The sequence below is a fragment of the Paenibacillus selenitireducens genome (genome assembly GCF_002021565.1).
Taxonomy (GTDB): Bacteria; Bacillota; Bacilli; order Paenibacillales; family Paenibacillaceae; genus Paenibacillus_K; species Paenibacillus_K selenitireducens.
On sequence record NZ_MSZX01000002.1, the window covers coordinates 57,213 to 114,883 of the forward strand.

The following is a 57,671-nucleotide window of genomic DNA, read 5'->3' on the forward strand; positions in this document are numbered from 1 at the left end:
CGTTACCCGCCATGAGCTTTCCTTGTTGGATATGATCTCGGGCAAGGCGAGCCAGGAGCGAGAGACAGGCAGGGGATAGGAAAGCCAGCACAAAGCCGCTTATGGATCGTAAGAAGAGCAATTGCCAGGGATTGGAGATATGCGCTTGAAAGAGAAGGATTAGCCCTGCACCGAACAAGCTTCCGATGATAAATATACGGCTTCCATACCGGTCTACACTAAAGCCTGCAATGAGATTGCCGGGCAGATGGGTGAACGAATAGATACCCATCATTAGACCGATAAAGGAAGGAGCAGCTCCGAGTGATATCGCAAATGGCGTTAGAATCGGATACTGTGCATGCAAATCGAAAAATGCGACAAATAAAAATAAGTAAAGCCAGATAGCAATTTTCAACGTACTCTCACTCCTTTATGGTTCTCTATAGCTACTTGTACGTCTGGAGGGACGAACTTATGCCCTTAATTTCGATGAAACGGTTAGATTTACGAATAAAATGGCAATCATGTATAATGTGAAGATGTGATGTGAAAAGGAGGGTTTGAGAATGAGCCAAGAAGTGATTATGCAGTTTCTTAAAGAGAACTGGATGCTGCTCGCCGTAGCGATCGTCGTTTTGTTCGTCGTGGTCAGCTTTTTGAAAACGGTAATGAAATGGGTGATCGTGATCGGAATCGTGTTGGGCGTTGCGTTATACAGCGGCTACACCATTGACGATTTGAACAAGGTTGTAACAACGGTGAAGGATGATGCGCTCCAGACGATGAAAGATCAAGCGATGAACGCGATGATTAAAGAAGCTAAAAATGCTGAATTTACACAACATAAAGACGGAACTTATAGCATAAAGACAGATAACCTTGAAATTACAGGCAAGAAGAACGCTGATAAGGTGAAAGTATCGTTCCATGGGGTTTCATTGGGAGAAATGAGTATGAACGATTCCACCGTTAAAGCATTTCTCGATGAGGCCAAAAAGTAAATTGAACAACTCTACATAAGGAGCGCTTCGAGCAATCGAGGCGTTTTTTGTCGTATACATCGGTGATAACCTGTAAGAAGTTGCAAGAAGATGCAAGAAGGGGGAGAAATATGATACACTTAGTCTTGCAGATTCATGCTCTATTTTACTTGCAGAAAGGGTTAACATTCGTATGGCAAATCATTCGCTGGATGACCAGCAAAAGCGTGAAATTTTGAACCGCAGAAATTTCTCCTTGCGGCTTAATATATTCTTTTTTATTTCTTTTATGGTTTTTTCTGTTTTGATCGTTCGCTTAGCCATTTTACAATTTGTCGAAGGACCTGGATTAAAAGCCCTTGCCAATGATATGGGATATCGCAGCGTAGCTATTCCACCGATTCGCGGTTCTATCTATGACTCAACCGGCGAACGAATCGCATATTCCACCTCGACACAGTCCTTATATTTCACATTAAATAAAGATTATTCAAAAGAGTCCAATAAGGCCGAGTTAGATCAAATTGTATTGGGTCTGAAGAAAGTATTCGATCAATACGGGGATAAGAATGTACCGGCAATGACCGAAGAGGATATTCGTTATCAGATGGATATCGAATCCAAACTGAATTACGGGTATGTTCCACGTCGGATCAAGTCAGGTCTGACCCAGAAAGAAATTGCTTATTTCATGCAGCATAAGTCAGAATTTACGGGCATTGATATCGTTGAGGAAAGCATCCGGAACTACGATAGTGATACGGTAGCTGTCCAACTGATCGGGTATTTGAAAAAGTATAAGTCGGCGATCAATCCGGAGGGCGGGCTGGATTTCTACCGCAAAATCGAAGAGAATAACTCAAGCGCCCAGGAACAATATTTACAGAACGAAGACGTTGGTTTTGACGGCTTAGAATTAATGTTTCAGAATGAGCTTCGTGGGAAGAATGGTCTGAAGACGTTCCCCGTGAATAATGCGGGACGAATTATTGGACCGATGGAATTGACGAAGCCAGAGAAAGGGAATAACCTGATTCTGACGCTCAATAAGCAAGTTCAATTAAAAACCGAGCAAGCGATTATGGATGGCATTAAGCATATTAATGATACCGCTTCGAGTGCGAGAGGATTCAAGCCGCATGCTCGCGCAGGTTATGCCGTTGCGATGGAAGTCAAGACCGGGAATATCGTCTCCATGGCAAGTATGCCAGACTATGACCCGAATATTTGGCGGGGCGGTAAGATCAGTAAAGATGAGTATAACGATATTCAAACTCGGTATGTGAATGGTACGATTCGAGCCGTTTCGCAAAGTTATGCGAGCAAGACGGAACAGAATAAGCATCCTTCCTCGATTGTTCCGCTCGGGTCCGTTATTAAGCCCTTATCGGTATTGATCGGTCTGCAGGAGCAGCTATTTACATCCCGTACCGTTTTCCAAGACCATGGGTATTTCCAATTTGGTAAAACCGGGCATGAGACTAAGATTCGAAATGCTTCCAATAAAGCGAATGGAGCGATTACGGCCTCCAAAGCCATTGAAAAATCGTCTAATGCCTTTATGGCGGGCATGGTAGGGAACAACCTGTACATGAGAGATGGGAAAGAGGGCATCGACTTGTGGGACAAGTATATGAAGGAATTCGGGCTAGGCGTGACGACGGGCAGTGGATTGCTGAATGAAAGTGCGGGAACCGTCGATTATTATCAAGAGTTGAAATCCTCGGGTAATGCGCAATCACCGCTTCTGTATGCTTCGTTCGGACAGCAAGGGCGTTATACGACTTTACAATTAGCTCAATATGTTACGATGCTGGCGAATCACGGGAAGCGGATGAAGCCGCAATTCGTGAAGCAAATCGAAGATACCGACGGCAATGTCGTGCAGACATTCAAGCCTGAGATCCTGAATGAAAGGACTTTTGACCAATCCTACTGGAATACGATTGAAGCAGGGATGTCGAAGGTAACCGTGAGCGGTTTTGAAGGTTTCCCTTATGCCTTTAACCGTAAAACGGGTACATCACAGCAGAAGGTAGGCGGCGGAATTACGGTGGAGAACGCGGTGTTTATCGCTTATGCACCTGCCAATGATCCTGTACTTGCTGTCGCTGTTGTTGTTCCGGAAGGTGGATACGGCGGTCGTTCAGCTGCCCCAATCGCACGTGAAATTTTTGATGCGTATGATGCGGAAATTGGATTGGATGGCGTACCGAAAAACCCGACGAAGAAGGCGACAACAGAACAGGGCCAGAATGCTGGGACAGGTTCAACAACATCAGGGTCGAAGGACACAACAAGCACAACAAATGGAGGCGCACGATAAGCGAGCCTCGAAGATATAATGAAATGATGGAGGACGGAAACGTCCTCTTTTTTGTCATTTTGGAACGCCATACGCATCCCTCCCCGCATGGTCTATCATATATTGAGCGAAGCGAAGCGTACCACTGCCCAAGGCTGCATGGTGTTGTTTAAGATTCCGGCGGAATACTTTCAATAGAAGTAAAGAAGATATCAAGCAGGTCTTTATCAAACTTCGTTTTCACAAAGTCGGATATTTGCTCCAGCTCCTCCTTACTGCCATACGCTAGACATGGGCGCCCTTCACACTGTAATACGGTGCACTGAAATACCTTTCTCACTTCTTCGATCACATAATCACATTCCACGAATCCACTGCGAACTGCCAATGATCTCACGCTCCTTTTAACGACGGGTTCCCTTTACTTAAGTTCACTCTCTCTATTATTCAAAATTTAGATTTATGCATCCGATGACATTTATCACATATGTAGGGCTTTTCTAATATTGTCTTTCTTTCCCAAGGTAAACTTTTTTGGATAAGAGGAACATTGTGTCAAGTTATGCATTTGATAAAGTAGAAGGACGATCCACAACACAACACGATGTACGAAAGGTGGGAGAGGGAATGCGCAATGTAAAGAAATGGAGTTCCTCCGTCAAACGTTTCATCATGATGATCGCGTTTTTAACTTTTTAATGTGATCTATGGTAAAATGTCGTTATGCAGCAGAAGCGGGATAATCGCGAACAAAGGTAGGAGGAATGGAATGACAACCTATAAATTGCTGGCACTCGACATGGATGGTACAGTACTTAATGAGCAACAAGAGATATCAGAAGAGAATGCCTACTGGATTGCGGAAGCGAAGAAAGCAGGAATTACGGTATGTTTCTCAACGGGGCGTGCCTTTCAATCGGCAATGCCTTATGCAGAGCAACTGGGCTTGCAATCGCCCATGATTACCGTGAACGGCAGTGAGGTTTGGAGAGCGCCTTACGATCTATATCGCCGGCATATGATGGACGCGTCCGTCGTACGCGAGCTCTATGAATTGGCGAACCAATATGACGTATGGTTCTGGGGTTATACAATCGACCAGACCTACTTGAAATCCACATGGAATGCGTCCATCGCATTTGAACAAGAGAAATGGCTGAAATTCGGCTATACCGTTGAAGATGAGGCCATCCGACACGAAATAGAGACGAAGCTGAACCGCATGGGCGGCTTTGAAATTACGAATTCCTCCCCGATCAATATTGAAGTCAATCCGCTAGGCATCTCCAAGGCTTCCGGTTTGAAGGATGTCTGTGAAATCCTTGGGATCGGTATGCATGAAGTCGTTGCCGTCGGAGACAGCATAAATGATCTTGCAGCGATTCAAACGGTAGGTCTCGGGGTTGCCATGGGCAATGCTCAAGAAATCGTGAAAGAATCCGCAGACCTCATCGTCGGCAGTAATGAAGAACATGGGGTAGCACAAGTCATCCGTGACTATCTGTTGAAATAGGAGGCAGATGACATGGCATTAGAGATTATCGGATGGATTTTAGTTATCGTCTTGTTTGCTGTCGGGATGGCCGGGACGATCTATCCCATCTTGCCAGGCGCTATAGCCATCTATGCCGCGTATTTTGTATACGGGCTCTGCATATCCTTTCAACCGTTTGGCATTTGGTTCTGGACCATCCAGACGCTCATCTTCATTGTGCTGATCGTGGCAGATTACGTGGTGAGCGCCTGGGGGGTTAAGAAATATGGAGGATCAAGGGCGTCCGTGATTGGCAGTACAATCGGGATTATCATCGGCCCTTTTGTCATTCCTGTCGCAGGTTTGTTACTTGGCCCCTTATTAGGGGCGATGATCGGCGAGATGATTGTGGGATCGGACTTTAACCGAGCGTTGAAAGTTGGCTTTGGATCTTTGGTAGGGCTATTTACGAGTACCATCGTGAAAATTATCCTGCAATTAGCGATGATCATCGTGTTTATTATTTGGATTTGCGTAGCGTAAGTAGAGAAAGAAGGGAATAAACGTTGTGGCAAAAGAATCATTCATTAAAGGTACGCTAATCTTAGCGGCAGCTGCACTTGTCGCACGCGTACTCGGCGTTGTACAGCGGGTGCCGCTTGAGCATATGCTTGGGGTAACGGGCGGTGCCTCCTTTACACTGGCTTCGAATGTCTACCTCATGTTGCTGACTGTAGCGACAGCGGGTATACCGAGCACCCTTAGTAAGATGGTATCTGAGCGTTATGCGCTCAACCGACCAGAAGAAGCGCAGCGAATTTATTTTGCGGCGATTTTGTTCGGATTAGGCATGGGGGTCGTCATCACGATCTTCCTCTATGCATTTGCACCCCTGTATGCATCGATGAGTTCGGTGCCTGAAGCGTCTCTTGCGATTCGTGCATTGGCACCAGCGCTTATTCTGTTCCCCGTCATTGCGATGATGCGAGGGTATTTCCAAGGTCGGAACCTCATGGCTCCAGGGGGAATTTCGCAGATAATTGAACAGATTTTGCGTGTTATCACTGCCGTTGGACTTGCGCTAATTCTCTATAAGTGGGGGTATAGCCAGGAGCAAATGGCAGCCGGAGCCTCTTTCGGCGGTGTATTAGGCAGTATAGGCGCCTTCCTCGTTATGATATATTATGGACGTAAATTGAAGAAGGCAGACCGGGCTGCTGGCATCGCAGCAATCGAACGTGGAACGGGTCCCAAAACACCGTTGCGTCGGATCTATGCCGAGATTTTCAAATTCTCCATTCCGATCGTCATTACATCGCTTGCCGTGCCTTTGATCTATGCGATAGATTCCAGTATCATCGTGCCGATTCTTAAGGGACAAGTTGGTGAAGCGCAAGCAACGGAAGCCCTGAAGATTCTTGGGATGAATGCCCAATCCATTGCCGGGATTCCACCGATTCTTGCGATTGCGTTAAGCACATCGATCATTCCGATCATTTCTAGCGCATTTGCTCGTAAAGATATGGATTATTTAAAAAATCAGGTAACCCTGGCTTTACGGATTGCGCTGCTCTCCGGGATGCCGATTGTCCTCATTCTGTGTACGGCGGCGTTCTCGATTAATGGGTTGTTATTTAGCAGCACGAACGGCAGCGGAATTATTGCACTCTTGACGTCGTGCACCATTTTCCAAATCGTCATGATGGTCTCGAGCTCCATTCTCTATGGCTTGGGACGTCCGAAGACACCGATGTTTCATGTCGTTATCGGGATCTTAACCAAACTCTTAGGCAGCTTTACCTTAGGATACATCTTCGGTATTTATGGCATCATTGGCTCAACGATGTTGTGCTTCGCCGTCGTGATGTTATTGAACCTTCGCTCCTTGAAGCAAATCGTCGGGTTCAAAATTCTAGGTTCCCGGTGGGCAGGATTCTTAACCACAGTCATCTTGTTGACGGGGATTGGTTATCTTATTGAATGGGCCGGAAATCAGTTGACGCATGTGATGCATGCGCGTATGGCTTATTTCTTCTCATCCAGCTTTGTCGGACTTATTCTTATCATTCTATATCCTGTCATGTTAATCGTCTTCCGTGTGATCACAGCAGAGGAGCTGAAGAGCTATCCGAAGCCGCTTCGCAAAGTACTTCAACCCTTCATGCGGTTCCAACGGAGACAGGGTGTTCGAGCGTCGGAATAAGGGGTATAATTCGAAATAAAACGAGGTGTTCATCATGGAAAAATTAACATCAGAACAGCAATTTCAAGAGGTGATTCATTCCTCAAAGCCAACGATGGCAGTTTTCAAAGCCGTATGGTGTAAAGACTGTCACTTTATCGATCCATTTATGCCAGAGGTCGAGCGCAAATATGCGGACAAGCTCACTTTTGTGCACATTGATCGTGATGAATTGCCAGACTTATGCGAGAAGTACAATATTCTCGGGATCCCAAGCTTTATTGCTTTCGTAGAAGGTCAAGAATTGATTCGCTTCGTCAGTAAGCTGCGCAAGACACGTGAAGAAATCGAAGAGTTTATGGATCGTGCCATTGCCGTTGCGGACAGCGTGAAAAAGAACTAATCCTTACAACCTAAAAAATTCCCCCTGTCGACATGATTCGATAGGGGGAGTTTTTGTGTTATCTACGCAATATTTCTCAAGTCGGCGCTAAACGTGAGGATAATATGCGTTTTGTCACAATTCCGCCTTAGTTTTCCATCTGAATTCAGGTATAATGTTAATTGGTGAAATTTACATCTTGAGAGATGAGTAGGTGAAAGATTGAGAGCAAATACATTGAAATGGCTTGCTTATATCACATGTATCGGGATGATGCTCGTCCTCTTGAACGGTGCATTGGTGACCAAGACAGGTTCCGGTCAAGGTTGCGGAACAGATTGGCCCTTATGTCATGGCAAGTTTGTACCTGCCTATACGATTTCATCCATGATTGAGTATTCCCATCGCGCAGTTAGCGGATTGGTAGGGATATTGGTTCTCGTCTTGTTCATCGCGGTATGGAAATACGCGAAGGATCGGAAGGACGCATGGTGGTACGCGCTAACGGCACTATTATTTACATTCATTCAAGCAATTATGGGCGCACTTGCTGTTGTACTAGGACAGGCACCCGCTGTAATGGCTCTTCATTACGGATTTTCGCTCATCGCCTTTGCAGGAACGCTACTACTCTCGATTGTACTTTACCGTCGAAGTAAAGGATTAGGAGACAAAACCCCTCAAGGTGTTGTGATAACAAATTGGTTTCGGAATTTAACTTGGATCGTAACCTTATATAGTTATATGGTTGTCTATGTAGGTGCATTCGTGCGTCATACGGAGGCTTACGGTGGCTGTCAAGGCTGGCCGCTCTGTAACGGGGAAATCATCCCTACATTGCAAGGAACGACATTAATCGCCTTTGTGCACCGTGTCGCTGCCCTGCTGCTGTTTATCGCAGTCGCAGCATTAGCCCATTTTGCGTATCATAACCACAAACAAATTCGTGAAATGCGAGTGGCAGGGATTTGTGCACTGATGCTCGTCACCGCGCAGATTCTAAGTGGAGCTTGGGTCGTATTCACCTTAGGAAATGATAATATTGGATTATTTGCAGGACTATTACATACCGTTCTAATCGCTGGACTCTTCGGAATTCTATGTTACATGAGTGTTCGCGTGTGGCAATTGGGTAAACGTTAAAAATCGGATATACTAAAAAGGAACAAAGTCTTCGATCTCGTTCGAGGACTTTTTTTGACCACAAACCTACATCTAATCGCGGTCGCTCGTCTTCGAAAGGCCGAGGGTAGAGGTTTTCTCATAGGTGTTCAAAATTGTACGGGAGTGTGACAACGATGTTGCGAATGTTGCTGGGACAACCGCCGAGAGCTGAACTAGGTATGATGCAAGGAGCCGCAGACGTAATGAAGCGAGTGCGCTTGCAAATCGAACAACGGGAGAAAAAGGGGAATGACCCGGAGCACACGTATCGTAAATATGAAATTTGGACGCAGGGACTTGTTGTTTCGTTGGACGAGCTGGAGCAAAGCGTATTTGCTTCCGGTTTTTTTGCGGATAAAGTGAAACAGGCTTATCAATCGGAGATGTCCAAGCAGGAAGAAGCCGATTATCATCGTCATATTTATTTCTATAAAAATGGATTCATTCGCGTATTTTCTATTTTAGATAAGTTGGGTACGCTGATGAATGCTTTATTCGATTTGCATACGGAGCGGGCGAAGGCCCATTTCTCTTTTTTTACTGTACTAAGGCAGTTCCGGTATTTAAGTGTGCATATGGCCTTGATGGATAAGCTTAACGGGATCAAGGAACAATATAAGGAGCCTCTGAATTCTCTGCGTAAAATGCGGAACATCGAAATTCATTATATGAATATGGAGATGCAGGATGATCTGTGGCAGCGTGATCAAACGTTGAACGGGAAAGTGAAGCTGGAGGATATTCAGCAGAAGCAAAAGGACTTGGAGCTGGGCTATCAGATGGCATGTGAAACCTTGCAGGCTGCGTTCGAATATATCGAGGTCATTCTACGGAATAAGTACCATAAATAATTGGAATATTTTGTACTTTGACAACCCTTCTGTCTACACGTATACTCAAGTTAAATTTCATAACGTTTGATTTCTTATCGAGAGCGGCGGAGGGAATAGGCCCTGTGAAGCCCGGCAACCGATTCTAGGATCAGTAAATAGCTGATCAGAATGACATGGTGCTAAATCCTTCAGAATTCTTGTGAATTCTGGCAGATGAGAAAAGGTACTTGCTGATGACTTGTTAGCCCTTTTCCGCTTTGCCGGAAAGGGGCTTTTTTGAATTTCATAGCCAGACCACCAAAGGAGATATCATGATACGATTGAATCAATTGACCAAAACCTATGGCAATAAACATAAGCAGACGACAGCATTGCAAAATCTGGATTTAACGATCACGCAGGGTGAGATTTTCGGCATTATCGGACATTCGGGTGCAGGTAAAAGTACGCTGTTGCGCAGCATTAACCTGTTAGAACGCCCTACAAGCGGTGAAGTATGGTTTGGAGATACGAACATCACCGCGTTATCGGAGAAAGAGCTTCAACATGTTCGGCGGAAGATGGGGATGATTTTTCAACATTTTAATCTATTATCTTCGGCAACCGTGTATGATAACATTGCTTTTCCGCTTCGGTTAGTTCGAACACCTAAGGAAGAGATCGAGCAGAAGGTCAGTAACCTGCTTAAGCTGGTCGGCTTGGAAGAGCATCGTAATAAGTATCCAGCACAGCTCTCAGGGGGACAGAAGCAGCGTGTAGGGATTGCAAGAGCTTTAGCGAATGATCCGCAAGTGCTGCTCTGTGATGAAGCGACGTCGGCTTTGGACCCGCAAACCACGAATTCAATTCTTCGGCTGCTGCTCGATATCAATAAACAGCTTGGGATTACAATTGTGCTCATCACGCATGAAATGCATGTCATTCAGACGATTTGTGATCGCGTTGCGGTCATCCATGACGGCAATATTGTCGAGCAGGGTCCGGTAACGGAAGTGTTCTTGAAACCGGAGCATCGAGTGACGCGTGAATTTATCCGTGAGGAGAACGAAAATGCAGAACTTCTCGATGCGATCATCGAATCTTTGCCGACCAATGACCATGCACAGGTTGTTAAGATTAATTTCTTAGGGACAAGTACCTATGAACCGATCTTATCGGTCATTGTGCAGACGACCGGCGTATCCTTTGCCATTCTTCAAGGCACGATTGCTACCATGAAGGACACACCTTACGGTCAGCTTATCGTTCGATTTGAAGGCAGTCAGGAAGCATTAGAACGAACGTATCGCATGATCGAAAGTCAAGTTCATGAATTGGAGGTGATACGATAATGTTATCAGCAGCTGTGGATTTCTCCAATGTGGACTGGAATGAGATGGGGATTGCAACGTGGGATACCGTTAGAATGCTATTTTTCTCTACCTTGTTCACGATGATTATCGGATTGCCGCTAGGTATCCTCTTATTTATGACATCGAGAAGCGATTCCAATGGAAGCCGTGCGTTATACAGTGTCTTATCGCTTATCGTGAACATCCTGCGGTCCGTGCCGTTTGTCATTCTTATGATATCCATTATTCCGTTCACCAAAATCGTTGTAGGTACATCCATCGGTGTGATCGGTTCGATTCCGCCGCTTGTCATCGCCGCAGCACCTTTTTTCGCACGGCTAGTGGAAACCTCGCTGCGTGAAGTGGACCGCGGTGTCATTGAAGCAGCAACAGCCATGGGAGCTTCTAAAGGACAAATTGTCGGTAAAGTATTACTACCTGAATCCATGCCAGGATTACTTGCAGGGATTACGATTACGACAGTTACGCTGGTGTCCTATACGGCGATGTCAGGATTGATCGGAGGCGGCGGACTAGGGGATTTAGCTATTCGTTACGGGTACCAGCGCTATGAACCTTCCGTGATGATCGTCTCGGTTATCGTGTTGGTTGTCCTGGTTCAATTGCTGCAAATGCTCGGAGATCGCCTCGTATTAAAGTTTTCGAAGAAATAACGAAATAGATAACACAACAGGGGGAAATTACAATGAAAAAATGGGTCATTACACTCACAGCGCTGCTCGTGGTCTCATTAACAGCTGTGGCTTGCGGCAGCAAGGACAGCAGCAACACGTTGAAAGTCGGGGCATCAGCCGTTCCGCATGCGGAAATTCTGAACTTCGTGAAGCCGATCTTGGAGAAAGAAGGCGTGAAGCTGGAGATCAAAGAATTTACGGATTATGTTCAACCCAATGTTCAAGTATTCGAGAAACAATTGGATGCGAATTTCTTCCAACACAAACCTTACTTGGATAATATGAATAAGGAGCGCAACATGGACCTTGTTCCCGTGGTTGGCGTACATCTGGAGCCGATAGCCGCTTACTCGAAGAAAATTAAATCCGCTGATGAGATTCAAGATGGATTTACGATCGCGATCCCGAATGATGCGTCCAATGGTGGACGTGCGCTTCTATTGCTTGAGAAACAAGGATTGATCAAACTAAAAGAAGGTAAAGCAACGGATGCAACGGTACGTGATATTGTCGAAAATCCGAAAAACCTCAAAATTAAAGAGTTAGAAGCAGCGATGCTTCCACGTATTCTTGATGAAGTTGATGTAGCCATTATTAATACGAACTTTGCCCTACAAGCGGATTTGTCGCCCTCAAAAGATTCTTTGTTTATTGAAGACAAGGATTCGCCATATGCGAATATCTTGGTGTCCCGTCCGGATAACAAAGATTCCGATGCGATGAAGAAGCTTGCCGCAGCATTGAATTCACCGGAAGTGAAGAAGTTTATCGCAGATAAATATGGTGAAGCTGTATTACCAGCATTTTAAGTAGGATGAGAAAAAATCCCCTTATGATCTCAAGGATATGATTAACAACTAGCAGGTTGTTCGTCTCCTTGAGCATCAGAGGGGATTTTTTTTGACGACATCCTTCCGGAGCAGGAAGAAGCTGACGATCTAATATTCGTGTGATAGAATAATCAACATGCTTGCCCAATAGGTAAGTTGAATCTATCGTTCTAGGAAGTGAAACATGATGATTGATATTCATACGCATATACTCCCTGGAGTTGATGATGGGGCAGCGAATTGGAACGATGCTTTAAATATGGCCAGAGCGGCTGTAGCTGAAGGCATAACGACGATGATTGCAACGCCGCATCATGCGAATGGGAGATACCATAATACCGCATTAGAAGTCGTAGAGCACGTACGTCATATGAACGAGCAGTTCATGGCGATGGGAGTGCCTCTAACGATTCAGTCAGGACAAGAAATTCGGTTGCATGGTGATCTATTAGAAGCTTGGTTGAGAAAGGAATTACTTCCACTGGCCGGATCAAGTTATATACTGATAGAGTTGCCTTCCTCGGGGATACCGAAGGAGATGCTTGAGTTGATCCATGAGCTAAATGTAATGAACCTAAAACCCATCATTGCACATCCTGAACGTAATGCGGAAATTGTGAGGTACCCCGATCGACTGGCCCAGCTGATTGAGATAGGCGCTTTTGCACAGGTGACGACGCATTCATTACTTGGTGATTTTGGAAGACGAATAGAGAAAACGGCATGGTCCCTATGCAGAAGCGGCCTCATCCATATCGTATCCTCGGATGCCCATCATGTGGAACGTAGGGGATTCCGATTGCGTGAAACCTACGATGTGATTCGAGAGCGTATGGGGCAGCCATGGGAGAACTATTTCCTAAACAATGCGCAGCGTATTATGGATGACCTACCTTTTGAAAGCATGCCAGAGGAAAAACCTTTTCCGGAAGGTGTAGTACAACGATTACGATCCTATTTTCGAATCTAGGACAACTGCACTGCGTTAAACCAATAAATTGGGAATAGAGTAACGATATGATACCCGGTTTTATATTACTGAAGTTGCGAATTCAACCTGATTTTTCGTAATAATCCTGATCCGTGATCCATTGGTTAGGAAGAGGTGGCTAAGAAAACAGAAATTACAGGATTTTAATGAATTTTTATGACCCAAGCAGTACCATGATATCGTGGAAAAGCTTGGTTTTTTTTATTTTCTGAAATAGTTAAGCGTTTACATGGAGGTTTTTTCAATCAATATGTTCTTGCAAAACTTGTCGAAATTCACTTTTTGTCCTGTTTTTATAGGACGGTGACCAATAGTCCCTAATTCTGTACAAATCGAGTGGAATTTTCTCGACCTATTCGATTCGTATCGGTACGGATTTATAGCCAAAATCCCTTATCTCATAAGGAAAAGAAGCGGCATTTCGGTTCCTATAAATAAATCCCAAAACAGAAATCATTATTCAACTTAAAACCCGCATTTATATTACAAAATTCTTAGTTTTGGTACTGAAAAGTTGAAAATGATGTTAGTATTTTGAATAAATTAGGAGCGCTTAACCATGTCTTTATCCCCTCAAGAAATATTAGTATTTGTGGCATACTATTAATCACAGGGTATTCAATCTAGGCATCATCCTAACTAAAGTTGTTTACAAAATTGTAATAATTAAAGGTTTGCTACGAACTAGAGTGGTAGAACAGAATAGTGAATCTCCATTATTCAATGTAAATGAACACAAAACTTGATGAATGGAGGAAGTCAACGATGAATGGTTCGGATCGAGAGCAGAAGCGAGTGAGGCTGAAGCAATTTTTAAAGATACTATCCGAAGATCCTACTCTGCTAAATCAAGATGGACAAAAAGAAATGAGACCGTTATCTGAGTTACTAATTGTCTCAGGTTATCGGCAATGCGATGAAACGGTTGATATGTCTCAATTGTTATCACTACTGCTGAGAAAAGTGGGACTTACATCTGGATCAGAAGATATGATGGAATACATGATGAATGGTGGAAAGGTCGAAGACTTCATGAATCCAGTGGATCATGCGATACATCGTCTTGATTTCGAGGACAGTGTGTAACAATAAGTTCGTATGATCCGTTGTAACCATGCCTGAAAGTTCGCGATATGAATAATGTCCTGCACTTGCCATTCAAAAAAAATGATTATCTTAGAGCTTTATGCTTCTACGGATAAATCGCACCTAAAAGGTCGCGTTTTGAATAACGTTTAAAATAAAATAATTCAAAATGAACTATAAGTTGGTCCAAACTATAAATGGATATCACCTAACTAGCAACGGAGGGAACCATTTGGAACTTAAACAATATTGGTTAATTGTCAAAAGAAGGCTGTTATTGATTGCATTGATTATCGCAGTAAGCTGCTTAACAATCGGCATTTATTCCTATTACCTCATCAAGCCGCAATATGAAGCTTCTGCGAAGCTAATTGTCAATCAGTACAAGGACAGCAGTTCATTGCTGCCGAGTATAGATCTTGGCTCCATAAACTCCACAATCGGGCTTATCAAAACGTATAAAGAAATCATTAAAACGCCGCGATTGATGAAGATTGTCGTCAAAGAATATCCTGATCTTGGTGTGACATATAGCGAGCTTATCGGCAAGGTAAGTGTTAGCTCTGTGAATGAAACGCAAGTCATGTCCATATCTGTCCGGGATGATTCCTATGCGAAGGCAGCCAACATTGCAAATGCGGTAGCCGTTGTGTTACAGAAAACGATTCCTGATCTGATGAAGGTGGACAATGTTTCCGTCTTGGATAAAGCCGATCCACAAGAAATTCACGGTCCGGTAGCTCCGAATCCGAAGATGAATATTGCTGTTGCCTTCATGCTGGCATTGATGTTCGGTGTAGGTCTTGCCTTCCTGCTAGATTACTTAGATGACACGATCAAGACGGAAGAGGATCTTGAGAATGTGTTAGGGATGCCAGTATTGACCTCCATTCCGAAGTTTAAAGCAAGCGATATTGATCAAAGTCATAAAACACCACTAACGCAAACAGCTGGGAGGGATGTCAATGTCTCGCTTGATTCCTAAAAAACTTATTACGGAAAGTAATCCGAAATCACCGATCTCTGAAGGGTATCGGATGCTGCGAACCAACATCGAATTCTCGACGATCGACCAGAAAATACAAGTCATCATGGTAACCTCATCCAAGCCAAGTGAAGGAAAGAGCACGACCAGCGCGAATATGGCGGTTGCTTTCGCTCAAGCCAACAAACGTGTACTGCTGATCGACGCAGATCTAAGGAAACCATCTCAACATTATATTTTTGGTACATCTAATCGTATTGGATTAACGACGGCTTTGTTTAAGCAAAAGCTGCTGGAGGAAGTTATTCAGTCTACGAATACGCCGAATCTATCGATTATTCATGCAGGACCTACACCGCCTAATCCATCAGAGTTGCTCTCGTCCAAGCATATGTCGGGACTGCTATCCACAATAAGAGGGTTGTACGATGTCATCATCATTGACACGCCACCGATTTTGTCTGTAACAGACGCTCAAATTGTAGCTACCTATAGTGATGGAGTTGTTCTTGTCGTTGACTCAGGAAAAGTGAAGAAAGATGTAGCCCTGAAAGCAAAAGCTTCTCTAGAGCATGTAAACGCCAAAATTATTGGTGCTGTTCTCAATAACATTAATCGAAATGAATCAGATTCTTATTCCTATTCCTATTATTACGGAGAAAGAAACGATCAATAGTCTGATTCTTCCATCTCAGAAGTAATGAATGAAGAAGGTAATGTCTCCTGCACCTCTATCACCGGAGGCACTCGGTCACACTGTGGGTCAGTAGACCTTAGACGCTTGTCGTCAAGGGTGTGATGTGAGGTAGGGTTTAATGCCCTTATTTTAAAAAAAAATAGGATAGGGTGAATTCAAAATGAAAAAAGTAACAAAAGCCATTATCCCCGCTGCAGGACTAGGTACTCGTTTTTTACCAGCAACGAAAGCGATGCCCAAAGAGATGCTTCCCATTGTCGATAAGCCTACCATCCAGTATATCGTGGAGGAAGCTATTGAATCTGGAGTCGAAGACATCATCGTTGTCACAGGTAAAGGAAAACGGGCGATTGAAGACCACTTTGATATCGCATTTGAATTAGAACACACACTAGAGGAAAAAGGGAAGCTCGACATCTTGGAAAAAGTTCGTAAGTCGTCAAATGTAAATCTTCATTATATTCGGCAAAAAGAGGCTAAAGGGCTTGGACACGCCGTGTGGTGTGCGCGTAATTTTATCGGAAACGAGCCGTTCGCCGTGCTGCTTGGAGACGATATCGTCGAAGCAGATGTTCCATGTACTAGACAGCTGATTGAACAGTATGAGCGTACGGGACGTTCAGTCATTGGCGTTCAGACAGTAGGGGCAGATCAAACGCATCGTTACGGGATCGTAGATCCAGGTGAGCGAATGGCTAACCTATACCAGGTTAATCGGTTCGTAGAGAAGCCGCCGCAAGGACAAGCCCCTTCTAATCTAGCTATTATGGGACGATATGTTCTGACACCTGACATATTTGAATATTTGGGAAGACACGAGCTTGGCGCGGGTGGTGAGATTCAGCTTACCGATGCAATCCAGAACTTAAACATGGATAAAGGTGTGTATGCCTTTGATTTCCAAGGGACTCGTTATGATGTGGGAGAGAAACTCGGGTTTATTATGACGACGATCGATTTTGCACTTCGAAATAATGAACTAAGATTGCCACTTATGGCTGGATTAGAGGAAGTCATGGAGCGGGAGCTCAGCAAGGCATTAATTACGGGAAGGAGAGTTTAAGAATGAGGTATTCACAATATCGGGAAGAAGCGGTTGTAGGCATTGTGGATTATTATTCGAATACACGAATGAGAGAAGAGGGGATTAATGTATATTCGGTTCTCAAGCGAACCATTGATATCGTCGGTTCATTAGTAGGTTTAATTCTACTAAGCCCACTGCTTCTTCTAGTCGCTATCCTGATCAAATTAGAGGATCCATCAGGGTCTGTCCTATTCTATCAGACGAGAGTAGGGAAAAATGAGAGACTATTTCGGATGTACAAGCTCCGTTCCATGTATACCGATGCGGAAGAGAAGTTGAAGGATCTACTCGATAAGAATGAGATCAGCGGAGCGATGTTCAAGATGAAAGACGACCCGCGCGTGACAAAGGTCGGGAAATTCATACGGAAAACGAGTATTGATGAGCTTCCGCAATTATTCAATGTACTTCGAGGGGAAATGTCCTTGGTAGGACCGAGACCCCCTCTTACAAGAGAAGTTGCAGAATATACGAGGTATGATAAGCAGCGGTTGTCAGTCACACCTGGATGCACAGGGCTGTGGCAGGTTAGTGGTAGAAGTAATCTTAACTTCAAACAAATGGTCGAACTCGATATGACTTATATTGAGAAAAAATGCATTATGTACGATATCAGAATTATTCTGCAGACCGTGAAGACGATGCTTGGCACCAAGGATGCATTCTAACTAAAAGATGGAGGGGAGATCATGGCAAGAGTCCTTCATATTTCGGAATTTACAAAGGGGGGTATTGAAACCCATCTGAATGAAGTATTGAAGTATCAATCGGAGAAACATGATATTTATCTCATCGCATCTGAACAGAACTCCAACGGCAAAACGTTGCAAATTAGCTCAGATCGATTGGAACTGTATCCTTATAAGAGGAGCCCACAATATTTCTTCAAAGCGATGCATTCGATTCATCGAAAGATCAAAGAAATTAATCCAGATATTATTCATGTCCATGGAACGTTCGCAGGTTTCTTCCTGCGGACGTTGCTTTTTTTCAAGAAGAAACGTCCTGTCGTGATTTATTGTGCGCATGGTTGGGCGTTTCTAATGGACATTCAGTCGTGGAAAAGAAGGGTGTTCGCGAGTGTGGAGAAGTTATTATCGCTGCGGACGGATTTCATTATTAACATTTCCAAACATGAATATGAGATGTCGCTCCACTATGGATTGTCTGCGAAGAAATCGGTCGTTGTGTATAACGGAGTATCGGATGCGCCGTCTTCGAATGCATTACCTTTCGATGTGAAGAAGGACAAGATTAATCTACTTTATGTAGGTCGCTTCGATCGGCAAAAAGGCTTTGACTTGCTGCTCGAGGTGTTTAACGAAAATCCATTCGTTGACGTTAATCTCTATTTAGTAGGCGATACCGTATTGAAAGACTTTGAATATGATTATCCAAGCAATGCGGTCAAAATCGGCTGGGTGGACAATTCGGAAATCGATCGTTATATGAAAGCCTGCGACGCTGTCATCGTTCCATCACGTTGGGAAGGGTTCGGTATCGTTGCGATCGAGGCGTTACGGAATAAGAAACCTGTCATTGCAAGTAATCGTGGCGCACTTCCGGAGATTATACAGCATGGAGTCAATGGATATATCTTTGATTTCGACAACAATGAAGAGTTGGTTAACATCATTCAAGGACTAACGAAGAGTAAGCTCGAATGGATGGGCGAGAACGGTGAGCAAATATTTTATGAGAAATTCCATTCCGTTAAGATGAACAAACGGATCGAGCAACTATACGTGGATGCCTTGAAGAAACAAGGTGGTCGATATCCCGTAACTGTCAAAAAATATGTCTAGATTTACGGGGTTGAAAGAGATGATGAACGTAAGCTTACAAAGCAATCATACGATAAATGAAGAACCAGCCGAGAAGCAGCCAGGCAAGGGACGGTACTTTTTGGCGTTTTATCTCAGTATCTTGCTGGTGCTGACCGTCTATCAGGATTTCCCTCTTGTTAATGTTATTGGTGAAATAGGCAGATCGCCTATTATCCTGCTGCTTCCTTTGTTTGTTTTTTGTGAGATTGCGATGCTTGCTAAAAATAAACGATTTATGGTTGTGTCAAAGCTGCAGAAATACTTGTTCGCTTTTATTGTTTATTTAACCTTTGTTACCTTAGGCTACATTCTTGTTCAATTCTTGCAGGGGAGTTATAACTTCTGGTCTGAGAGCCTGCTCGGTAAAGGGATAAAGGTCTTAATTTATTTCGCATTAATTCTGCTGTATATCAGGCATATGCAACTGGTGTTCACAAAAATTAAAAGCTTTAAACTCCTGTATGCTAGTTTTTTTGCTGTGCTGAGTCTACTGTTGGTGATTATGATTGTTGAACTAGTTACGTTGCCCAATGCGTTCACCGCCTTGCATTCAGGGAGTAATCCCTACTGGAGGGTGAGGCTGCTTACTTCGGAAAGTAGTACGACGGGAACCATTGTCGTTGCATATTCTTCGGTTCTTGTCTATTTGAGCCCCTATTTAAAACGTTTTGCAATGATTCTATCGAACATCTATGTAGCTGGTTTTTTTCTGTTCTATTTATCTGTTACGGGATCAAAAGGATTTTTAATCGTATGTTTATTGACGTTAATCGTGACGATGATCAAATTTATGGATTTCAGGAAGAAGAGAAACTTTATTGTGCTCATCGGCGTGATCTTAGCTATGTATATGTTTATTGTTTATTTCTCAGCAGGGTTAATCAGCTCATTCAATAACGATATCGAGAACTATACATCGTCATATACGAGGATGGGGACGATTATTATCGCCATCATGACCGTTTTTCATCATCCGCTCGGGGTGGGTACAGGCGCCTACTTAATGTATTTCGATAACTATTTGAATGATTCGATTAGCTTCATGAGTAGGTTCTATTACAACATCTTCGGCATAAGCCAGATCAATGCTGGAGAGCTACTCCAATACACGGGAACGGCTAAAAATTTAGGCGTCAAATCCGGATTTTTCCAATGGTTTATGTTTGGTGGGATCTTCTCACTCGTATTTTTCTATCTGTTAGCCAAAAATTTGATTGCCAAAGTGAAGTCGAGCATTATACTGTTTTTGGCACTTATATTCATGCTGTTCTCATTACTCTTTGTGGCACTTGAGATTAAATATGAGATATGGATGTTGTTCGCATTTATTAGTTCTTTTCTAGGTAAGAAGGAAATAAAACATTCCAATATGTCGGGGGTATCTGAATGAAAATACTTGTTGTATGTAGTGATTTTCCTTATCCCGCCGATCATGGCGGCAGAGTTGATACATGGGGCCGAATTAAGGTGCTCGCCGAGCTCGGATGGACGATCCATCTTGTCGTATGTGGCAAACAAATGCCTACGCCATCGGATATGCAAGTGGTATATCGCTACGTGGAAGATATCAAGCTATGTGAGCGAAGAAGTAAGTTGGTGGATCTGCTCTATATGGTTCCCATGCAGGTGCAATCGCGAAATGAGCTGCGATACGTGAATATTGATGAGGATTATGATTATGTATTGCTGGAAGGCGACTACGTGTATCCCATCCTCAAGAACCCTTTAATCAAACATGCGAATGCTATTTTAAGAGTTCATAACGATGAAGCGGTGTACTTCAAGGCATTAGCTAGAAGCACACCCAATAGGATTCATAAGCTGTATTATCACATGGAGAGCAGCAAGTTCAGTATTTTGCAGAAGAAAATGCTGAAGAAGGTAGATAAGTATTTATTTATCTCCAATAAGGAATTTGTGAATTTCCAAACCCTTCATCCTACAACCAAAAGCTTATTTCTACCGCCTCCTGTCACGAAGGAGACCTTTCTTAAGAGCTCATTTGAGAGCAAACATGTTGTGTTTATCGGGTCCTTATTTATGCCTAATAATCGTGAAGCGATTCAGTGGTATTTGGAACATATTCATCCCTCCATGCTGAAGGAACCAGAGTACAAATTTATTGTGGCTGGAAATAGTAGAAAACAAAGTTTGAGCTGGCTTGATGGTTACGATATGACGAATGTTATCGTGCATGATACACCAGAGAGTCTGGATGACATTTACCAACAGGGATATCTGTTCGTGAATCCGATGCAGAACGGAGCGGGTGTAAAGCTAAAGACGATCGAAGCGATTCAGAATGGATTGCCTGTGATCTCAACATCTATCGGTTGCGAGGGCACTGGACTCGTGGATAACGAGCACATCATGGTCGCAGACAGTCCAGAGGAATTCTACCTTAGAATCAAGCTGCTGTTTGACCATCCGCCAAGAGCGCGAACGCTGCTAGAGTCGTCACAGCGGTTTATTCGTACGCATTATGACCATAAAGAGGTATTAAATCGCTACATCAATTCGCTCCATCCAAGTTATCACATGAAGCAGGTGCTATGAATGGATAAAAGAAAAATAAATGTCATGTTTATCACCCACGCGGATAAAAAGGGAGGTGCTGAGCAAAGTCTGATTCATTTGATCAATTACTTGGATACTTCAAAATATCGAATTTTCCTATTAAGCCCTGAAAATGCGGAATATCTTGGTGAGATTAGGACCGAGTACCAGCATTTTCCGCTTCGCCTAAATAGCATTAAGAAGAAGTTAGGCTTCGGGTATTTGGAAACCGTGTTTCGGATCAAGTCGTTTGTGACAAAAAATCACATGGATATTATTCATGCCAATGGCTGGCGAGCACCGTGGTACGCCGCACCGCTCAAATTTCTAACGAAATGCAAATTAGTCTGGCATCATCGGGATTATACGCATTTGAAAATGTTCAATCGTGTGCTACCACGATTCTTTGATCAGGTGATATGTATTTCACACTTTGTAGCGAACTCGATCCAAGCGGACAATAAGACGATCATATACAATGGTGTCGATCCGGAGCTTGCTTTAACCATGAAGACTCGGCGTTTTATGGAGGATGATACGCTCGTCATTGGAACGTTTGGGCGCATTGTAGAGTGGAAGAGATATCATCTTATGATCGAGGCCGTCAAGAAGTTGGCTGATAACAAGAAGTATAACTGGAAGCTGCTGATTGTAGGCGACACATCTGTCGATGGTTCGGATAGTTATTTCAATGATATGATCCAAAAGGTCAACGAATACGGCTTGGAAGATAACATTATCTTCTGTGGATATCGTAAAAAACCGCTTGAATTGATGAAGGAATGCGATCTGACCATTAACTTCTCGTTAAATGAGCCATTTGGAAGAGTCATTATTGAATCGATGTTAGTACAGACCCCCGTCATCGTGTCAGATTCCGGCGGTGCCCCTGAGATTATTCACCAGACAAAGGGAGGGTTTATCGTAAAGGATGGCGATGTTGAAGAGCTGTATCAGACCATTCAGCGTGTTTACGATCATAAAGTCAACTACCAGGAACTTTCGATCCAAGGTCATACAAGCGTAATGAATGATTTCAACATGAACACGATTGCCCGTAAGGTAGAGAACACCTACCATTTGTTATTGGCTAATCGCATGAAGTCGGAAACGGCGGGATAAATGCATGAGTATCACCATCAAGCAAATCAGTTTAGGTAAATTGTTAGCTGTTCTAAAGGGAGCTGTGATCCTTCCATGGAAGACGAACGCCGTGGGTCGATTGGGCAGAATAACAGGTCGTTTGACGATCAAGAACAAAGGTAAATTCGTAGTCGGAAGGAATGTGTCGTTTCATTCGAAGCCTTTTCAGTCATCGATTTCCGTGAGTAAGCTAGCCACATTGTCGGTGGGAGATAATGTGTTTTTTAACTATGGTTTAGATATTGGATGCACGAAATCGATTCGTATCGGCAGTAATACAATTATTGGTCCGATGGTGAACATGATTGATACCAACTTTCACCCGGTGGATGCGGATGATCGTTCAGAGAGCAAAGATATCGTCATATCGGATAATGTCTGGATTGGTAGAGGAGCTCTTATTCTGCCTGGGGTAACGATCGGGCGTAATACTGTTATTGCAGCAGGCAGCGTCGTAACACGTGATATTCCATCTAATGTGCTGGCTGGCGGTACGCCTGCCAAGGTCATTCGTGAGATTCGTGTGCCAAATGAGTGGATTCGAAGATATAACTGAAGGATCGATGTGAAGCCAAGTTTAGGGAGAGAAATGCGATGAAAGTATGGATGTGGCCGAAATCGAGTGAGTTGAATTTTTACAATGATTTATTAACAAATTCGCTGTGCGGTGCGGGAATGGACATTAGGGATTTGAAGCATGGCAAGTTGTTCTTAAAGGTTGGCCAAGCCAAATCGGGCGATATTGTCCATATTCATTGGATGCACCATGCTTACCAGAATCGAAATCCATTATTGTTTATCGTGAAATCATTCATTTTTACGATGACGATGATTTATTTGAAGCTGCGGAATATCCAGTTGATTTGGACGATTCATAATCTGTATCCGCATAATGCGAAGCATCACAGCATGGAACGTTTCATGCGTCGATTGATATGCCGTTTCTGCAGCAAATTGATTGTCGCCTCGGAGTCGATCAAGCGGAAAGTGATCGCTGAATTTGGTGTTCCAGCGAAGAAGTTGTTTGTGGTGAAACATGGTCATTATTTGGGCGTATACAAGCGGAATGGCCGTAATTTCAGAGAAGAATACGATATTCGCGAGGATGCCGATGTCTACTTATTTCTCGGTGCAATCCAAGCCTATAAGGGTGTCGAGGATCTCATTGAAGCTTTTAATGCCGTGAAGACGAAGCAAACCTATCTCATCATAGCGGGCAAAGCTAACCAAGAAATGCAGGAGTATCTGAAGCGTGTTCAGGATATCGATCATATCATTTTGGAGTTACGCTTTATTCCGAATGAATCCATCGCGGATCTGATCAGCGCTGTGGATGTTATGGTGATGCCCTACAAAGAGATTACGACTTCGGGTTCCGCCATCCTTGGGCTGTCGTTCAAGAAGCTGATTGTCATGCCAAACAATGATTTCATTGATGAATATTTCAAGGAAGATATGGTTGTTCGATACGATCCAGCAGATGATACCGGGCTAAAAAACGCGATGAAAGTGGCATTGAATATGAAAAATGAGAACAAATCACCAAATTACGATGAAGTACTAAAGGAGTTAGAATGGAGCACCATTGCGCAGCAGATCAAAAATGTTTATCAAGGATGGGGATGATCAATGAGGATCACAGTAACGGTAGCCATTTGCACGCATAATCGCGCGAAGGATACAGGAGAAGCGATTGAGAGTGTCTTGCGTCAAAATTATGCTAGCGAGGAAATTGAAATTGTCGTGGTTGATAATCGATCGACAGATGATACGGCTAAGGTGGTGAATGATTTAAGGAAGCGGCACGGTTCAAGGATACGATATATTTTCGAAGAAAAACTTGGATTATCGGTTGCGCGTAATCGGGCAATTCGGGAGGCGATAGGTAAATACATTCTTTTTCTAGATGATGATGCGCTTGCTTCGAGTGACTGGGTGCGGAACATTGTTGACGTGTTTGAGCGTGATTCGACGATTGGATGTGTCGGAGGCAAAATCGATCCGATCTGGGAAGCCGGGGAGCCAGCCTGGATTCCGGAGGAATATCGATCGGTATTCACGATTCTCGATTATTCGAATGAAGTGAAGGAAATGCCGTCTCCGTCGATCCCCTATGGTGCAAATGTTGCTTTTCGCATGAGTGTCTTCCATCATATCAAGCCATTTCGTGAAGACTTGGGACGTGTCGGAACAAATCTATTATCCAGCGAAGAAAGCGAGCTGATTGCTAGATTACGCGGAGGCTACAAGGTGTACTATACACCATTCGCACCGGTTCAACACAAAATCGCCAAAGAACGAACGACAAAGAAATGGTTCTTGAAACGGATTTTCTGGCAGGGCGTAAGTGATGCGGTGAAACGAAAGGATAAAGGCTTCATCGCCGTCCTAAAGAACACGGTTCGAATGCTCCAGGCGATTTTATCCTCGCTGCTCTCGATCTTTCATTTCAAGACTTTTATCCGACAAGTCGTTAAAATATGTTACCGCAACGGTTCACTCGTGGGTATCTTGCGATATAACGGTAGGGGTTGAAGTTAGGTTATGGCAGAGCTCACCATGCATAAAGCGTTAAAGGGTAGTGGACTATTTCAAACAATACTGCGTACGAGTGCAACGAATCTTCTGGTTATGATCATCAGTACGCTGACGTCCATAGTAAGTGCTCGGATGTTCGGGGTCGTGGGCAAAGGGGAGTTTTCGGCTATTCTTTTTTGGCCAACACTGCTCGCAGGACTTGTTGGATTTGGTCTTCCAACCTCACTAATCTATAACTTGAAGCAAAATAAAGGTAACGGAGCTGATTTCGTACGGGCTGGCTTCCTGTTTCAGATCCCAGTCAGTGTGATTGTTGGTATCGTCGCTTGGATCTGGCTGCCAGCATGGCTTGGGAATTATCCGGAGGCTGTTATTCAGACGGCTAGGTGGTACACGGTCCTGATGCTTCCTATATTGCTTGCGGTCAATTTAATATCTGCGCTGGCACAGAGTACAGGGAAATTTAATGTATACAACGGCGTTCGATTATTTTTCCCGTTAATCAATCTAGTAGGACTTTTGATGCTCTGGTCGATGAATAATTTAAGCCTTCATTCCGCTGCACTGGTGTTTCTTGTAACCAGTGTATTTGTCATTTTGTGGGCCTTATACAGCATAAGAGACGAGCTTCGAATTAAGTGGTTCAAGGGACTGGGCAATCTGCAAGCGGCTAAGACATTGTTCGGCTACGGCAGCAAAGTATTTGGCGTGGAGCTGCTCGGGACGCTGTATTCTCAATTCGATAAAATTATTATTCTTTCGATGTTAACCGCAAGAGACTTAGGACTATACACCGTAGTCTATGCGCTATCTCGTGTATTCAACGTTGTTCAGACAGCCATTACGAACGTGATTTTCCCGAAGGTAACCGGCATGGATAAGGATGCGATTATTGCGACGGTGGGTCGGGCGTTCCGGCTTTCGATGCTCTTGATGACGATTGTGGTTATTCCGTGTATGTTCATCGGCCGATATCTAATGGGTGTATTGTTCGGTGCACCTTTTTTAGAGGCGAGCGGGGCCTTTTACATCCTATCTATTGAATGTATTCTCGGAGGTGGTTCATGGATTCTAGCCTCCTCATTTAATGCGATGGGAAGACCTGGGCTGGTATTAGTACGTCAGCTTATTGCCCTGGCCGTAACGATTGGGTTGTTCTTCGTGTTTACGCCATTATACGGGTTGAACGGCATTGCGATTGCGTTACTGATTGGTGCTATCATTCGTTTGGCGGTGACGATGGCAGCGATGCGGATCGTCTTTCAGGTGAAGATCAGTGGCATGTTGTTCGACAAGAACGATTTTCGTTTTCTAGTAGACCAAATAAAAGATAAAACAAAAGGCAAAGGAGCGCGCTGACATGCGAGAGAAACCGAATATGCATCCGATGGATGCATTGAAAAAACGGCTTAGACTTATTTTGAATGTCATCCCCTCGGGATCAAGCATTTATTATATTGATTATCCTGTGTATAACAATGGCGGGGATTTGTTGATCATGAAGGGCGCAGAGGCGTTTTTTAGAGACAACAATATCCACGTTCAAGCGCGCTATAGTGTGCTTGATTTTCCCGAGAAGCTAATGATTCCGAAAGATCAGATCATCGTTCTTCAGGGCGGAGGAAATTTTGGGGATTTATATCCCGTACATCAGAAATTGCGTGAGAAAATCGTGGCTGAATATCCCGACAATCGGATTGTATTGCTGCCTCAGACGATCTTTTATAAGGAAGAATCGGAATACGATCGCACGGCGGAGCTATTTAATAAACATCGAGATGCTCATCTCTTCGTAAGAGATACATTGACCTATGAGTTGGCAATACAGAAATTTCACGGGTGCGGCGTCTATTTATGCCCTGATATGGCGCATCAACTATGGCCCATTTCGCCAACAAGCAGCCCAGGAAAAGAACGACTATGCTTCTTCCGTACCGATATCGAGAAAACGAAGGATCAGCTGCAGTTCGAATCGGATGGGAAGGGAGATTTCTTAGACTGGGCTTCCTTATACAACCGAGTGGAGAAAAAATCGATCAAAATGATCGCGGGTGTTATGAAAAAAGGCAGCGGACCGTTACCGATGCATACGATCTGGGACAAGTATAGCGATTACTTGGTGAACAAAGCTGTTAAGCGTTTCAGTGATTATCGGAACATACAGACGTCAAGACTCCATGGTCATATCCTAGCTTGCTTGATGGATAAGCCCAATATGCTGCTCGATAACTCCTATGGTAAAAACTCTAACTACTATAATACGTGGACCAGCGGAATCGAAACCGCCCAACTTGTCGTGAGTACCCCTAAGATGGCGAGACGAAATGAAGAAGCAACGCTTAAAAAAACAAAGCTGATGCTTTCGAAGTGAACTAACAAAACAAAGCTGATGCTTACGATGTAAGTTTTTATGCGAAGTAAAAGCAAGAAGTCGAGCTACATAAAAACTTTTAGGAGGAGTCACTATGAAAATTGTTCTTCTATCCGGGGGATCAGGTAAACGCCTATGGCCGTTATCGAATGAATCACGCTCCAAGCAATTTTTGAAGGTGCTGGGAAATGCGGATGGTGAGCGAGAATCGATGGTACAGCGCGTATGGGGGCAGATTTCTAGAGCTGGACTTCGCGATCATGCCTATATCGCCACGAGTAAATCTCAAGTTGAAATGATTCAATGCCAACTCGGCAATGAGGTCGATGTTATCGTTGAGCCGGAGCGAAGAGATACCTTTCCTGCGATCGCCTTGGCAGCTACCTATTTATACTCGGTGCAAAGCGTTAGCCTAAATGAGACTGTCGTTGTTATGCCTGTTGATCCGTACGTGGAGGAGTCGTTCTTCCATAAGATGAAGGAGCTTGATCAGGTTCTTAACGAATCGGGTGCGGATTTGGCGCTTATGGGCGTAAAACCAACGTATCCATCTGAGAAATACGGATATATCGTTCCAAATATCGGTACACAGGCTGAAGAGCCTTTCATAACCGTACATAGTTTTCGAGAGAAACCCCGCGAGGAAGAAGCGGCAGCCATGATTGAGCAGGCTGCGCTTTGGAACTGCGGTGTTTTTGCTTTTAAGCTGGATTTCCTCATTAATATGCTAATCGAGAATGGATATCCGATCCAATACGACGAGATGTCGAGGCAGTACGGAAGGCTTCCGAAGAATAGCTTTGACTACGAAATCGTGGAGAAAGCGAATCATATCGTCGCGCTGCCTTATCAGGGGGAGTGGAAGGATCTGGGTACGTGGAACACGCTTACGGAAGAGATTGAGAGCTCGCTCATCGGTAAAGGAATCCTTAGTGGTGAATCTCATAATACACATGTCATCAATGAACTTGATATCCCGATTACGCTTCTTAACCTATCCAACGTTGTCGTTGCCGCAAGTCCGGATGGCATTCTGGTCTCGGACAAGGCCGCAAGTCCGATGATTAAAGAGGTGATGAAACATGCAGATCAGCGGCCGATGTATGAGGAGCGGCGCTGGGGACGTTACCGCGTACTCGATTATTTGAAATATCCAGATGGAAAAGAAGTGTTGACCAAACGAATCTGTATCGCACCGGGCCAGAATTTAAGTTATCAATATCATCTGCTTCGAGATGAGGTATGGACGGTCATTGCAGGTTCTGGGGAAATGGTTCTCAATGGTAAGCACTTCTTAGTGAATTCAGGAGATGTCTTAGTTATTGCGAAAGACACTAGACATAGCCTGCGTGCAGAAACGGAAATGGAAATCATCGAGGTACAGACCGGGACGGAGCTTATAGAAGAGGATATTGTGAGGCTCGCCTTTGATTGGAATGAGATTAAACAACTGTGCACCTAGTGAATGAAACAAAGCCAATGAAGGAGTGTTAAGAATGAACATTACGGTTATCGGAACCGGTTATGTAGGACTTGTATCAGGCGTTTGTTATGCGGAGATCGGCAATCAGGTCATCTGCGTCGATAAGGATCCACGCAAGATTGAAATGCTGAACGCAGGGGAGATCCCCATTTATGAGCCGGGATTGAAAGAATTGGCTGCGGTCAATCGCACAGCGGGGAAGCTATCGTTTACGGGAGATTTAGCTAGTGCTGTTCGACAATCGGACGTTATCATCATCGCGGTAGGTACGCCTCCGTTACCAAATGGCGAAGCCAATCTCGCGTTTATTGATCAAGTGGCTCTTGAAATCGCAGAAGCGATGAACGGACACAAAATAATTGCTGTGAAAAGCACGGTGCCTGTAGGAACGAATGAACGGCTCGCCCAATTAATACGATCGCGCACGAATCACGATTTTGACAGTATCTCGCTGCCAGAGTTCTTGCGAGAGGGATCCGCGATTGAGGATACGCTGCATCCCGACCGGATCGTGATTGGAGCCGAATGCCAAAGCGCTGCCGATACGATGGTGCAGCTTCATAAGCCGTTGACGGAGCAAATCGTCGTGACGGATATTCGTAGTGCCGAAATGATTAAATACGCGTCCAATGCCTTTCTAGCTACGAAAATCTCGTTTATTAACGAGATTGCGAACATTTGCGAGAAGGTCGGGGCGGACGTGACCAAGGTTGCGGAAGGGATGGGCCATGATAAACGGATTGGTCCGTCGTTCCTCAAGGCAGGAATTGGGTATGGAGGATCTTGTTTCCCAAAAGATACAAGTGCGCTCATTCAAATTGCGGGTCATGTCGATTATGAGTTCAAATTGCTGCGTTCTGTTGTGGAAGTGAATCAGGATCAGCGATTTAATGTCATTCGTAAGCTGGAGACCATTTTTCATGGCGAGTTGAAAGGGAAGACGGTTGCCGTATGGGGGTTAGCGTTCAAACCAAACACCGATGACGTGCGCGATTCACCGGCTTTGGAGATCATTCAGCACTTGGTTGATCAGGGTGTGAAGGTAAAAGCCTACGATCCTATTGCGATGGATAGTTTCCAAGCTTTATTCGGTAAGGATGGCGTTGAATGGTGTTCGAGCGCGCTAGAAACGGCTCAAGATGCGGATGCGTTGTGCTTGTTGACGGAGTGGGATGAGTTCGCATCGGTAGATCTTTTAAGATTGCAAAATGTATTGAAACAGCCGATTCTCATAGACGGACGTAATGTGTTCAAAGAGGAGAATTTGTTAGGGACGGATTTCATCTATTACTCCGTGGGTCGTCCGAATCTAAATCAAGGTGTTAAACAGCCAATGCCTGTTTTGTAATTGCAATAACTATTCTATTAAGGGGTTGAAATCTTGAATAAGTTAACGTTTACGAAGAAAATGACCGTGTCTACCATTGCAATATCTATGCTTGCGGTTTCGCTTGGAGGATTACCACTTAGTCAGAAAGGTTTCGCAGAGAAACTAAATTTTATTCAAACGGTGAATGCTGCGGATGTATCGCCGTTGTCGGCATCCCTATTTGAGCAAATAAAAAAGTGGTATGCTGCTCTTGCAGCTGGAGGTCCGCAGGATGTACAGGATGTAATTAGCTTGCGGGATGAACTGGCCCAGTTTGATTGGATAGCCAATAAAGAACTGATTGATCCGATATGGAAAAAAGTGATTGCTAAGCTTCCTGCTAATATCGATCAGGCGGAACTGAAGGCAAGTCTATCCCGTCTCATCAAGGCGATCGGCTCGATACAATCGATGGCGGATATCGAGGCACTTCGGACCAATCCTGAATTCCGAGCGACGCTGAAGCTGATCGCAGCTGCAGTTGGGGACGAGAACCTTAAAATGGATGATCTTTTGGTCTTCTTATTTGGTGACGGTGGGAGCCGCGAGGGTTTGGAAGGAAAAGTTAGCAGCAAGCTTAGCAAAATGTCAGTGATGCAATTGATACAATTAATAGGCAATAGCAAAGGGATAACGGAGATTGTACTACAAGCGATGGATCAACAACTCCGTGAACCAGATGTCTATAAGATCAGCTCGATTCTTAAGAAATTGGATATTTCATCGAAAGATATTAGAACGTTGGTGATGAACCTTCAGGCCAAACTTAAGAAGGGGGATGCCGCACTTCAGGCGTTAAGCTTTGCTTATCTACGTTCATCCACACAGGCATCAACAGAAATTAGTGAAAATGGACGTCAGCATGTATATCATTTGAAAATGTTTGGCGTGGATATTCCTTCTTTTGTATTGAAATGGTCGAAGGTATCGGGTAGCGAGCATGTGACGGTATACTCTAGTGGGATGGTCACGATCCCTGAAGGGGTTCAGAGCGGATCGGCCGTAATCCAAGCGAAGCTTGTTAGTCCAAATGGAGGACCTGCCAAAGTCATCTTCGAGAAAGAAGTGACACTGACAGATACTTCTGCTCCGGAAGAAAATGTGTTCCCTGTGGCGGAATACCTGAAACGACTGGAGAAGATTCGTATTGCGCTCGTTGCAGGAGGCTCTACTGATGTAAATAGTGTCCTGAAGTTGCGAGATGAGATTATGGGGCTTGATTTAGGAAAGAACCAGGCCTTGATTGATCCGATCTGGAAACCGATAGCGAAAAAACTTCCATCTTCCGTAGATCAAGCAGAGCTGAAGCGGAATTTGCTCCAGATGATGCAAGCGATCGGATCCCTTCCATTTGATGTAGAAGCGTCTCAGTTGGAGTCGATTCGAGCGAACCCAGAATATCGGGCGACGTTGAAAACGATCGCGAAGGTTGCTGGAGTTCCTACACTTACCGTCGACGATATCCTCATTATGATGTTCGGCGATGGCAAAGCTCACGGAGGCGTAGAAGCAACCGTTCGTAACACGCTAGCTTCTATGAGCTCGAAAGAATTAGCCAAGGTATTAAATAGCAAAAATACGCTAGCCATCATTCAAAGCACAGCATTGGCAAAAGTACTCAATGATACGAAGGGGTATACGCTAAGCAAGGCATTGTCGAATCTGGGTGTTAAACCGGCTGATGTAGCTACCGTGATACATCAAGTGAAGGATAAGCTTAAACATGAGGAGTCGGCCTTTAAAGCACTGAGTGCGGCATTTGTTCGCTCCGAAACAGAATCAACGGTTAAGATCTCTGATCACGGACGTCAGCATCTATATGGTTTGACAGTCCAAGGCGTAGAACTACCTTCCTCTAGCCTGAAGTGGAAGAAAGTATCAGGAAGCAAGGATGTTAAGGTAGATTCGAACGGTAAAGTAACCATTTCCAAGAAAGTTGCGACAGGAACCGCGGTGATTCAAGCATCTCTTGATAATTTCTTGGGAGGTAGCTCGAAGGTTATCTTTGAGAAAGAGATCACACTTGTAAACGACGATGCTGCGAATGATCCAAAAGTGTTGATCCAGAATATTCTGAAGTCATTCGAAGGTAAGTTAGCTGATATTAAAAAGAGATTCGATGCGACAACCATAGATTCGGAAAAGGTTCAGTTCATTCTAGAAGTAATTCAAGCTGGAAATGATAGCTTCGAGCAGATTAATAAAGTAGAAGGGCCTAAAGGGCTTAAGAACGAAGCCATTAATAAGGTGAAAAAACAGGTTAATGAGATGATTAATGTAATCATCGATAGTTTAATGAAATTCTAAACATGAGCCAACCCTCCTTGAAGAAGGAGGGTTGGCCTATTCCATATTTCACAAGAAAGTGGTGAGTGCATAATGATGGGAAAACAACGTATACGAAAAAAAAGACGCCGTCGAATTCAGAAACAGAACATTCCAATAGCGATTTTATCTTCGATTACAATTATATTGATTTTCGTATGGGGCGGACTGTACTGGAAGGAATCTACAAAGACAGCGCTCATTGATCCAACGGGAGAGTATGGATATAATTGGGAAGAGATGGAGGAATTACCTCAAATAGGTTCAAAGGATACAACGATCACACCGGTTGCGAGTGGCCAAGCAGGTGTACAACAAGTACCAGAAGGTGCTAAGCAGCCGGAAGCGGCCAAGCAGGAAATAAAGACAGAGCAGCCAGAAGCACCAACCAAGCAGGTAAAAGATAATGAGCAGCTGGAAGCAGCCAAGCTGACAAAAGGACCTGTGACGAAATCGAATGAGCAAAGCAAAGCGAAGTCAGATACGTCGAAGCAATCTGGAACATCAGACAGCATCGACACGAACTCCAAAACAAGTTCTCAGTCGGAAATCATAGCGTCTAAGGAATCTAAATATGAACAAGAATTGGTGAAGCTTAAGGCGAAAAGTATGAAGGATATGAATGTCATCTTAGAAGGAGCGGAGACGAGTATCCAGCAGCTAGATAAGACAAATCCTATCGAGGTTCAAGCTTGGCAAGACAAAATAACGAATGAGATATCCAATGCCGAATCTACATGTGAAAGGAATTATCTAGCTCTAATCCAATCAGCAGAAAAGGACTCTGTGTCTGCGAGTAAGATTGATGAGTGGACACTAACGTATAACGCGTTATACGTGAAGCTTCAAGATGAATCGAGAGCGAAGTTGCAAAATTTAATGGGGGAGTAATTTAATGATCCTTTGGTAAGCTGCGATCACGGATCACACGTTCGAGCAATACACGAATGAGGTCCAGATCGTCTTTTTCCAAAGGAATCCCATCCCAATGAAGTTGTTTGTAATTTAAATATTCTTTTGCATTATGATTTAATTCTTCTGGTGGCTCAGGATAATCAGTAAGCCCAAGAAGATAATCCGCTGACGTACGAAGTTTCCGAGATATAGTATGTATGGATTCTAATGTTGGTTGGCGGTACCCCGATTCATAACCTGCGTAGGTACTCTTTGCAACTCCAACGAAATCGGCTACTTCTTGCATGGTCAATTTTCTATCTTTACGCAATTGTTTAAGTCGCTTCGCGAACATCCCCAGGCCCCCCTCTTATACACAGAATACCACTTTCGTTAAGTGAGATACTTATGTATAGCCCATTCAATTAAATGCAACCATAATTATAGCATGTTACCTAGACGTGTGCACAATGAAGAGTAAATTAATTAATACCCAAAAAAATCCCCAGCCGTTAATAGGGCTGGGGATTTTAAATTAAAACATTTAGAATACTTGAACGACCTCTTGCACGCCTTCAACCTCTTCAACCAATGCGCGCTCGATACCTGCTTTTAATGTAATTGTGGAACTTGGGCAGCTGCCGCAAGCACCCATCAATTTCAATTTCACGATACCGTCTTCGACGTCAACGAGTTCAACGTCACCGCCATCACGTTGTAAGAACGGACGAAGTTTATCTAGAACTTCAAGCACTTCATCATACATGTTTGTCGTAGTATTTTCACTCATTTGCTTCAACTCCTTTCTCACCTTATTATAGTATAAAGAAGTTCAAATTTAAATGGCTAAACGAGTAGGTGACTTCGAATGCGTCCAATTATTGAATTTTGTGCCGGCAATATGCATCATGGAACCGATCACGTGATGAAGAACCTACAAGGCGATCCCGCCTATGAGGTCATTGAATACGGCTGTTTAGGGAATTGTGGTGAATGCTACTTATTCCCATTCGCATACGTTAACGGCGAGATTACAGCCGCAGAAACTGCAGATAAATTATATGATGCCATTATACAAATGATCCGTTCCTACGAACAATGAGTAAGATAAAAGCTTCGACCTTATCCGAAATGATGCTTGGATCTCCACAGAACGCCCATTTTCAATAAACGCGGCACTCTTCCTTTCATTGTACGATTACCCATAAGACCAAAACCAGATTTTTTACCCAGTGAACCAAGTGTTCCTTTTAGTTTCATCTGACCCAGCTTCGGCACTTCATTCTTCCATAAGGCTTGTACGACTTCTGCGACTTGTTCGCCTTGTGCTCCAGCAGCTTGAGCGCTAGGAGAGAAAGAGAGGCTGGCACAATCGCCAACAACGTACACGTCTTTGTGGTTCGGAATTTGGAAGTGATCGTTGAGCAGCACACGCCCTTGTTTATCTTTGGCCACATCTAAATCTTGAACGAGCTTCACGGGCTGAATTCCGGCGGTCCATACCGTCACATCACTGTAAATCACGCCGCTCTGGTGGATAATGCCGCCTTGTTCAATCTGCTGCGTTGAAATATGGGAGCTTAGATCGACATGATGTTCATGGAACCATTCCGACACGAAAGAGGACAGCTTTTCAGGAAATGCCGAGAGAACGCGAGGACCGCGGTCAATGATACGAATATTCAGATCCGGCCTGCTCTCACGAAGCTCTGCTGCAACTTCAACGCCGCTAAGGCCTCCACCCATAATATTGACATGTCCGTATGGTTTAATATCATTCAATTTCTGGTAGGTACTGCGCGTGCTAGATAAAGACTGGATACTCTCCGTAAATTGCTCAGCACCGGTAATGCCATGGTAATTGTCCGTACAACCAAGAGCGATAACCAGTTGATCATAAGGAATAACTTCTTCTTCGTTCAAATATATAAGTTTGCCCTGTAAATCGATGCGCGTGATATCCCCGTATTTCAATTCAATTCGCGGATCTGTCGGAAAGGCAACGCGAATCTGAAGATCAGATGCAGTTCCTGCTGCCAGTGCGTAATACTCAGTCTTTAGTCCTTGATAAGGCTGGCGATCAATTAACATGAGGGATGTATCTATTGGTAGTTCCCCTTCAAGCAATCGATTAGCAACTGCAAGGCCGCCGTAGCCTCCGCCCAGGATGACAAAATTTTTCATGAGTAACTCTCTCCCCGTATGCCCCGATTAAATGAGGGTGATGTTCTTATTCATATACTTTAATTTCATTATAGAAGGTATCCCGTTCAACCGGAATGCGTCCAGCACCTTTAATTAACCAAGTCAGTTCTGCACGAGTAAGACCTTCCGGTGTAAGTGCGCCAGCGGCATGACTGATACGTTCTTTTACAATCGTCCCGTGGGCATCCGATGCGCCGAACGTTAATGCCATTTGCGTGAGCTGCGTGCCAATATTAATGAAATAGGCTTTGATATGTTGAATGTTATCCAGCATTAATCGGCTGATCGCAATGGTCTTCAAGTCTTCAAAGGCCGAGTTCCGACGGCGAATATCAGCAGATTTACTCTTAGGCTGCATGGATAGCGGGATAAATACCATAAATCCGTTCGTCTCATCCTGCAAGTCACGAATTTGAAGCATATGGCGAACCCGATCCTCATGGCTTTCAATGGATCCGTATAACATCGTTGTATGTGTTTTGAGACCTAATTGGTGAGCAACGCGGTGTACTTCAAGATAGCGATCCACGTTTGCTTTATCGACATGCATTTTCTCCCGGTATTGATCGGATAGAATTTCGGCACCGCCGCCTGTTAAGGTTTGGAGCCCCGCATCCATCAATTGGCGCAGCACCTCTGCAATACTTAACCCGCTGATCCGTGTGAAAAAGTCAATTTCTGCCGCTGTATAAGCTTTTAGCGTAACATCTGGGTATTTCTCATGCAAAGCGCGAAGGGAGTCTACATAGTATTGGAACGGAACATGTTGATTATGCCCTCCTACGATATGGAACTCACGAACGCCAGGATGAATATGTTGATCGACATAAGCAATCATTTCTTCGGCTGACAGGGTATAAGCACCTTCATCGCCAGCGTCCTTGCGGAAGTTACAGAATGCGCAGCGTGACTCGCAGACATTCGTGAAATAAAGACTCATATTCTCGATAAAATATACTTTCTTCCCATTCTTTCTTAAATTAACTTCATTAGCCAGTTGACCAATGGTTAGAATGTCGTCACTTTCATACAAGTAAACGCCATCTTCAAGATCAAGACGCTGTCCATTTTGTACTTTCTCAATGATTTTCGCCATGCGTTGATCGGTACTGCTCGTTACCAAGGTAGACATAATTCTGATCCTCCTTATGTGATTAGAATTCCAAAGCGTTATACATCCTATGTTGCAATTTGTATGTGAATTTTCTTACAAGCTAGAACATTAAAGCCTAAAAATTTCATTAAAAAATGACCAAAAATTGTCCGGTCGTACACTCATTATAAACCTCCTGTCTGAGCTGGGCAAGAGAATGTGACAAAAAAAGTAAAACTGAAAGAGGGGGAGGTCGGTTCCCACTTGTGACGATTTGCGTAGTTATGTATACTGAAGATACAGTGAAAGTTATAGTTACTGAAGGAGGGAAATCCCATGATTCATATTAGTGATACAGCAGTTGAAAAAATACAAGAGATGCTTGCTCAGGAAGAAATCCCGAACATGTTCTTGCGTCTAGGCGTGCAAGCTGGAGGATGCAGCGGTTTTACGTACGGTATGGGCTTCGATGATGAGCAGCACTACGATGATAAAGTATTTGAAATTAAAGGCTTAAAGGTTGTTGTTGAAGGCGAGAGCATTCAGTATCTTGACGGTCTTGAAATCGATTTTGAAGAATCCGGCATGTCGGGTGGTTTTACCATCAATAATCCGAATGCAACAGCAACATGTGGATGTGGTTCATCGTTCCGTACAGCGAAGGATGCAGGTAAACCAGCTCCGGAACAATGCTAACGAACGCGATGCGAAAATAGAAAACCTCCTGGAAGGGTGCCGTCGATCAGCATCCAATCCAGGAGGTTTTTATTGTGAAGAAAAACATGGAGTTATAAGTAGGTCATTAACCAGGGGGCAATCCCTAGCGTCAAGAAAGCAGACAAGATCATGGAGATGGTTGCTATTGCCCCGGAGACGTCGCTAAGGTCCAAAGCTTTACGAGTTCCGGCGTTGTGTGCACTCGTGCCAAGCAAGACGCCTTTGGCGATATCATTGCGAATGCGTAAAGTTCGAATGACGAGCGGGCCGATCGTCATGCCAAGCAATCCCGTAATCAGAACGATGACCGCTGTAATGGACGAAATCGCACCAATTTGGTTCGAGACGACGATTGCGATCGCGGTTGTCGTTGAACGCAGCATGAGGCTCGACATCAAGGAGCTGTTCAAGTGAAGCAGGTGAGCAATACCTAGTGAAGCTAGGAATCCCATAACTGAACCGCCAAGCGTCCCAACGATCACTTTGACAGCATGCTGTTTCAGAACATTGAAGTTTTTATATAAAGGAACCGCAAGCGCAACCGTTGCTGGCCCCACCATATTCGTGAGCCATTTACCACCCGTGTTGTAAGCATCATAGGAGATATCTGCTTTGACAAGGATAAAGATCAGAATCAATGGCGTAACAAGCAGTGGAGACAATAGGACAATCGGTTTGATCTGATACAACCGTTTGGATCCCCAATAAATGAGGACGGTCAGCAATAAGTAAGCGATCGCTGTTATCATCCTTCATTCCGCTCCTTTTGGCGTCCGAATAACAAGGGAAGCATGCCTGCTGTCATCATGACGATTAGGGTACTTACGAGAATGACGACAAGTATACTCCAGCCATTGGTCATCATTAAATCTTTGAATTTGATAATCCCCGCAGCAGCTGGGATAAAGAATAACAGCATCTCAGCGAGCAGCCAATTGGATCCGCGTTCGATCCAGGTTAGCTTGATTACGCCAGTCTGTAGAAGAATGAAGATCAGGACCAGTCCTAATATACTTCCCGGTATGGGAAGATGTAAGGCCTGTGCTGCTTGATCCATAATGAAATATACCGCGTAGAGGAAGCCTATTTGTAATACAGCAATACTGAATTTTTTGATCGACATGGTGATCCTTCTCTCGTGCAAATATGAAATGTAAAGGAATGAAATGTTTTCATACAAAGTATACGGCTGTTAAGGCTATAGGTAAAATACATATGTAGAATGTCAGTTATTCCATTTTGGAATAGATGGGAGGAACCGATGGATATTCGTCATCTTCAATATTTTATCGAAGTGGCACTCACGGGGAGTTTTACCAAGGCTGCGGAAACGCTGCGTGTCAGTCAACCAACGATCAGTAAAGTGGTCAAAGATATGGAAGAAGAGTTAGGTATCTTATTATTCAATCGTACGGGAAAAAAAGCGGAATTGACGAATGAAGGTCAGATGATTTTTAACCAGGCCAAAGATATCGTGAATTCCTTCGATAACCTTTCGTCCGCATTAAGCCAAGCAACGCATTTGGTGAAAGGAAAGCTTCGAATAGGTCTGCCTCCCATGGCCGGAGCGGGGTACTTTCCAGAAGTGATTGGACAATTCCACGAACGTTATCCAGGGATTATGCTGGAGCTTATCGAGTACGGAGCTAGAAAAATTGCCGAGGATATTGAGAATGGGGCGCTTGATATCGGCGTTGTCTTATTGCCTACCAAACATGATGTGTATCATTCCATTCCGATTGCGGACGAAAAATTGAAGTTGATTGTGCATTCAGAGCATCGCCTAGCGGCACAAACGGAGGTCTCGTTATCGGAACTCGCAGCGGAAGCCTTTATTATCTTCCGTGAGGATTTCTCGCTGCATGAACGTATCATATCGGCATGTATCAGCTCCGGGTTCCAACCACGTGTGGTATGTGAAAGCTCGCAATGGGATTTTATTGGCAATTTAGTTGCGGCGAAGCTGGGGATCGCATTGCTGCCAGAGAATATCTGCCGTCAGATGAATCCGGAGCGAATTGCCACCTTGTCGCTTGTTCAGCCGGAAATTCCATGGAAGCTCGCGTTTATTTGGCGGAAAGATGTATATCTCTCATTCGCAGCCAAAGAATGGATTCGCTTCGTACAGACGATTTATCCAAACAAAGAAGGCTTTCTCCCATGAGGAGAAAGCCTTTAATTATGTATTTTCTATCACATCAGAACGTATTTTCTTATAAAAATTTCATATTCAGCATGGCGTAAATCATTCCTGTTGCCAGAACGGCAAAAGTGACGAATGCGGTACCGATACCGCGTTTACGATCTATCAACATCTTTACACCTACGATAAAGATGGCGATGGTCACGAGTGCCAGAATGATCGCCATGGCGTAATAGCTAATGGAGTATAGCCCTTGTACGAATTGTTCCACGATGCATGTGCCCCTTTCCTAAAATATGTAACAGATATCCTTATCATATCTTGAATTTTAGGATTTATCTATCTAAATTCAGGCATTCGCCGAGGACAAACATACAAGAGGTATGCCCTTTGATTGAGTATGTATATGTATACTCTTAGAAAGGGGATAGCGGAATGGCTGGAAGAAGGCTGGCTAACAAGTGGTTAAAGACTGCCGTGCTTTTATCCGACCCCACAATAGCCCAACATATACCTCAGACTCGACGGTATAATGCTGCCAATCTGAGATCTATGTTATCGCAATTCGGCATGGTTGTCATAAAACCAATTGTTGGCGGGGGAGGTTACGGGGTCATCAAAGTCACCAAGGAAGGGGGGACTTATGCGTACACGGCCATGTCACGTCGCCGCTCTTTCTCCAGTTTCAATGGAATGTTCCACGGATTAAGTGCAGTGAAGAAGAGACGCAAATACATTATTCAACGGGGTATACACCTAGCTAAAATAGGAGGACGGCCGATCGATTATCGTGTGAAGGTCGTGAAGGTTGGAAGTCAGTATTGGGAAGTACGTTCGATGGTCGGCCGTTTGGCGCGGCGAGGATTATTCGTGACGAACTTGTGCAAAGGCGGGTCGAGGTTAACAGCAGCTCAGGGAATAAGAGGATCCTTTTCAAGTAGTATGGTAAAAGTGAAAAAGAATGAAATGCGGCACTTAACGGTGTTGTCGACGACGAAGCTCGAAAGAAGGTTCCCTGGGTTAGGAGAACTAGGATTTGATTATGGAATCGACTTAAATGGTAAAATATGGATATTTGAAGTGAATACTCGTCCGCAATAAAGGAAGCTTCTTCTCTCTATCTACCATATTATATGATAGTTTTAATTATTGGTGATAGGCATTCTAATAGAAGTTTTTTATAGAGCTTTCCGGTTACAAGCCTGTGAATAACTATTATCCACATGTTAAATAGCGTGAAAACACGTTATTTTTAGGTTGTTAACAAATTACTCACAGGATCTCCACAAGTGTTTGTGGATAACCGGAACGCTTGTTCTCTTCAAAAGGAGCGTGTATAGTAGTAATCAACAACAGGTAAAATTAGTAAAAAGGAGCATGTGTCATGTCCATTCTATCTGATGAACTTTTGGTAGAATCGTATTACAAGGCTATTGAGCTAGATTTGGAAGTCGAGTTCATCACCTTATTGTTAGCCGAAATTCATAAACGTCAGTTACCCGTGTATATATAAAAAGCTTCAACTTCTCCGTACACCATCCATTAACTCCATTCATGAATCCGGCACTGGTAATAGCGCTGACATGGATCACAATACAGCAGATGCGTGCAGACGGACACGTCTTCCTGGGTTGTTTCTGACGTTGAGCTCTCGAGCACATCATCACCAGCGTATGGACTGTAGGGCCCTTCATAATCCTCTAATTTTCCATAATCAATCGTGACAAGTGAACAAGCAGGGCAAGTAATGTTGGATATCATAAGACCGTTACATAAAGGGCAATAATAAGACAAGGGTACCCCACCTCCGTAAGAAAATCTTTAGAAGGTAGGATACCCTTTATTGTTGATTCATATCATAGAATGATACGGACCGATTACACTTTCATGCTGCTGCTGTGTCCTGGGGACAATTTCGCACTTGGATCAACATATACTTTCGCATTGTTAATCGCCGTTGGTGCTTCACCGAACCCAACCGCAATCAGCTTCAATTTGCCAGGGTACGTGGTGATGTCACCCGCTGCGAAGATACCCGGAATGTTCGTCTCCATGCGTGTATCCACAACAATGGATCCACCTTCAATGTGGATACCCCATTCGGCAATTGGACCCAAGGAGGATACGAAACCGAAATTGATGATGACGGCGTCGACATCTAACGTTTGCGTTTCTTTGGTCTTCACGTCAGCAAGGGTCACTTGCTCAATGCGATCATCCCCATGAAGGCTAACGATTTCAGTCGGCGTGACGACATTCACTTTGGAAGCCATGAGACGCTCTACGCTGTGCTCATGCGCACGGAATTTATCACGACGATGAATCAGCGTTACTTGTTCTGCAATCGGTTCAAGCATAAGGGCCCAATCCAGTGCAGAGTCGCCCCCGCCGCTAAGCAGTACCTTTTGACCAGCAAATTGCTGCAGGTCGCTAACGAAATAGTGAAGATTTTTCTTCTCATATTTGGAAGCTTCCGGTAGCTCTAGGCGACGTGGTTCAAATGCGCCAACGCCAGCCGTAATAATAACCGCTTTGGCATAATGGACTTCTTTATCTGTAGTGATTTCAAAAAGACGCTCGTCTTTCTTCACCACATTTAATACTTTTTCTTCCAAACGAATATCGGTTTGGAACATTTTCATTTGCTCGCTGAGGTTATCGACAAGCTCTTGTGCAGTAACTTTGGGAAAGCCTGCTACATCGTAAATGTATTTTTCAGGATATAATGCTGCCAACTGTCCGCCAAGTTGCGGCATGCTTTCGATAAGTTTGACGGATGCTTGGCGCATACCTCCATAAAAGGCTGCAAACATACCGGCAGGTCCGCCACCGATGATAAGGATATCAACGGGCTCTTGAGTAGATAGGTTTTGTTGGTCCACAGGGGCACCTCCGAAATTTCAATTTAATTTGTCACATACTTTTTTTATTATAAGCCTCATTGATGTGGAATGAAACCTATTTTCAGTTGTTTTTGCAGTAAATTAACTTAATCGGGGTACAAAAAAAATTAAATGTAGAATTGTCGAAGTATTTTCGAAAAAAGCTTGATATTATGGATAAAAATAAGTATCATTTCAGATGGGTTAATAAACCAGTTGTCGAATTGTGACCGAGATTGTTACACTGCATTCATCACAAGTTGGAGACAATTGCGTATAAATTGGATAAACCACTAATTTTTTTGTATTTCAAGTGTAATTTTTCACAAATAATTTTGTCATTATATATAATAAATAACTTGAAGGATTGGATGGGATTAGAATCATGAGTAACATTCCAAAAATTGTGATCTTAGGAGCGGGGTACGGCGGTATTCTTACAGCTCAACGTCTCCAAAAAGAGTTGAACTATAATGAAGCAGACGTGACGCTTGTGAATAAACATGACTACCACTATTTTACCACGCATCTTCACATGCCTGCTGCAGGTACGGATCATATGGAAAATGCACGCGTGTCCATATCGAAATTAATCGATGAGTTCAAGATTGACTTCGTGAAAGCGACTGTATCACAAATCCGTACGCAAGAGAAGAAAGTATTGCTTGAAGACGGAAGCGCATTATCCTACGATTACCTTGTGATTTCTGTCGGTGGCGAGACGGAAACATTCGGCATCCCAGGTATGAAAGAATATGCGATGAGTATCCGCAGCATTAACTCCGTGCGTATGATCCGCCAACATATCGAATATCAATTTGCATCTTACAAACAAGACGAGAGCCGCCTGGATCGCTTGACTTTTGTTGTCGGCGGCGCCGGGTTTACGGGAATTGAATTTGTATCTGAGCTTGCGGACCGTATGCCTGAATTATGCAAACAATACGACGTAGATCCTTCCCTTGTGAAGATTTATAATGTAGAAGCTGCTCCAACTGCACTGCCTGGGTTCGATGCAGAGCTAGTTGAATACGCGATGAATGTATTGCAGAATAAAGGCGTTACGTTCAAAATCGGCACACCTATCAAAGAAGCTACACCTGAGGGCGTTATCGTTGGTGAAGGTGAATTGATTAAGTCAGCAACGGTTGTATGGGCTGCTGGTATACGCGGAAATCGTATCGTGGAAGAAGCAGGGATTGAAACCATGCGTGGCCGCGTGAAAATCGATGATTATCTGCGGGTTCCTGGTCAAGACAATATCTACGTGATTGGCGACAACTCGTTGATGTTCAATCCAGAAGGTCGTCCTTACCCGCCAACAGCACAAATTGCGATGCAACAAGGGGTTACTTGCGCGAACAACATCGTTGCAGCGATTCGCAACCAACAACCGGTTAAATTCGTATTCAGCAACAAAGGTACTGTAGCATCCCTTGGTAAAGGCGAAGCCATTGGTATCGTAGGTACGAAGAAATTCAAAGGATTTACCGCAGCGCAGTTGAAAAAAATGATCGATATTCGCTACCTATTCATCATCGGCGGCATTCCGCTTGTGTTGAAAAAAGGGAAGTTCCTATAAGATGCGACATTGCAGTGTACAAGTTCGTGGACTCCTGACGCGTGACGAATTGGATCGGTACAATGCATTGATGGAAGTTGGTTCATACCTCGAATCTCAGACTCGTTATGATTTAGCGTATCATGTGCAGCGCGAGGTGGATATGTTAATTCAACCAGCTATTGAACGTCTGAAGGAAAAGGGCCGTGCACGTGACCGGGCGACGGAAGAATTCCTTGAAACGTTGAATCAAGAAGATGAAGATTAAGATCAAGCCTGTTAAGCTTCGTGCTTAACAGGCTTTTTTGCGCATCTGAAAGCTCCCGGTTTTTTCCAGGGTCTTCTCATAGCCGTAGATTTCGGCTTTATTGCAGGACTCCGCTTCCTAAGATCTTTGTATGAACAGTAACATGGAACTCAGCATCCGATATGGCTTCAGGCCAACGATCTTTGATTTTCTTCCAAGCACGATAATGGTCAGCTCTCACATGCATACCGAACCCTACCGGATCGAGGTGATGAGTTTGTGTTTTTTTCAAGATTTCTTCGATTTGCTGCTTTATTTGTTCATTGATGAAACGCTGAACCTTTGGTTGTTGATTCTTCATTTGGAACGGGAAAGTACGTTCTGTAACGCTCGCATCGATGTTGAGGTCTATATGAAAGGTAAACTTGCCATTGTTAGCCGATGTTTTGATTTTTGTTTTGGATTTCACGACATCGATGCTGAGTTTTTGGTTAATGAAAGGAATTTGCTCCCCTGAATGAAGTTCCTGTGCTGGAAAGGTCAGAGTTGCTATATCCTTGTTTTCTTCAAGGAGAAATCGGAACAAGATCGTTTCTTGTAAGCCCAATTGGGTCACAAATCTGCCTTCCTTATCAAGCAATGCGGTTCCTCTAATTTCGATATCCTTATCTTTATTTATTAAGGAAATGTAAGGCGTTATTCCTTCTTCATTGAATTGTCGATGTAATCGCTGCATGGTCGTATCGACAGTAATATTCCGCCTATTGGACGTTCGGATTAACTTGGATACATACAGCGCAACCAAAGGTTCGTTCTCAGGATAGAAGTAAAAGATGTCTGAGAGAGGGACCTCGGCGGCACATATTCTCGCCGTAACGGTAGGTTCCGCAGTGCGAAACAAGTAATCTAGGGTAGCGAACCATCCGGGATACTCCAGAAGTCTTTTGCCAATAAGAATGGTTTGAACTTTCCCGCCTGTTGGAATTCCTGAAGACAGGGCATCAAAGTTGTTTCGGTTACGGCGGAGGGAATATGGGCTGACATCTTCGAATTCATCGGACTTCTTTTTTGCATCTTTATTAAAGACGGGGCTCGAACTGTATACAACCAGATGGTTGTCCTTATTTACATCTAGACCAACCATAAGAATGAGCGTTGCATCCTCTAAATACATATGGTCATAGCATCCCGGCAACATGGATAGCAACACCATAACCATGATGATTTTACACATTAGTTTTCTCATGAACTCGTTCTCCTGGGGAATATTCGGTCGAATAGGGTGGTATACATCCACAAGACAACAGGAAAAGCATAAGAAAGGATTAAGCCACAGGAGGTCAACATGTCGGTTAGGCGAGTCAATCTACTTTGAGTCCACACGATAAACGCTGCTGCAGTTATCAACAAGACAATGAAAATGATCAATAGGTAAGGTTCAAGCTTTGGGTTTCCTATGAGATTACTTGTGTTCTGAATGACAATAAAGATGGAGATGATCCAGGTCACCGAGATAATAAGAACATAGGAAGAGAGAAAGATTACATCCCAGCGATTGAGAAAATTAGGCTCAATAACTTTCAACAAACTAAGTGTTGGCCAGTTATATTTGACGATTTCCTGCTGCGAAAAGAAAACGAAGCATACAATCGTCACGATTAAATTTATGGTCATCGTTAATGTATTGGCCAAGATGATGCCGCGTGTCGCCAATTGTTTCGATTTCAAATACGGATACATCCAAAAGGCGATCTCAAAACCCAAATAAGAGAATATCGTTGTTCTGACGCCTAACAAAACAGGATACCAGCCTTCCTTGAGCACAGGCCGCAAATAATGCCAGTGGCTATCGTTAAGTGGGATCGTCAACACAACAATCATCCATATCGATATGTAAAAAATGATCTCCGCATATCTTCCAAGGGATCGGATCCCATAACGAATCAACTGATAGGTAGGGATGAGGATTAGTACGGTCAAGATGACGAGAGGTGTTTTGGGCAGCAGCCATACTTTGATAATTGTCAAAGCCGAAAATAAGATCAAGAAAGAGACGGACATGAAATAAAGGACAACGAACATCGTCCCTAATTTACCTATCCAAGTTCCGAAATAAATCTTAAACAGATCTGGCAACGTTGCGTCTGGATGCTTCTTCATGATTTGAATGATGAAGATACTTGCGATGACCGCAGATAGCCATCCGATAATAATCGATATCCACCCATCGGTTCCGGCAATCAGAGACAATTCCCGAGGAAGGGTCAAGAAACCGATGCCGACTTGCATGCCATGGATTAAGAAAACATATTGCATGAACGTGATTTGCTGCTTTGTCTTCGTTTTCGTATTCATGAATCTCCTTTTTCCGCCTTCGTTGGGCTAGGGGTCTGGCGTTCTAATTGTTGAGGATTCGAGCTGACAGGCCTTTTCTTCATCAACCATAAGGGCAACCGGATAACTGAGTCTTTCCAATCGGAGAACCTTACAGGGGAATAGGGGCTTCCGTATGGCGTTCCAAGGGAGTCAAGTGTAATAAGATGCACCATTAACATCATAAACCCGATGGTGATTCCGAAAATCCCGAAGAGTGAAGCGAGAATCATCATCGGGAAGCGGATGAAACGAATCGCAGCCCCCATATCATAGCTAGGTATAATGAAGGAAGAGATGGCTGTTGCTGCGACGATGATGACCATGATATTGCTGACAATGCCGGCTTGAACTGCTGCTTGCCCAATCACGATTCCGCCAACGATCCCTACAGTCTGACCTATAGGTGCCGGTAGGCGAATCCCTGCCTCACGCAGCATTTCAAGCGTGATCTCCATGAGGATCGCCTCGATGAATGGAGGAAAAGGGACACGTTCTCTGGATGCACCGATAGAAAGGATTAGATTAATCGGAATGATGACGTAATTGTAAGAGATGAGGGCAATATAAAGAGCAGGTAAAAATATGGCGATAAAAAAGGCTAAAAAACGCAAGGATCGAATAAACGATGAAACGATCCAGCGCGAACTGTAATCATCAACGCTTTGAAAGAAGGAATTAAAGGTCGTTGGACCAATTAATGCGATCGGAGATCGATCTACGATGATCGCCACTCTTCCCTGCAGAATATGAGAGGCGGCTGCATCGGGCCGTTCCGTCGCAATAAATTGGGGAAAAGGTGAAAAAGTGTTATCTTCGATGTATTCTTCGAGTTCCCCGGTGTTTAGGATCGCATCGACCTGAATATTCTGAATCCGTTCTTCCAGTTCAGTCAAGATCCCAGGGTCAATTACATCCTCTAAGTAGAGGAGCGTAACTGTTGCTGATCCGCGCTGACCTACTTTCATTTCCTTGACTTTAAGCTCCAGGTTGGGAATAAAGCGGCGAATTAATGCAATGTTCTGGCTGCCCGTCTCAACAAATCCCTGATGTCCTCCCTTTAAAGAGGCCTCAAGTTGAGGGTCCGAAATAGATCTTTGAGGCCACCCCTGGGTATCTAAAATGCTGGCATCATATTTCTTATCAATGAACAATACACTGCTGCCTAGCAAGATCGCCGAAATGATCTCATCCCATGATGCGGATTTCTTGACATGACTGATCGCCACAGCAGAAAGGACGCTTTTTTCATACATTAGCGGATAAAGTACATTGTTATTCAATGCATTCTTGTCCGTGAGGTTGGATAAGAAGAGGATCGCGGCTTGTTCTCCAGTTAATTGGATGGTAAATTGGCGGACCATGAAATCCTGGGAATCTTGAAATAAAGATTGAGCATACTGGATATTCTCTGTTAAGGTGGTACTTGGTTTAGTAGGACCCTGAGGGTTTGACCCGTTGTTGGATATAGGCATGGATATCATCCTTAAATTTATAGATTAGTTTCAGGATAGTATGCCCCGTGTAAAATACACATTATTCCAATATGCGAGATCTTATCCATGCAAAAAGCTGGCTTCCTAATCTGGAAGCCAGCTTCAGAGTGTCGATAAAGTCCAGAGGGCTTTTCGGCACTTTATTTTTGTGTGTGATCTCGTTTCGTAGAAGAAAAGTCAATTTAAAACGATCTATCACAATGATGAAGATGAATGAAGTTTGCTATGTTATATAAATCCAGTACAGGGTGGGGAAAAAGTAAGTGTTTGTGGTGGTGCTATATTGGATAAATCCACTAACTTCGCCGTTTTCAGTACGATTTCGCACTCTATACTGGATAAATCCAATAGAATGTGCTGAAAATGCCTCTAAAATGCTGATTTTCCCCCCTCTATATTGGAAACGTCCAGTATAGTTTCGGGTTTTAGTGCTGGTAGTGAAGCTATGTTGGATGAATCCAGGATAGGTCCGCGAAAAAGGACTGATGGTGTAGCTTTGTTGGAAAATCCATTTTAGGTACGCGAATTAGTTCTTTTTCTTCTGGTTTTGTTGAATAATGAATTCAACCCTTTCATTGGAGAGATCAGAATCGCTGTAACGAGCATCATTATAGGCGCGAGCCAAATCCTCTAAATCGGCTGCGTTCAACTTCGTATCCCACTCTTCCACTTGCTTCAGCGTCTCGCGCGGGGTGGACCCAGATTGCCATGGGAATCCTTTCGTTATCTCTTGCATGATGCGTTGACGATACAAGTAGCGGATACGGTCTCGATTGTTCGTCAGTTCATCATATCGAACTTCATGTCGACGAAATCGATGAATAAGCCGATCCCACGGCTGCGTCATTTGCCGCTGAATTGTATCCCATTTGAACAGACTGGATTGTTCATCTTCATAACCTGATGATGGCGAGAAGTCCTGTTTGCGCTTTAAGAACTGCTGGATCGAATGCCATAGCTTCGGGAACAGCTTCTTCAGCGCATAGCGCAGCCCGAACCATAATAGGACGATGATCGCAATGACGAGCGCAGTCCAGAAAAGGTACGTGAACACCTGCTCCAGCCATTTCAGGAACCGATTGGGCTTCCCGGCATCCCCCAGATCGAGCTGAGGCATGCTTGGCGGCGGAACAGGTTGTTCAGGAGCAACCTGCTCTTCAGGTGCAGGTCGGCGAAGAAGCCAAGCGATCGCCTGATGCAGGAAACGCATGAAGGAATCCATGAGATTTCCGAAAGTGACAGCGACAAAGAGGAATACGATCGTTACAATGCAGATCACATAGATTTGATTCCGACGCACGACTTCCTTAGGGAGCTGAACGGAATCATCGTATGTAATGTTGGCTCGATGTAAGATGCCGCGATTCATCGTGAACAAGGTTGCCACAAGTGTCCACATCCCGCCGACGAGTAAATGCGTCTGATAGGTTTGAATTTCTGGACGTATGGAAGAGATCGCAAAAACAACGAAATAGACGGCAAGTGAAATCCAATGCCATTGCATGCCGCCGCTCCACATGGGGGATGTTGATATCATCTGAACTCCCCGAACGAATAACACATACCCTATAAGGAATAGGAGGACTCTGGATAGGGAGATCGTTCCTGAGAGCGCCATGACAACCATCCATGGGATCATCAACAGGACGAGCCATAGATTGTCGCGTTTCCAGCGGAGGACTCCTTTGGCGACAGCACCGATAAATAGACAAGCAGGGAAGAGAAGAAACCAGGTGAGTGCATTGGACGCATCTGGAATGAGATAGATACATAGAAGCGCAAGGATGGGAAAGAGAAGCGCATACTCTACGACTCCACGGTAGGCCCATGTTAAGATATTACGCTTGCTTCGCATCATCATCAGCCTCCTTAGCTGCGGCAGAGGTTAAGGGGCGGACAGGAATTTCGATGATTTCAACGCCATTCCCTCGCATGCGCATGCGTGAGATCTTGTTCTCTACCTCTATTAATGGAATGGGGGTAATCAGAATAAAGTCAGTTCCTGAAGAGTCCTCCCAAGATTCTAGAAATGTATGGAACGAGCTGGAAAGCTCCAATTCCAATTGAGCCATCGTCTCGAACATATTCGTTAAATGATGGGATCCTGCGCCTGGCGGGAGAATGACAGCTTGCCCTTTTTGCAGGGACTTTGTCGTTCCGTTGCAAGCGAACCCTGTTTCGATGCCTTGGGTGACGGTGACATTTGCAATGGAAGCCGCGTACGAAAGGGCTCTTTCTACGGCTTCAGGCCGGGTAACCTTGGACCACATGCGTTCGGTTGTCTCGAAGTTGACCAGGATCATGAGCTTCCGGTCTGCCGTGTAGTCGAATTGGTGAACTTGAAGCTGGTTGGTGCGAGCAGTTGCCTTCCAATGCACGGATTTTAAGGAATCCCCAGGCAAATAAGGACGCACGCCTGACTTCCAGAAGGGATCTTCCAGCATCCAACGGCGTACCGTTATATCACCGATCCAGCTTTTATTGGAAAATGGAATATCTCGCATCGCAATAATTTCTGGAAACACGGTAAGCTCCAAATCTAGCGGAATCATGCGAACCGAATCAAAAACGCCAAATACGTCGCCGGCTGTCATGGTCGCACTTTGGAGATGGTAAATCCCGCGTGCGTTCACGGTAATATCATGTCTGCGAACGATTTGGGTGTATGGTTTGAGTGTGAATAAGCTTTTATGATTCTGCAATAATTCTCCCGCATGAATGTCGAGATTGGTCTGGTGTCCAAAGACAAGCGTACTGGAAATCATAGATTCCAATCGAACCCAAGGTACAGGCAGCAGCTTATCGTTGCCGATGGTTTCCGTCATCTCGACATGATCGCCGACGAATAGCCTTTGCTTCGTGAAACTTCTTGTATAAGTTACGCGTGCAAGCCCGCGTTTCTTGAAGATCCAACCTTGGAATCCCAATGCAAGAATTGCGAATAGAATCAGCCAATGCAGCGGCATGGCATCTACTCCTTCACGAACTGTTCCGTAGGGACCGGAACTTGATTCACAATGGCGTGGAGCACGGTTTCGGCTTGCTTATCCCGAAGTTGGGAAGCGTTATGAAAGAGCAGGCGATGCGAGAGCACGGGACTGACCATGGCTTTTACATCGTCTGGCGTTACGAATGTGCGTCCTTGAATGACAGCATATGCCTGCACAGCACGAAGCAAAGCTTGACTGGCTCGAGGGCTGGCACCCAGCGCGATGTCATGATGTTTACGTGTCTGCTCAATGATTTTCAAAATATATTCCAGAATGACATGTTCGACATGAACTTGAGTATAGCTGCGCCGAGCCATGAGGATGTCATCTTTGCTTGCGACAGCCTGAAGTTGATCGAGCGGCTGCTGCTCCCGGAAGCGGGAAAGAACGAGCAGTCCTTCGTCAAAGGTAGGGTAGCCTAGTTTTAACTTCAGCATAAACCGATCCAGCTGCGCTTCGGGCAGAGGGAACGTGCCATAATTGTCAAGCGGGTTCTGGGTTGCGAGCACCATAAAAGGTTCTTCCAGCGCAATCGTCTCTCCGTCAATGCTCACCTGACGTTCTTCCATACATTCCAGCAGACTAGATTGGGTCCGCGGTGTTGCACGGTTAATTTCGTCGGCTAGCAGCAAATGGGTGAATAAAGGTCCGGGTCGGAATTGAAACTCACCAAGCTTTTGATTATAGATGTTCATGCCGCTCAAATCGGTTGGGAGTAAGTCGGGCGTGAATTGAATGCGCTTGCAAGTTCCGTCAATCGATTTGGCTAATGCTTTCACTAATAAGGTCTTTCCCGTACCCGGCACATCTTCAAGCAGTACATGCCCGCCTGTGAACAGAGCGACGAAGATCATGTCAAGGGGTTCATCTTTACCGACAATAACTTGTTGGACGTTCTTCTTGATCGTCTGAGCTAACGTATAAATGCGAGATAGATCGCTCAATCGGAGGCACCTCTTTCTACGAATCTATGTTTTTGTTTATTGTATCATACATCGACGACGGATTAATAATGCGTGCGTGCACTTGGGAGAGATGAGGAATATGACAAATGTTCTAGGATCATCAACTTGCAATCGGTAAAATGTGGAATATGGAAAAAATTAGATATAAGAGATTCGAGAGGAGAGGGAAACGGATGAGAAAGTTAAGACGCATATTCCGCATTCGTTTTGATCACGAGACAACAGCAAATCTAAATGTAACAGACGGACTGCTCGCATTGGGGTATTTCATCTATTATTTAGTTTTCATTTATGGGTTTGGATTGTGGATGTTTAAGACAAGTATAGTAGAAGACCTATCCATCTACTTTAGCAGTAATTATTTATTTCTAAGTATACTGTACTTGCCGATTTCATTGCTTTCATTAGCGCCGATTTTCATCATATTGAGGATTCGCCGGCAACCGCTTGCCTCAGTCGGATTAACTTGCAAACGTATACTACTGAACATATGTATTGGCGTTGTGGCAGCCTTACCTTTTACTTGGTCGGAAATATACCGACTAATTGTACAGGGTTCGAGTTTGCCGTTCGAAGGATATGAAGCTCTATTTGAGTTTTTATATTTATTGGTATGTATTGGGTTGACGGAGGAAGTATCTTTTCGAGGATTTATTCAGACCCGTATGTTAGGCCTAATACGAAATAAATATATCGCTGTTGCGGTCGTCTCGATCATGTTCGCCTTCATGCATGTGCCGTTTCAAATGATTAAAGCGGACATGTCTTTTGTCGAGTTTATTCGCTATGATTCTATCCATCTATTGATTACAGCGGGGATGCATGTTTATTTCGTTTATTTGTATACAAAATTTAACGGCATAGTTGCGCCTACGGTTACCCATGGACTCGTTAACTTTATGTAAGGGTGAAGAAGCAGCAGCCGTGCAAATGAACTCAAAAAAATGGAATGAAAACTGCGCCCAGTTCTCACTCCATTTCCATAGTTCTTAAAATATTAAATAGCAAGCATCGCTTGGAACTTATCTGCATCCAGCAGGTTCCCTACATAGAAGGAACCGAACTCGCCAAAACGAGCACTTACTTCATCAAAGCGCATTTCATATACAAGCTTCTTGAATTGCAGGGCATCGTCCGCGAATAGCGTTACGCCCCATTCCCAATCGTCCAACCCTACAGAACCACAGATGATTTGTTTCACTTTACCGGCATATTGGCGGCCAATCATGCCGTGGCTGCGCATCATGGCTTTGCGCTCATCCATGGACAGCATGTACCAGTTATCTTGAAGGTCACGCTTTTTGTTCATAGGGTAGAAGCAAATATGGTTGGCTTTTGGCAGGGCAGGCTTCAGTCTTGCCATGATTTCAGGGTTCTCATATGGATCTCCACCTGAACCGGCCAAGTAGTTGCTTAATTCCACGACACTCACGTAGGAGTAGACAGGGATCGTGAATTGAGCGAACAACGTTTTATTGAACGCATTTTCCATGTCATTCAGTTCCTCTAACGTCTCACGCAAATGCATGAATACGAAATCGGCTTTTTGACCTACGATGGAATAGACGGCCGTACTGCCTTGTCTGTCCGCTTCTGTCGTGGACCATTGTTGTAAAAAAGTATATAGCTCGTCTAGTGCCGCTGCGCGTTCATCTTCACTCGCGCGTCTCCAGCCGTTCCAATCCATAGCTCTAAAATCGTGTAAAGAATACCAACCTTCTAAAGTAAGAGCTGCTTCACTCATCTACATTCACTCCTTCATATTAGGTGCCGTTATTACTCCCTATATTGTATCGAAAGAAGGCGAGGAGGACAAATGGATAACATGTGACAAAAATCATAGAAACGTCACGGAAAGTTCGTTGATTCGCCCACATTTTTCTAGTACACTACTACTTAGCAAGAATTGGGTTCTACATTAGGGAGGTTATATAGAGCATGAATGGTGTGATTGGTTCGATCATTCCGATCATTTTGTTCGTATTGTTTTTTGTGATGATGTTTGGGATCGGGTTTATTTTAAATATGTTAATGAAGACAACATGGTTTCCATCTTACTTATTCGTGATCGTGATTATTCCTGCCGTGGTGATTTCGTATTGGAAGAGCGATCTGTCCTTTGCCGGAAATATCGAGGCCTATTCTCTAGTAGATATGTCGACCGCCTTTGCAGGTCTTATCGGTGCGATTATTAGCGGGACTACGATTCGTATGCTGCGTCGTTCCGGATTCCGCATGTTCTAAGACAAAGGGTCAATATACTTCCTCGTGAAGCGTATTGGCTTTTTTTTTGTTATTTCTAGGTGGTTGACATGAAAATTGGAAACACGATATACTTTATTTAGACATTTATCTAAATATCAAATTATCGAGTTTGGATGGACAAAGGAGCGAAAAAGAATGGGTGTAAAAAGAACGATAAGTACGTTAGCGGCTGCCGTCCTCTTAACGACAACTTTTGCGCAAGCGGCGATGGCTGACGGAACGAACGCAGTATCAAATCAACGAATTCCATTGCGTCAAGCAGCAGATTGGCTGGGGGCCAAGGTCACGTGGGATGCCAAGAACAAAGCAGCATCCGTTACGTATGGTGAACAGGAATGGACCGTATTTCTCGGAAAAACGGACTCGAAATTAAATCAACAACCACTACAACTAAGCAACGCTGCGATCATGAATGATCAGCAGATGCTGGAAGTGCAGCTTCATGATATCAATAAAGCCTTGAATACCCAATTGAACTTGAAAGGGGAGGGCACGGTGGATTTAACCAGCTCAGACGCGAAAACACTTGCAAGTCACATCATCAAGGCACTTGTCGAGGGGAATGCCGAAGAGGTTCAGTCTTACATGAGCGATACGCTCAAAACATCGATACCGCTGTCAACGCTGCAATTGATGCAGCAACAGTTGAAGGCGATGTACGGTAATGTCGATCAACTATTGAACCAAGCAGAGACAACGAATGCGATTCACAATAATGTGCGGCTCATGTATTCGGGTCCATTGGGAGCGCCGTTTGCGATCGACGTACGGTTTAATCACGCAGGGCAGCTGGATGACATGTTCTTCCCGACATCTCTTGTCGATACGTATAAAGCACCGGATTATGATCATCCCGATCGATATGCCGAAGAAGAGGTTCTCATAGGCGATAAGACGTTAGGATTGCCGGGGACGCTGACCGTACCCAAGGGCGATGGACCTTTCCCCGTGGTAGTACTTGTACATGGATCAGGACCTAATGATCGAAATGAAACGATTGGCGGAGGCAAGACCTTCCGTGATCTGGCAGTAGGACTTGCAAATGAAGGGATCGCTGTTCTTCGTTATGACAAACGGACGTATGAACATAATTTGAAATCCATGGCTCCGACGTTTACCGTTCAGGAAGAGACAACGAATGATGCGATCGCAGCGGTCGAGATGCTGAAATCGGATCAACGGTTCAACCCGAAACAGATTTACGTATTAGGGCATAGTCAAGGCGGTATGCTTGTCCCTCGCATCATTGAACAGGATCGGAACCATGATATTGCGGGTGCGTTAATATTCGCAGGACCTTCGGAACCGCTTGAAGATGTGATGCTGGTTCAATTCCAACAAGGTTTGGAGCGGGCGAAAAAAGCGGGCGCGCCGCAAGAAGTGTTAGCACAATACGAGGCGCAGATTGAGAGCTGGAAGCAGGTTCTTGCGTTACTCAAAGACCCACAATATTCCGTAGACAACATCCCTCCGAAATTCCCGACCGCGAATGCGGTATGGTGGTATGACCTGCGTAATTATAAAGGCCAAGAAATTGCGAAGAATCAGACATTGCCTCTATTTATTGCCCAAGGGGACAACGACGTACAGGTCAATGCTTCTCATCTAGACGGCTGGAAAAAGGGGTTAGCCAGTCGTACGAATGTAGAGTATAAGCTTTATCCGAAATTGAATCACCTTTTTGTTCCTTCGGATCAGCCTTCGACAGGATCGGAATACATGCTTCCGGGCAATGTGCCGTCCGAAGTGATTACGGATGTAGCCAAATGGGTAAAGTCCACCAAGTAATCTCTTTCGACTTCTAAGGGGAAAGAGCGTATACTTATAGATACAAGAATGATCCGCTGTTGTGAAGGGAGGTGAGACAATGGACTACTCCATGGATGTAAGTTATTTGTTGTGGTTGATGGCGATAGCCGGTACCCTGGTAGGATATTTGTGGCTGCAGTCACCATCCGTATCTCATGTCACACGAATCCATCTGCTATCTTTAGATCTTGATTCGGAAATGACGATTAATTTAGGTGAACGCATTGAGATGCGACTGCTGTGGATTCGTCGTAAAATGCCGAGCCGCAGACCACGCAAAAAACGATCAGATGATGAAGCTTCCCCCCGTGTTGGTAAGTATGATATGCCACAACATCCAACACATTTAGGAGGAATTTTCTATGTCATCTTGGCTACAGCCAATTATTTCCATGCTCGATCTATTGCTCACCGAACTTTTTCGAATCACGCATGACTGGGGGCTAGCGATCGTTGCCCTTACCTTCATCGTACGCATGCTGCTTTTCGGTCTGAATTTAAAGAACTATCGCCAACAGGTACGCCAGAAGACGGTACAGCCTTTAATGTTAAAATTGAAGGAGAAGCATAGCGATAATCAGGAAAAGTTATTGAAGGAAACCATGAAATTGAATCAAACCTATGGCATTAAGCCATTTTCCATGTTAGTTACCGCACTTGTGCAAATGCCGATCTTTATGAGCTTGTTACGTCTTTTCACGATGCATGGGGATAAGATGACTTCAACGCTGATCTCTTGGACGACGACATTAGCCGTATCCGATCCATGGCATCTTGTTCCGATACTTAGCGTAACGTTCACATTTGTGGGTTCATTGATTCCATTAACGACGGAGCTCACGCTCTTGCAAGCGATGCGTAAAACAGCGGGGATATCGCTCATCATGAATGTCGTGTATCTGTTCGTGCTGTGGAGTTCGCCTATTGCGCTCGGATTGTACTACACCGCAAGCGGTATCTTCGCGCTGGCAGAGAAATTGTTCTATCGCACGAAGTGGGGACAGCAGCTGCTGCACCGTGGTATCGAGGCGCAAGCCATCGCTGCATAAATAAATCATCAGATGTGAAGCCGTGTATCTAAGGATACGCGGCTTTTTACATGGTTCAGGGATCATACCTAACGATGCCAAGAGAAAAAGACGATCCTGCAGCCCTTCGGCGACAAGATCGTCTTTTTTGATAAGGTCATCTACACCTGCATCAGCAGCAAGATGATCGAGGAGAGTCCGAAGCATGTACCGATCAAGCACAGGAACATGACCACCTGCTTATTGTTCAATCCGGCACGCAATAATCGGTAATGGGCCTGACTCGCGTCCGCTTGATAGATCGGTTTCCCTTGGATCATTCGTTTGATGACGACGAAGATGTTATCGAAGATCGGAACACCTAGCGCTAGAATCGGAATGAACAAGG

60 protein-coding genes and 1 riboswitch (2 of these 61 cut by a window edge) are annotated in these 57,671 nt (G+C 44.3%); of the genes, 42 read left to right on the top strand and 18 right to left on the bottom strand.

From position 1 onward, the window contains the following. A protein-coding gene (locus tag BVG16_RS04435) for an MFS transporter (protein WP_078497349.1) crosses the window boundary here: on the bottom strand, nt 1–397 show its start. It extends 770 nt beyond the left edge of the window; the window shows 397 of its 1,167 coding nt (coding positions 1–397); its start codon is at nt 395–397; the stop codon falls past the left edge of the window. A 151-nt stretch (nt 398–548) separates the two neighbouring features. Between BVG16_RS04435 and BVG16_RS04440 the strand changes: the two genes are divergently transcribed. Together BVG16_RS04440 and BVG16_RS04445 are read left to right on the top strand one after the other, a co-directional pair. Next, nucleotides 549–983, top strand: coding sequence for a hypothetical protein (locus tag BVG16_RS04440; protein WP_078497350.1), 435 nt, complete (start codon nt 549–551; stop codon nt 981–983). A gap of 172 nt (nt 984–1,155) precedes the next feature. Continuing rightward, nucleotides 1,156–3,288 (top strand): peptidoglycan D,D-transpeptidase FtsI family protein, encoded by a 2,133-nt coding sequence (locus BVG16_RS04445; RefSeq protein ID WP_078497351.1) that lies wholly within the window; start codon nt 1,156–1,158, stop codon nt 3,286–3,288. Between the two features lie 148 nt (nt 3,289–3,436). Here the strand turns inward: BVG16_RS04445 and BVG16_RS04450 are convergent, their stop codons facing one another. Further along, entirely contained in the window at nt 3,437–3,655 is a 219-nt protein-coding gene (locus tag BVG16_RS04450; RefSeq protein ID WP_078497352.1) for a hypothetical protein, read from the bottom strand. A gap of 381 nt (nt 3,656–4,036) precedes the next feature. On the opposite strand from BVG16_RS04450, the gene BVG16_RS04455 reads away from it, so the two are divergent. The 28 genes from BVG16_RS04455 to BVG16_RS04590 all read left to right on the top strand — a co-directional run bounded on the left by BVG16_RS04455 (nt 4,037) and on the right by BVG16_RS04590 (nt 33,506). Next, on the top strand, nt 4,037–4,780 hold the full coding sequence (locus tag BVG16_RS04455) for a Cof-type HAD-IIB family hydrolase (protein ID WP_078497353.1): 744 nt from the start codon (nt 4,037–4,039) through the stop codon (nt 4,778–4,780). Nucleotides 4,781–4,792: 12 nt separating this feature from the next. Next, the gene (locus BVG16_RS04460; protein WP_078497354.1) at nt 4,793–5,284 is read left to right on the top strand and encodes a DUF456 domain-containing protein; all 492 of its coding nucleotides are present in this window, start codon (nt 4,793–4,795) and stop codon (nt 5,282–5,284) included. A gap of 25 nt (nt 5,285–5,309) precedes the next feature. After that, the gene (locus BVG16_RS04465) at nt 5,310–6,944 is read left to right on the top strand and encodes a putative polysaccharide biosynthesis protein (RefSeq protein ID WP_078497355.1); all 1,635 of its coding nucleotides are present in this window, start codon (nt 5,310–5,312) and stop codon (nt 6,942–6,944) included. A 34-nt stretch (nt 6,945–6,978) separates the two neighbouring features. Continuing rightward, nucleotides 6,979–7,326 (top strand): thioredoxin family protein, encoded by a 348-nt coding sequence (locus tag BVG16_RS04470; protein WP_078497356.1) that lies wholly within the window; start codon nt 6,979–6,981, stop codon nt 7,324–7,326. Nucleotides 7,327–7,527: 201 nt separating this feature from the next. Beyond that, nucleotides 7,528–8,448: a COX15/CtaA family protein gene (locus tag BVG16_RS04475; protein WP_233146887.1), complete on the top strand. Its 921-nt coding sequence runs from the start codon at nt 7,528–7,530 to the stop codon at nt 8,446–8,448. Nucleotides 8,449–8,603: 155 nt separating this feature from the next. After that, on the top strand, nt 8,604–9,320 hold the full coding sequence (locus BVG16_RS04480; RefSeq protein WP_078497357.1) for a Cthe_2314 family HEPN domain-containing protein: 717 nt from the start codon (nt 8,604–8,606) through the stop codon (nt 9,318–9,320). 71 nt (nt 9,321–9,391) lie between these two features. Then, nucleotides 9,392–9,522, top strand: a riboswitch (SAM riboswitch). A gap of 91 nt (nt 9,523–9,613) precedes the next feature. After that, a complete protein-coding gene (locus BVG16_RS04485; RefSeq protein ID WP_078497358.1) occupies nt 9,614–10,633 on the top strand; it encodes a methionine ABC transporter ATP-binding protein in 1,020 nt (339 codons plus the stop codon). Beyond that, on the top strand, nt 10,633–11,307 hold the full coding sequence (locus BVG16_RS04490) for a methionine ABC transporter permease (protein ID WP_078497359.1): 675 nt from the start codon (nt 10,633–10,635) through the stop codon (nt 11,305–11,307). Before BVG16_RS04485 ends, BVG16_RS04490 begins: the two co-directional genes overlap by 1 nt. A gap of 32 nt (nt 11,308–11,339) precedes the next feature. Then, nucleotides 11,340–12,137, top strand: coding sequence for a MetQ/NlpA family ABC transporter substrate-binding protein (locus BVG16_RS04495; RefSeq protein ID WP_078497360.1), 798 nt, complete (start codon nt 11,340–11,342; stop codon nt 12,135–12,137). A 205-nt stretch (nt 12,138–12,342) separates the two neighbouring features. Then, nucleotides 12,343–13,128 (top strand): tyrosine-protein phosphatase, encoded by a 786-nt coding sequence (locus tag BVG16_RS04500; protein WP_233146888.1) that lies wholly within the window; start codon nt 12,343–12,345, stop codon nt 13,126–13,128. 786 nt (nt 13,129–13,914) lie between these two features. Beyond that, nucleotides 13,915–14,235: a hypothetical protein gene (locus tag BVG16_RS04505; RefSeq protein ID WP_078497361.1), complete on the top strand. Its 321-nt coding sequence runs from the start codon at nt 13,915–13,917 to the stop codon at nt 14,233–14,235. Between the two features lie 232 nt (nt 14,236–14,467). Then, on the top strand, nt 14,468–15,220 hold the full coding sequence (locus tag BVG16_RS04510; RefSeq protein ID WP_078497362.1) for a YveK family protein: 753 nt from the start codon (nt 14,468–14,470) through the stop codon (nt 15,218–15,220). Beyond that, nucleotides 15,201–15,896 (top strand): CpsD/CapB family tyrosine-protein kinase, encoded by a 696-nt coding sequence (locus BVG16_RS04515; protein ID WP_078497363.1) that lies wholly within the window; start codon nt 15,201–15,203, stop codon nt 15,894–15,896. Before BVG16_RS04510 ends, BVG16_RS04515 begins: the two co-directional genes overlap by 20 nt. A gap of 181 nt (nt 15,897–16,077) precedes the next feature. Then, on the top strand, nt 16,078–16,980 hold the full coding sequence (gene galU / locus BVG16_RS04520; protein WP_078497364.1) for a UTP--glucose-1-phosphate uridylyltransferase GalU: 903 nt from the start codon (nt 16,078–16,080) through the stop codon (nt 16,978–16,980). Nucleotides 16,981–16,982: 2 nt separating this feature from the next. Further along, nucleotides 16,983–17,672, top strand: a complete 690-nt coding sequence (locus BVG16_RS04525; RefSeq protein ID WP_078497365.1) for a sugar transferase — start codon at nt 16,983–16,985, stop codon at nt 17,670–17,672. A gap of 21 nt (nt 17,673–17,693) precedes the next feature. Beyond that, nucleotides 17,694–18,809: a glycosyltransferase gene (locus BVG16_RS04530; protein WP_078497366.1), complete on the top strand. Its 1,116-nt coding sequence runs from the start codon at nt 17,694–17,696 to the stop codon at nt 18,807–18,809. Between the two features lie 19 nt (nt 18,810–18,828). Continuing rightward, nucleotides 18,829–20,220 (top strand): hypothetical protein, encoded by a 1,392-nt coding sequence (locus BVG16_RS04535; protein ID WP_144027293.1) that lies wholly within the window; start codon nt 18,829–18,831, stop codon nt 20,218–20,220. Then, a complete protein-coding gene (locus tag BVG16_RS04540; protein ID WP_078497368.1) occupies nt 20,217–21,386 on the top strand; it encodes a glycosyltransferase family 4 protein in 1,170 nt (389 codons plus the stop codon). Before BVG16_RS04535 ends, BVG16_RS04540 begins: the two co-directional genes overlap by 4 nt. Beyond that, nucleotides 21,387–22,508 (top strand): glycosyltransferase family 4 protein, encoded by a 1,122-nt coding sequence (locus BVG16_RS04545; RefSeq protein WP_078497369.1) that lies wholly within the window; start codon nt 21,387–21,389, stop codon nt 22,506–22,508. A 4-nt stretch (nt 22,509–22,512) separates the two neighbouring features. Then, a complete protein-coding gene (locus BVG16_RS33645; protein ID WP_078497370.1) occupies nt 22,513–23,085 on the top strand; it encodes a DapH/DapD/GlmU-related protein in 573 nt (190 codons plus the stop codon). A gap of 38 nt (nt 23,086–23,123) precedes the next feature. Further along, on the top strand, nt 23,124–24,155 hold the full coding sequence (locus BVG16_RS04555) for a glycosyltransferase family 4 protein (protein ID WP_078497371.1): 1,032 nt from the start codon (nt 23,124–23,126) through the stop codon (nt 24,153–24,155). A gap of 3 nt (nt 24,156–24,158) precedes the next feature. Then, the gene (locus tag BVG16_RS04560; RefSeq protein WP_078497372.1) at nt 24,159–25,064 is read left to right on the top strand and encodes a glycosyltransferase; all 906 of its coding nucleotides are present in this window, start codon (nt 24,159–24,161) and stop codon (nt 25,062–25,064) included. Between the two features lie 9 nt (nt 25,065–25,073). After that, nucleotides 25,074–26,426 (top strand): oligosaccharide flippase family protein, encoded by a 1,353-nt coding sequence (locus tag BVG16_RS04565; protein WP_078497373.1) that lies wholly within the window; start codon nt 25,074–25,076, stop codon nt 26,424–26,426. A gap of 1 nt (nt 26,427) precedes the next feature. Next, entirely contained in the window at nt 26,428–27,438 is a 1,011-nt protein-coding gene (locus BVG16_RS04570) for a polysaccharide pyruvyl transferase family protein (RefSeq protein ID WP_078497374.1), read from the top strand. Between the two features lie 94 nt (nt 27,439–27,532). After that, on the top strand, nt 27,533–28,900 hold the full coding sequence (locus tag BVG16_RS04575) for a sugar phosphate nucleotidyltransferase (protein WP_078497375.1): 1,368 nt from the start codon (nt 27,533–27,535) through the stop codon (nt 28,898–28,900). Nucleotides 28,901–28,934: 34 nt separating this feature from the next. Then, entirely contained in the window at nt 28,935–30,269 is a 1,335-nt protein-coding gene (locus BVG16_RS04580) for a UDP-glucose dehydrogenase family protein (RefSeq protein ID WP_078497376.1), read from the top strand. Between the two features lie 33 nt (nt 30,270–30,302). Beyond that, the gene (locus BVG16_RS04585) at nt 30,303–32,597 is read left to right on the top strand and encodes a hypothetical protein (RefSeq protein WP_078497377.1); all 2,295 of its coding nucleotides are present in this window, start codon (nt 30,303–30,305) and stop codon (nt 32,595–32,597) included. 72 nt (nt 32,598–32,669) lie between these two features. Continuing rightward, nucleotides 32,670–33,506 (top strand): hypothetical protein, encoded by an 837-nt coding sequence (locus tag BVG16_RS04590; RefSeq protein WP_078497378.1) that lies wholly within the window; start codon nt 32,670–32,672, stop codon nt 33,504–33,506. Nucleotide 33,507: 1 nt separating this feature from the next. On the opposite strand, the gene BVG16_RS04595 is transcribed toward BVG16_RS04590, so the two are convergent. After that, on the bottom strand, nt 33,508–33,864 hold the full coding sequence (locus BVG16_RS04595) for a helix-turn-helix domain-containing protein (RefSeq protein WP_078497379.1): 357 nt from the start codon (nt 33,862–33,864) through the stop codon (nt 33,508–33,510). A 189-nt stretch (nt 33,865–34,053) separates the two neighbouring features. Then, a complete protein-coding gene (locus BVG16_RS04600; RefSeq protein ID WP_078497380.1) occupies nt 34,054–34,299 on the bottom strand; it encodes a NifU family protein in 246 nt (81 codons plus the stop codon). A 78-nt stretch (nt 34,300–34,377) separates the two neighbouring features. On the opposite strand from BVG16_RS04600, the gene BVG16_RS04605 reads away from it, so the two are divergent. Then, the gene (locus tag BVG16_RS04605) at nt 34,378–34,611 is read left to right on the top strand and encodes a YuzB family protein (RefSeq protein ID WP_078497381.1); all 234 of its coding nucleotides are present in this window, start codon (nt 34,378–34,380) and stop codon (nt 34,609–34,611) included. A 20-nt stretch (nt 34,612–34,631) separates the two neighbouring features. Here BVG16_RS04605 and BVG16_RS04610 read toward each other — a convergent pair whose 3' ends face one another. Beyond that, nucleotides 34,632–35,693 (bottom strand): NAD(P)/FAD-dependent oxidoreductase, encoded by a 1,062-nt coding sequence (locus BVG16_RS04610; protein WP_078497382.1) that lies wholly within the window; start codon nt 35,691–35,693, stop codon nt 34,632–34,634. Nucleotides 35,694–35,739: 46 nt separating this feature from the next. Beyond that, nucleotides 35,740–36,846 carry an aminofutalosine synthase MqnE gene (gene mqnE, locus BVG16_RS04615; protein WP_078497383.1) on the bottom strand — a complete coding sequence of 369 codons (1,107 nt, stop codon included), beginning with the start codon at nt 36,844–36,846 and terminating at the stop codon, nt 35,740–35,742. A 297-nt stretch (nt 36,847–37,143) separates the two neighbouring features. On the opposite strand from mqnE, the gene BVG16_RS04620 reads away from it, so the two are divergent. Continuing rightward, the gene (locus BVG16_RS04620) at nt 37,144–37,503 is read left to right on the top strand and encodes a HesB/IscA family protein (protein WP_078497384.1); all 360 of its coding nucleotides are present in this window, start codon (nt 37,144–37,146) and stop codon (nt 37,501–37,503) included. A gap of 92 nt (nt 37,504–37,595) precedes the next feature. Here the strand turns inward: BVG16_RS04620 and BVG16_RS04625 are convergent, their stop codons facing one another. Together BVG16_RS04625 and BVG16_RS04630 are read right to left on the bottom strand one after the other, a co-directional pair. Then, nucleotides 37,596–38,273, bottom strand: a complete 678-nt coding sequence (locus tag BVG16_RS04625) for an LrgB family protein (RefSeq protein WP_078497385.1) — start codon at nt 38,271–38,273, stop codon at nt 37,596–37,598. Then, nucleotides 38,270–38,647: a CidA/LrgA family protein gene (locus BVG16_RS04630; protein ID WP_144027294.1), complete on the bottom strand. Its 378-nt coding sequence runs from the start codon at nt 38,645–38,647 to the stop codon at nt 38,270–38,272. The genes BVG16_RS04625 and BVG16_RS04630 overlap by 4 nt, the downstream gene beginning before the upstream one ends. Before the next feature lie 138 nt (nt 38,648–38,785). Here BVG16_RS04630 and BVG16_RS04635 point away from each other — a divergent pair, with 138 nt between their 5' ends. Next, complete coding sequence (locus tag BVG16_RS04635) at nt 38,786–39,688, top strand: LysR family transcriptional regulator (protein ID WP_078497386.1); 903 nt, start codon at nt 38,786–38,788, stop codon at nt 39,686–39,688. Between the two features lie 49 nt (nt 39,689–39,737). Here BVG16_RS04635 and BVG16_RS04640 read toward each other — a convergent pair whose 3' ends face one another. Further along, nucleotides 39,738–39,938 carry a hypothetical protein gene (locus tag BVG16_RS04640; protein ID WP_078497387.1) on the bottom strand — a complete coding sequence of 67 codons (201 nt, stop codon included), beginning with the start codon at nt 39,936–39,938 and terminating at the stop codon, nt 39,738–39,740. A 164-nt stretch (nt 39,939–40,102) separates the two neighbouring features. On the opposite strand from BVG16_RS04640, the gene BVG16_RS04645 reads away from it, so the two are divergent. Together BVG16_RS04645 and sda are read left to right on the top strand one after the other, a co-directional pair. Then, the gene (locus BVG16_RS04645) at nt 40,103–40,768 is read left to right on the top strand and encodes a YheC/YheD family protein (RefSeq protein ID WP_078497388.1); all 666 of its coding nucleotides are present in this window, start codon (nt 40,103–40,105) and stop codon (nt 40,766–40,768) included. A gap of 283 nt (nt 40,769–41,051) precedes the next feature. Then, nucleotides 41,052–41,180 (top strand): sporulation histidine kinase inhibitor Sda, encoded by a 129-nt coding sequence (gene sda / locus BVG16_RS04650; RefSeq protein WP_144027295.1) that lies wholly within the window; start codon nt 41,052–41,054, stop codon nt 41,178–41,180. A gap of 364 nt (nt 41,181–41,544) precedes the next feature. Here the strand turns inward: sda and BVG16_RS04660 are convergent, their stop codons facing one another. Beyond that, nucleotides 41,545–42,549 (bottom strand): NAD(P)/FAD-dependent oxidoreductase, encoded by a 1,005-nt coding sequence (locus tag BVG16_RS04660; protein ID WP_078497390.1) that lies wholly within the window; start codon nt 42,547–42,549, stop codon nt 41,545–41,547. A gap of 385 nt (nt 42,550–42,934) precedes the next feature. On the opposite strand from BVG16_RS04660, the gene BVG16_RS04665 reads away from it, so the two are divergent. Then, nucleotides 42,935–44,131, top strand: coding sequence for an NAD(P)/FAD-dependent oxidoreductase (locus BVG16_RS04665; protein WP_078497391.1), 1,197 nt, complete (start codon nt 42,935–42,937; stop codon nt 44,129–44,131). Nucleotide 44,132: 1 nt separating this feature from the next. Continuing rightward, the gene (locus tag BVG16_RS04670) at nt 44,133–44,378 is read left to right on the top strand and encodes a hypothetical protein (protein ID WP_078497392.1); all 246 of its coding nucleotides are present in this window, start codon (nt 44,133–44,135) and stop codon (nt 44,376–44,378) included. Between the two features lie 97 nt (nt 44,379–44,475). Here the strand turns inward: BVG16_RS04670 and BVG16_RS04675 are convergent, their stop codons facing one another. The 6 genes from BVG16_RS04675 to BVG16_RS04700 all read right to left on the bottom strand — a co-directional run bounded on the left by BVG16_RS04675 (nt 44,476) and on the right by BVG16_RS04700 (nt 52,160). Further along, a complete protein-coding gene (locus tag BVG16_RS04675; RefSeq protein WP_078497393.1) occupies nt 44,476–45,603 on the bottom strand; it encodes a Ger(x)C family spore germination protein in 1,128 nt (375 codons plus the stop codon). Then, nucleotides 45,600–46,712: a GerAB/ArcD/ProY family transporter gene (locus BVG16_RS04680; protein WP_078497394.1), complete on the bottom strand. Its 1,113-nt coding sequence runs from the start codon at nt 46,710–46,712 to the stop codon at nt 45,600–45,602. The genes BVG16_RS04675 and BVG16_RS04680 overlap by 4 nt, the downstream gene beginning before the upstream one ends. Continuing rightward, a complete protein-coding gene (locus BVG16_RS04685; protein ID WP_233146889.1) occupies nt 46,709–48,205 on the bottom strand; it encodes a spore germination protein in 1,497 nt (498 codons plus the stop codon). The genes BVG16_RS04680 and BVG16_RS04685 overlap by 4 nt, the downstream gene beginning before the upstream one ends. A gap of 547 nt (nt 48,206–48,752) precedes the next feature. Further along, nucleotides 48,753–50,087 carry a DUF4129 domain-containing protein gene (locus tag BVG16_RS04690; protein ID WP_078497396.1) on the bottom strand — a complete coding sequence of 445 codons (1,335 nt, stop codon included), beginning with the start codon at nt 50,085–50,087 and terminating at the stop codon, nt 48,753–48,755. Beyond that, nucleotides 50,065–51,192 carry a DUF58 domain-containing protein gene (locus BVG16_RS04695; protein ID WP_078497397.1) on the bottom strand — a complete coding sequence of 376 codons (1,128 nt, stop codon included), beginning with the start codon at nt 51,190–51,192 and terminating at the stop codon, nt 50,065–50,067. The genes BVG16_RS04690 and BVG16_RS04695 overlap by 23 nt, the downstream gene beginning before the upstream one ends. Nucleotides 51,193–51,197: 5 nt before the next feature. Next, nucleotides 51,198–52,160, bottom strand: a complete 963-nt coding sequence (locus BVG16_RS04700) for an AAA family ATPase (RefSeq protein ID WP_078497398.1) — start codon at nt 52,158–52,160, stop codon at nt 51,198–51,200. 194 nt (nt 52,161–52,354) lie between these two features. Here BVG16_RS04700 and BVG16_RS04705 point away from each other — a divergent pair, with 194 nt between their 5' ends. Next, the gene (locus BVG16_RS04705) at nt 52,355–53,086 is read left to right on the top strand and encodes a CPBP family intramembrane glutamic endopeptidase (RefSeq protein WP_158081617.1); all 732 of its coding nucleotides are present in this window, start codon (nt 52,355–52,357) and stop codon (nt 53,084–53,086) included. 92 nt (nt 53,087–53,178) lie between these two features. Here BVG16_RS04705 and hemQ read toward each other — a convergent pair whose 3' ends face one another. Beyond that, nucleotides 53,179–53,925 carry a hydrogen peroxide-dependent heme synthase gene (gene hemQ / locus BVG16_RS04710; RefSeq protein WP_078497400.1) on the bottom strand — a complete coding sequence of 249 codons (747 nt, stop codon included), beginning with the start codon at nt 53,923–53,925 and terminating at the stop codon, nt 53,179–53,181. Between the two features lie 194 nt (nt 53,926–54,119). Here hemQ and BVG16_RS04715 point away from each other — a divergent pair, with 194 nt between their 5' ends. From BVG16_RS04715 to BVG16_RS04725, 4 genes are all read left to right on the top strand, one after another. Next, nucleotides 54,120–54,425, top strand: a complete 306-nt coding sequence (locus tag BVG16_RS04715; RefSeq protein ID WP_198957420.1) for a YuiB family protein — start codon at nt 54,120–54,122, stop codon at nt 54,423–54,425. Nucleotides 54,426–54,581: 156 nt separating this feature from the next. Continuing rightward, nucleotides 54,582–56,234, top strand: a complete 1,653-nt coding sequence (locus BVG16_RS04720; protein ID WP_233146890.1) for an alpha/beta hydrolase family protein — start codon at nt 54,582–54,584, stop codon at nt 56,232–56,234. A 79-nt stretch (nt 56,235–56,313) separates the two neighbouring features. Continuing rightward, entirely contained in the window at nt 56,314–56,691 is a 378-nt protein-coding gene (locus BVG16_RS32340; RefSeq protein ID WP_144027296.1) for a hypothetical protein, read from the top strand. After that, the gene (locus BVG16_RS04725; RefSeq protein ID WP_078497401.1) at nt 56,618–57,304 is read left to right on the top strand and encodes a YidC/Oxa1 family membrane protein insertase; all 687 of its coding nucleotides are present in this window, start codon (nt 56,618–56,620) and stop codon (nt 57,302–57,304) included. Before BVG16_RS32340 ends, BVG16_RS04725 begins: the two co-directional genes overlap by 74 nt. A gap of 140 nt (nt 57,305–57,444) precedes the next feature. Here BVG16_RS04725 and BVG16_RS04730 read toward each other — a convergent pair whose 3' ends face one another. Then, on the bottom strand, nt 57,445–57,671 hold the end of the coding sequence (locus tag BVG16_RS04730) for an MraY family glycosyltransferase (RefSeq protein ID WP_198957421.1). It continues 739 nt past the right edge of the window; only the last 227 of its 966 coding nucleotides appear in the window; its start codon lies beyond the right edge, outside the window — the gene reads right to left on this strand; it ends in the stop codon at nt 57,445–57,447.

Bases quoted from the DNA above. Each gene is read 5' to 3' on its own strand.
- BVG16_RS04440 (WP_078497350.1), top strand. From the start codon at position 549: ATGAGCCAAGAAGTGATTATGCAGTTTCTTAAAGAGAACTGGATGCTG.
- BVG16_RS04445 (WP_078497351.1), top strand. From the start codon at position 1,156: ATGGCAAATCATTCGCTGGATGACCAGCAAAAGCGTGAAATTTTGAAC.
- BVG16_RS04455 (WP_078497353.1), top strand. From the start codon at position 4,037: ATGACAACCTATAAATTGCTGGCACTCGACATGGATGGTACAGTACTT.
- BVG16_RS04460 (WP_078497354.1), top strand. From the start codon at position 4,793: ATGGCATTAGAGATTATCGGATGGATTTTAGTTATCGTCTTGTTTGCT.
- BVG16_RS04470 (WP_078497356.1), top strand. From the start codon at position 6,979: ATGGAAAAATTAACATCAGAACAGCAATTTCAAGAGGTGATTCATTCC.
- BVG16_RS04480 (WP_078497357.1), top strand. From the start codon at position 8,604: ATGTTGCGAATGTTGCTGGGACAACCGCCGAGAGCTGAACTAGGTATG.
- BVG16_RS04485 (WP_078497358.1), top strand. From the start codon at position 9,614: ATGATACGATTGAATCAATTGACCAAAACCTATGGCAATAAACATAAG.
- BVG16_RS04490 (WP_078497359.1), top strand. From the start codon at position 10,633: ATGTTATCAGCAGCTGTGGATTTCTCCAATGTGGACTGGAATGAGATG.
- BVG16_RS04495 (WP_078497360.1), top strand. From the start codon at position 11,340: ATGAAAAAATGGGTCATTACACTCACAGCGCTGCTCGTGGTCTCATTA.
- BVG16_RS04500 (WP_233146888.1), top strand. From the start codon at position 12,343: ATGATGATTGATATTCATACGCATATACTCCCTGGAGTTGATGATGGG.
- BVG16_RS04505 (WP_078497361.1), top strand. From the start codon at position 13,915: ATGAATGGTTCGGATCGAGAGCAGAAGCGAGTGAGGCTGAAGCAATTT.
- BVG16_RS04515 (WP_078497363.1), top strand. From the start codon at position 15,201: ATGTCTCGCTTGATTCCTAAAAAACTTATTACGGAAAGTAATCCGAAA.
- galU (WP_078497364.1), top strand. From the start codon at position 16,078: ATGAAAAAAGTAACAAAAGCCATTATCCCCGCTGCAGGACTAGGTACT.
- BVG16_RS04525 (WP_078497365.1), top strand. From the start codon at position 16,983: ATGAGGTATTCACAATATCGGGAAGAAGCGGTTGTAGGCATTGTGGAT.
- BVG16_RS04530 (WP_078497366.1), top strand. From the start codon at position 17,694: ATGGCAAGAGTCCTTCATATTTCGGAATTTACAAAGGGGGGTATTGAA.
- BVG16_RS04535 (WP_144027293.1), top strand. From the start codon at position 18,829: ATGATGAACGTAAGCTTACAAAGCAATCATACGATAAATGAAGAACCA.
- BVG16_RS04540 (WP_078497368.1), top strand. From the start codon at position 20,217: ATGAAAATACTTGTTGTATGTAGTGATTTTCCTTATCCCGCCGATCAT.
- BVG16_RS04545 (WP_078497369.1), top strand. From the start codon at position 21,387: ATGGATAAAAGAAAAATAAATGTCATGTTTATCACCCACGCGGATAAA.
- BVG16_RS33645 (WP_078497370.1), top strand. From the start codon at position 22,513: ATGAGTATCACCATCAAGCAAATCAGTTTAGGTAAATTGTTAGCTGTT.
- BVG16_RS04555 (WP_078497371.1), top strand. From the start codon at position 23,124: ATGAAAGTATGGATGTGGCCGAAATCGAGTGAGTTGAATTTTTACAAT.
- BVG16_RS04560 (WP_078497372.1), top strand. From the start codon at position 24,159: ATGAGGATCACAGTAACGGTAGCCATTTGCACGCATAATCGCGCGAAG.
- BVG16_RS04565 (WP_078497373.1), top strand. From the start codon at position 25,074: ATGGCAGAGCTCACCATGCATAAAGCGTTAAAGGGTAGTGGACTATTT.
- BVG16_RS04570 (WP_078497374.1), top strand. From the start codon at position 26,428: ATGCGAGAGAAACCGAATATGCATCCGATGGATGCATTGAAAAAACGG.
- BVG16_RS04575 (WP_078497375.1), top strand. From the start codon at position 27,533: ATGAAAATTGTTCTTCTATCCGGGGGATCAGGTAAACGCCTATGGCCG.
- BVG16_RS04580 (WP_078497376.1), top strand. From the start codon at position 28,935: ATGAACATTACGGTTATCGGAACCGGTTATGTAGGACTTGTATCAGGC.
- BVG16_RS04590 (WP_078497378.1), top strand. From the start codon at position 32,670: ATGATGGGAAAACAACGTATACGAAAAAAAAGACGCCGTCGAATTCAG.
- BVG16_RS04595 (WP_078497379.1), bottom strand. From the start codon at position 33,864: ATGTTCGCGAAGCGACTTAAACAATTGCGTAAAGATAGAAAATTGACC.
- BVG16_RS04600 (WP_078497380.1), bottom strand. From the start codon at position 34,299: ATGAGTGAAAATACTACGACAAACATGTATGATGAAGTGCTTGAAGTT.
- BVG16_RS04605 (WP_078497381.1), top strand. From the start codon at position 34,378: ATGCGTCCAATTATTGAATTTTGTGCCGGCAATATGCATCATGGAACC.
- BVG16_RS04610 (WP_078497382.1), bottom strand. From the start codon at position 35,693: ATGAAAAATTTTGTCATCCTGGGCGGAGGCTACGGCGGCCTTGCAGTT.
- mqnE (WP_078497383.1), bottom strand. From the start codon at position 36,846: ATGTCTACCTTGGTAACGAGCAGTACCGATCAACGCATGGCGAAAATC.
- BVG16_RS04620 (WP_078497384.1), top strand. From the start codon at position 37,144: ATGATTCATATTAGTGATACAGCAGTTGAAAAAATACAAGAGATGCTT.
- BVG16_RS04625 (WP_078497385.1), bottom strand. From the start codon at position 38,273: ATGATAACAGCGATCGCTTACTTATTGCTGACCGTCCTCATTTATTGG.
- BVG16_RS04630 (WP_144027294.1), bottom strand. From the start codon at position 38,647: ATGTCGATCAAAAAATTCAGTATTGCTGTATTACAAATAGGCTTCCTC.
- BVG16_RS04635 (WP_078497386.1), top strand. From the start codon at position 38,786: ATGGATATTCGTCATCTTCAATATTTTATCGAAGTGGCACTCACGGGG.
- BVG16_RS04645 (WP_078497388.1), top strand. From the start codon at position 40,103: ATGGCTGGAAGAAGGCTGGCTAACAAGTGGTTAAAGACTGCCGTGCTT.
- sda (WP_144027295.1), top strand. From the start codon at position 41,052: ATGTCCATTCTATCTGATGAACTTTTGGTAGAATCGTATTACAAGGCT.
- BVG16_RS04665 (WP_078497391.1), top strand. From the start codon at position 42,935: ATGAGTAACATTCCAAAAATTGTGATCTTAGGAGCGGGGTACGGCGGT.
- BVG16_RS04670 (WP_078497392.1), top strand. From the start codon at position 44,133: ATGCGACATTGCAGTGTACAAGTTCGTGGACTCCTGACGCGTGACGAA.
- BVG16_RS04675 (WP_078497393.1), bottom strand. From the start codon at position 45,603: ATGAGAAAACTAATGTGTAAAATCATCATGGTTATGGTGTTGCTATCC.
- BVG16_RS04680 (WP_078497394.1), bottom strand. From the start codon at position 46,712: ATGAATACGAAAACGAAGACAAAGCAGCAAATCACGTTCATGCAATAT.
- BVG16_RS04685 (WP_233146889.1), bottom strand. From the start codon at position 48,205: ATGCCTATATCCAACAACGGGTCAAACCCTCAGGGTCCTACTAAACCA.
- BVG16_RS04690 (WP_078497396.1), bottom strand. From the start codon at position 50,087: ATGATGATGCGAAGCAAGCGTAATATCTTAACATGGGCCTACCGTGGA.
- BVG16_RS04695 (WP_078497397.1), bottom strand. From the start codon at position 51,192: ATGCCGCTGCATTGGCTGATTCTATTCGCAATTCTTGCATTGGGATTC.
- BVG16_RS04705 (WP_158081617.1), top strand. From the start codon at position 52,355: ATGAGAAAGTTAAGACGCATATTCCGCATTCGTTTTGATCACGAGACA.
- hemQ (WP_078497400.1), bottom strand. From the start codon at position 53,925: ATGAGTGAAGCAGCTCTTACTTTAGAAGGTTGGTATTCTTTACACGAT.
- BVG16_RS04715 (WP_198957420.1), top strand. From the start codon at position 54,120: ATGAATGGTGTGATTGGTTCGATCATTCCGATCATTTTGTTCGTATTG.
- BVG16_RS04720 (WP_233146890.1), top strand. From the start codon at position 54,582: ATGGGTGTAAAAAGAACGATAAGTACGTTAGCGGCTGCCGTCCTCTTA.
- BVG16_RS32340 (WP_144027296.1), top strand. From the start codon at position 56,314: ATGGACTACTCCATGGATGTAAGTTATTTGTTGTGGTTGATGGCGATA.
- BVG16_RS04725 (WP_078497401.1), top strand. From the start codon at position 56,618: ATGTCATCTTGGCTACAGCCAATTATTTCCATGCTCGATCTATTGCTC.